Genomic DNA, 56352 nt, shown 5'->3' on the forward strand with positions numbered 1-56352 from the left:
GTAGTCGCGGTAGGCCATCTCCGGGTCGATGTCGAGCGGGTCCGTGCCCGCGAGGCCCGCGGTCTCCTCGCGGACCAGGTCGAGCAGGGCCGCCGACCGGCGGTCGGCCGGCATCCCGGCCAGGTGCCTCGCCCAGCCCTCGGCCGACCCGGCCCCCTCGGCCCGCACCTCCTCGGCCGCCCCCGGTCGCGGGGTCCGCCCGTCCATCGGCTCAGTCATACCGTCCTCCACGTCGTTTCCCTGCGCCCCCGCGCACCGCCGCCGCTCCCGCGCACGGGATGCGGCCACAGAGTTCCGTCGTCCGCCCTGGAGGGAGGCCGTCCTCCTGCCGGGACGCGCTCCTCCGAGGAGCCTCTTACGAGGAGGTGGCCTTACCGGTCAGCAGGAAGGACCGGATGTGCGCGCTGAGCCGGTCCGGCTGGTCCTCGGGAATGAGGGTGTAGCTGTCTTCGATCTCGACGAGCTGTCCCTGAGGCAGCAGCTCGGCGAGCCTGCGCCCGTGCTCGGGCGGCATGACCTTGTCCTCGGCGGCCCAGACCACGAGCGCGGGCCGGTCGAAGTCGCGCAACTTCTCCGCCCATCCGAGCAGTTCACTTTTCGGCGGCACCCCGAGCACGTACTTGCGCAGGTCGCGCCGGATCTCCTTGGAACTCCAGAGACCTTCGAACCAGGCGTTCATCACCTCGTGCGGAACCGGCCGCTTGCTCATCCAGCCCCAGGTCATGGGCAGTCGCCGCATCGGCTTCCACTTCAGCGACCTGAAGGCGAAGTTGATGCCGCCCGGTAGTTTCGCCGAGGTGAACAGGTTGCTTCCGGGCACGCCCGGCGGGAAGTTGTCGAACGCCTCGCACGAGGTGATGACGAGGCGTCCGATCCGCTCGTCCCTGCCTTCGGAGACCAGGGCCTGCGCACCGCCCCAGTCGTTCATCACCAGCGTGACGTCGCGCAGGTCGAGCCGGTCGAGGAACTCCGCGACCAGCCGGGCGACACCCGCGATCGACAGGTCCGCGTCCGGCTTCATCGGCCGGCGGTGACCACCCAGCGGCAACGTGGGGACCACGCACCGGAATTCGGAACGCAGAGGCGCCACCACGTTCCGCCACAGGGTGCCGTCCATCGCGACCCCGTGCAGCAGGACCACGACCGGACCCTCACCTCCGGTGTCCTGATACTCCACCGTGCCGGCCGAAAGATCTACCTCAGCCATTTCACATCTCCTCAGAGCGGTACGGGGCGGGGAGGTCACGATGGGGTGGTCGCACCCGCAGTAACCTCCTATGCCTGGGTGTGCGGCGTGACAGCCACCGGACGGACGGACTGGGGTAAGCAAAACACCTCGGACTCATTTTCGCCAGCAACAACCGGACCAAGAACGATCATTGCCCTTAAGGGCAATAGTCGGCCGACTGTCACCTGGGTACCGTGGCAACTCCCGTGCCGGAGCCGTCCGCCGCAAGGTGAAGGACGAGTGCGCGGACGAGGTACACCGTGCGGCTTCAGTCCGCGCCCCGGACGCCATTGCTCCGGAATCACACCCTCGATTTCCTGGCGCATAGCGGGCTCACAGAACCTCGCGTCATCCCATTACCGTGCATCGGAAAGGCTGCCCCGTGATCACTGCTGAAGAAGTATGTGTCCGTATTGCCAAGAAGCTCGGCAGCAAGGCGAATTCATACACCCTGAACGAGGACACCGCTTTCGACTCCGTGGGCCTGTCGAGCCTGCAGATCGCCGACATCGTCTACAGCATCGAGGACGACCTGGAGATCGAGTTCGACGAGAGCAGGGCCGCGAGCGTGAAGACGGTGGGGGACCTGGTGAAGCTCGCCGCGGAGACCGAGCAGGGCAGCGCCGCCGCGTGACGGCCATCGGCTACCAGGGCGCCACCGCGGAGTCCATCAAGCATCATTACGACGTCTCCAACGACTTCTTCGCGCTGTGGCTGGACACGGACCTCACGTACACGTGTGCGCTGTGGGACGAGGGCGACACGCTCGAGAGCGCCCAGAAGCGCAAGCTCGACTACCTCATCGAGGGCGCGCGGGCAGCCGGCGCGCGCCGCGTCCTCGACGTCGGCTGCGGCTGGGGAAGCCTGCTCCGGCGGCTGGTCCGCACGCACGGCGTGCAGCAGGCCGTCGGCCTCACGCTCAGCGACAGCCAGGCGGAACACCTGCGTGAGCTGGCGCTCGAGCGCACCGAGGTGCGGGTGGAGAACTGGCTCGACCACGAGCCCGCCGAGCCGTACGACGCGATCATCTCCATCGGCGCCTTCGAGCATTTCGCGCGCACCGGCCTGTCACGTGCCGAGCGGGTCGCCGCGTACCGCGAGTTCTTCGATCGCTGCCGTGCGTGGCTGCCCAAGGGCGGCAGGATCGCGCTCCAGACGAACATCAAGGGAAACAACGTCCGGATGGACAAGCAGACCGTGCGGGACCTGCTTTTCATCATCGACATCATCTTCCCGGAGTCCGAGATTCCGGCCCTCTCCGAGGTTCTCGAATCGAGCGAGAAGTCCTTCGACGTCGTCCATCTGCGAAACGATCCCGATCACTACAGCCGCACCTGCCAGGAGTGGTACGACCGGTTGCTGGCCAACCGTGATCAGGCCGTGAAGGTGGCCGGCGAGGAGAACGTCGCCAACTACGAGCGCTATCTGAGTTCCACGGTCGGCCACTTCAGGAACCGTCATCTGGGCCTGTCGAGGATCGTCCTCGAAGCCGTGTGACCGGCAGCTTCACCGGCGGATCCTCTTGAGGAGCACTCATTTGAACGCGTACAAGCACGTCGTCTATTGGCACGACACCGAGAAGGTCGCCGTCGGGGCCCCTCTCCGGGAACGCGTCGACTGCGACGTCTGTATCGTCGGCGGCGGTTTCACGGGACTCTGGACAGCCTACTTCCTCAAAGAGGCCGAGCCCGCACTCGATATCCGTATCGTCGAGGCGAACCACTCCGGATACGGTGCCTCGGGCCGCGCCGACGGATTCGTCACGCCCACCATCGGCAAGGACATCCAGGCTCTGGTGCAGGAGTTCGGGCTCCAGCGCGCGCTGGCGGCGTCTCAGGCGGTCGGCCGGTCGATCCTGGAGATCGGCAGGTTCGCCCGCAGGAACCGCGTCGACGCGGAGTACGAGGCGAACGACTACCTGATGGTGGCCACCGACGCCGCCCAGCTCAAGCGGCTGGAGCAGGATCGCGATCTCGCCGAGCGGATGGGCGCCGCGCGGGTGGAGATCCTCCCGCGCGAGGAGTCCCGGGCCGTCATCGGCTCGCCCGCGGTACTCGGCAGCATGCGCACCGGCGGCGCCCTCGTGAACCCCTTCAAACTCTCCCGCGGCATCGCCCGCGTGGTGCGCGAGAAGGGCGTGACGATCTACGACGAGTCGCCCTGCCTGCGCGTGGAACCGGGGGTGCGGCCGACTGTCGTGACCACGGGCGGGCAGGTCAAGGCCGACAAGGTCGTCCTGGCCACCAACGTCCACATGGACGCCTTCCCGCCGTTCCGCAGGAAGGTCATCCCGATCTGGACGTACGCGATGGTGAGCGAGCCGCTCACCGACGCGCAGCTGGGGCGCGTGAACTGGGAGGGGCGGGAGGGCCTGGTCGAGGCCAAGTCACTGCTGACCTGTGCCCGTTTCACGCACGACAACCGCATCATGTTCGCCGGCGGGCCGGCCCCGTACTACTACGGCAGGGACAAGCGGCAGCGGAACATGAACCGGCCCGAGGTCTACCGGGAGATCCACCGGGAGTTCCTGCGGTTCTTCCCGATGTGGAGCGACGTGGAGTTCAGCTACGCGTACGGCGGGACCGCCGACGTCGTCCGTGACTTCGCCCCGCACTTCGGCCGACTCGGCGGCGGCAACATCCTGTACGGGTACGGCTATTGCGGCAACGGCATCGCGGCCACCCACACCGGTGGCAAGGTCCTGCGCGACCTCACGCTAGGCAAGGACACGGACTACTCCCGGCTGCTCTTCGTGGACGACGAACGGCGCAAGCCGCCCGCCTCCTTCCCGCCCGACCCGGTCCTGTTCGCCGGCGCCCGTGCGGTGGCACGGCTGATGGACTGGAAGGACTCCCGCGCATGAGCCGCACCGTGAGCGGTGGGAGCGGCGCGGGCGCTCGTCCCACCGTCCTCCTCACCGGGGCGTCCGGCGTCGTCGGACGATCCCTCCTGCGGGAGCCGGACGGCCCGCGGTTCGTCGTCGCCACCCACAGCACACCGGTGCCCGAGGCCGGGGCCGCGCGGTCGGTGCGCCTGGACATGACCGCGGAACGCCTCGGTCTCGACCAGGACAGCTACGCCGCCCTCGCCGCCGAGGTCGACGTCGTCATCCACTCCGCGGGCCTGACCGAGTGGGGTCTGCCCGCCGAGGACTACCGTCCGATCAACATCGAGGGCACCCGGCGGATCGCGGAGTTCGCCGAACGGGCGGATGCCACCGTCCACTTCATGAGCACGGCGTTCGTCGCCGCGCTCGCGGACACCGCGCCCGTGCCGCTCGGCGCGGACAACGTCTGCCGCAACTACATCAGTTCCAAGTGGGAGGCGGAGCACGTCCTGCGCGACAGCGGGGTACGGCACACCGTCTTCCGTCCCACCAACCTCATCGGTGACTCCACCACGGGCTGGACCTCCCAGGGCCAGATCGTGCAATTGATGTCGGACTGGCTGGGTCGCGGCAGGGCCCCCTTCGTCCCGGCGCACCCGGGTATCCGGATGGACTTCGTCCCGCAGGACCTGCTGTCCAAGGCGGTCCTTCGTGCCATCGAACTGGGGGACGACGAGGGCGAGTTCTGGGTGACGTACGGTCCGGAGGCCATGGATGTCGAGGCCTGCCTGCGGGTGCTGGTCAAACACGCCGCGGGGCGGGGGCGTGCGCTGAATCCGCCACCGGTGGTGAACGCCGACGAACTCGCCCCGGACGCGATCGAGAACACCGCCGCGCGGACCCGCTCCTACCTGTCCGTCCTGCGTGACGTCAGCGAGGTCACCCGGTGCAGCGGCGGCGTGCTGCCCACCTCCATGCCCGAGCTGCGCGAGCGTTACGGCATTCCGCACATCGACGACACGACGGCGTATCTGACGAGCTTGGAGTACGCGGCGGCGCACCTCGGCTAGACGGAACGGCTGGCCCGCACGGCCGCAGTGAACGGCCCGAGCGGCCGGACGAACGGAAGGACATGCTGTGAACGAGGACTGGAAATCGCCGGACCTGGGCGGCAAGGTGGCCGTGGTCACCGGCGCCAGCCGTGGTGTGGGCCGCGGCGTCGCGCTTGCGCTCGGCGCCGCGGGCGCCACCGTGTACGTCACGGGCCGCAGCACTCGGGACGGCGCGCGCACCGAGGGCCTGCCCGGCACGGTGGAGGACACCGCCGAAGAGGTCACCGAGCGCGGCGGCAAGGGCATCGCCGTGCGCCTGGACCACGGAGCGGCCGCGGACAACGAGGCGCTGGCCGCCCGCGTCCAGGCCGACCACGGCAAGCTGGACCTGCTCGTCAACAACGCCTGGGGAGGCTACGAACGCTCCGCCGAGGTCCGTTTCGACGCGCCCTTCTGGGACCAGCCGATGTGGCGCTACGAGCTGTTCGAGACGTCGCTGCGCGCACAGTACGACGTCACCCGCAGGCTCGTCCCGCTGATGCTGCCGCAGCGGAGCGGCCTGGTCGTCGGCATCAGCTTCTCCGACGGCGACATCTACCTCGGCCAGGTCGGCTACGACGTCTTCAAGTCGGCCTCCGACCGCATGTGCCGGGGCTTCGCCTCCGACCTGCGCAAGAAGGGCGTCGCGGCGCTCTCCCTGCACCCCGGTTTCGTCCGTACGGAGCGGGTGGAGGCGGCCTGGGAGGCGATGGGCGACGGTCCCGCGTCGGTGGTGCACTCCCCGGAGTACGTGGGGCGGGCGATCGCGGCCCTGCTCGCGGACCCCGAGGTGATGGGCCGCACGGGCACGGTGCTCAGCACCGGCGACCTGGCGGTCGAGTACGGGTTCGCCGACGTGGACGGGCGGCAGCCGCCGCCGTTCCGCCTCGAGGGCCGGATGAGCCTGGCGACCCGGATGCACCGGCTGAACAAGGTGGTCGAGTCGGCGGCGGAGCAGTAGGGTGACCGGCTCGACGGCGCCCCGCCCAGGCATGCCGTTCCCCCCGGCCGTCCCGGCCGGGCACCTCGGCCAGGTCTCCCACCTCGGCCAGGTCTCCCACGTCGGCCGGCCGTCCGGGCGTGACCCGCGTGTCGCCTCCTCCCGGTCGTTCCGGTCACCCCAGCAGCAGCCGGGTGGTGCGCAGGGCGGGGAGCCGTCCCCGTCCCGAGGCCCGCAGGCGCAGGGCGACGGCCGCCTGATAGCCGTCGGGCGCGGGCACGTCGAGGAGGGCCCAGCCGTCGGGCACGGGTGGCGCCCAGGGTGGGGCCAGTGCCGTGGCGAGGCCGACGTGGTGGGCGCCGACTCCGCCGGGCAAGCCGGTACCGATCCCTTTGAGGAACGCTTCCTTGCGCACCCAGCAGCCGAGCAGTGCTTCCTGGCGCAGCGTCGCGGGCAGGGCGTCGAGGGCGCGCCGCTCGGCGGGGTGCAGGCGCCGGGCCATCCGTTCGAGACCGTCGCGGGCCAGTTCCAGGGACTCGATGTCGGCCCCGACCGGCGAGGCCGCCAGCGCGTAGAGCGCGACGTCCCCGGCGTGCGAGAGCGAGAAGTGCACCGAGGGGTGCCCGGCGACGGCGGGACGGCCGTGCTGCTTCTCGCAGCCGGGCATCCCGCACCGCTCGCGGACGACAGTGACGTCCTGGGGTGGGGCGCCGAGACGGGCGCCGAGCAGCACGCGCAGCCCCACGTGGGACGTGACGAAGCGGGTGCGCGCCGCCGGATCCTGGAACCCGGCGGCACGCTCGGTCTCTTCGGCGTCGAGGACCCCGGCGCGCGCGGCCGCCGCCGCGGCGTGGTCGGGAATCCACAGCGTCCACAGCTCGACCGCGTCGAGGGGGTCGCCCGTGTCGAGCGGATCGTCCGTGTCGGTGGGACGGGCTCCGGGCGGTCCGCCCGCCGCCCCCATCGGAAGGGACTCGGTCACGAGGGTGTCACTACGCCCTGTCGAGGTCCGTCGGACCGGGCCGGAGGTCGTCCGACCACTCCGCCGACAGGAGGGCGGCCTCCACCCGGGACCGCAGCCCCAGCTTCCTCGTGATGCTGGTCAGATGGGCCTTGACCGTCCGCTCCGCGATGCCGAGCCGGCGGGCGAGCTCGCGGTTCCCCTCACCGTCCGGCAGCACGCTGAACACTTCGAGTTCCCTTGGCGTCAGAACCCGCAGGGCGGATCGGTCCACCGAAGCCAGGCGGCCGCCGCCGACCCGTATTCGCCCATCGACGTCTCCGCCGCCCGGAAGCTTGTCCCCGTACATGCTTCTCCAACTCGTCGAGCAAATCGTCACCGCGGGAGGAATCGGATCGAGCTATTGCACACAATCGCCATTCCCCCTTCGCCCCGACAGTAAGTAAGACAGCGTCAGAGCTGGCCGATCACCGTTATGACTTGCGTCACTCGGGCTGATTGAGCTGTCAACTGCCGTTGCTGTCAAGGCGAGTTCACCCTATCAGCCGGTCCGGTCCGGACTCGCGGCGTTGGCCGCGGAGGGTACGGGTGTGTCTTTCGGCCCTCCGGTGGAATTCGACGCCGGCGTGGTGGAAGGCAATCCGCACCGCAATCCTGACTTTCTTTCAACCGTCATTCGTCTCTGGTTCACGGTCGTGTACGGAGTCGGTGCGGGTAAGGGAATATTTTCGTCAAGTGGAATTGACGACTCCGTACAAAATGCCGCCCGCATTCAAGGTCCCCGTAGGGCCGAATATTTCGGTGCCCGACGGATCATTCGCCGCCGCAGACAGCTCGAGGTGACCGCATGTCGTCCAATTCATCCGCTCTGGCCGGTATCGACGCGATGGCCGGTTCCCGGATCGCGGCCGTGGCCGGCGTCCGCCCGGAACGGGTCGTCGGCAACGAGGAGCTGGGCAGGGGTCTCGGTGTCACGGCCGAGTGGATCGAGCGGCGGGTGGGCGTGCGCGAGCGGCGGTTCGCCGGAGTGGAGGAGACCGTCGTGGGGATGGCGGCCGGCGCGGCGGCCAAAGCGCTCTCGACGGCCGGTCTCGCCGCCGCCGACGTCGATCTGCTGGTCCTGGCCACCTGCTCGATGCCGTCGCCCATGCCGAGCGGCGCGGCGTCCGTCGCGGCGCTCCTCGGTGTCCCGCACATCGCGGCCTTCGATGTCAACGCGGCCTGCGCGGGCTTCTGTTACGCCCTCGGCGTCGCCGACGGCCTCATCCGCTCCCGCACCAGCCGCCGCGCCCTGGTCATCGGGGCCGAGCGGATGACCGATTGGGTGGACCAGAAAGACGTGGACACGGCCACCGTCTTCGCCGACGGAGCCGGTGCGGCGGTCGTCGTCGCCGCGGAGCGGCCGGGGATCCACCCGGTGGAGTGGGGCGGCGACGGCGACAAGGCCGGGCTGGTCGCCATCCCCGACCGGTACGGCAGGGTGACCATGCAAGGCCAGGCCGTCTACCGCTGGGTGACCTCGGAATTGTCCGCGGTGGCGGCGGCGGCCTGTGCGCGGGCCGGGGTCGCTCCGGCGGACCTCAAGGGCTTCGTGACGCACCAGGCGAACCTACGGATGATCGAGCGCCTGGCGACGAGCCTCGGCGCCACGAACGCCGCCGTGGCCCGGGACATCGTGGAGACCGGCAACACTTCGGCGGCGTCCGTGCCGTTGGCCCTGTCGCGGCTCATCGACCTCGGCCAGGTTCGCCCCGGGGACCCGATTCTGCTGATGGGCTTCGGTGCGGGCCTCAGCTACGCGGCACAGGTGATCGCCTGCCCCTGACCGGGGGCGTTCCACGTGTTCCGTGCCGGTGCGCCGCCCCGACGCGCTGCGGCACACCACCTTCCGGCAGCGAGGGCGACCTCGTAGCCGAACGGGGGGAGCCGGCGCCCTCAGGCGCCCTTCTGCTCCTTCTCCTTCTTGAGGTTCTTGATCCGCGCGGTCTCCTTGCGGACCTCGGCCTGGGTGGCGCGCTCCTTCTCCAGCCACTCGGGCCGCTCCTCCTTGAGCGCCTCGATCTGCTCGCTGGTCAGCGGCTCGGTGACACCGCCGCGCGCGAGGCCCGCGATGGACACACCCAGCTTCGCGGCGACCACCGGACGCGGGTGGGGGCCGGTGCGACGCAGCTCGCTCAGCCACTCCGGCGGATTCGCCTGCAGCTCGTTCAGCTCGGCGCGGGAGATCACGCCCTCCTGGAACGAGGCGGGGGTGGCGGGGAGGTACACACCCAGCTTCTTCGCCGCGGTCGCGGGCTTCATCGTCTGGGTGCTCTGCTGCGAACTCATGAGGTCAAGGGTATCGGCCGTGTGGGGGAGCACCGACCACGGCCGGTAACCTGGCCTGGTGACAGGCTCGGAGGAATCACCGTCGTTCCGGCTCGCGTACGTCCCCGGGGTGACGCCCGCCAAATGGGTGCGGATCTGGAACGAGCGGCTGCCCGACATCCCGCTGACCCTCGTCCAGGTACCCGCCGGCGAAGCGCCGGACGTGCTGCGCGCGGGGGAGGCGGACGCGGGTCTCGTACGGCTGCCCGTGGATCGTACGTTCTTCAGCGCGATCCCCCTCTACACCGAGACCTCGGTGGTCGTCGTTCCCAAGGACCACCTGATCACGGCGGTGGAGGAGGTGACCGTGGCCGACCTGGCCGACGAGGTGTTGTTCCACCCCCTCGACGACGTCTTCGACTGGGACAGGCCGCCCGGCGAGCCGGCCTTCGAGCGCCCCGCGACGACCACGGACGCCATCGAGCTGGTGGCGGCGAACGTCGGCCTGCTGATCGTCCCCCAGTCCCTCGCCCGTCTCCACCACCGCAAGGACCTCACCTACCGCCCGGTGGTGGACGCCCCGCAGTCGAGCATCGCCCTGTCCTGGCCGGAGGATGCCACCACCGACCTGGTGGAGGACTTCATCGGCATCGTCCGGGGCCGCACGGTCAACAGCACCCGGGGCCGTACGGCGGCCCCGGCCCCGGCGGAACAGAAGCGCAAGCGCCCCGAGCAGTCCGGCACCCGCCAGAAGCCGACCCAGGGCAAATCGGCGGCACGCACGCCGCGAGGCCGCACGGGAGCCGCCAAGCGCGGCAAGCCGCGCCGCCGGTCGTAGGGACGGCAGGGCCGCCAAGGACGGCAGGGACGGTAACGACGACAGGGACGGCAGGGGCGTCGGCCTCGGCCCGGGGGCGGCGGGACGACGCCGGGGGCGCCTGCTTCAGTGGGTCGGATCCGGCTCCTCGGGGCGCGAGTGGCCGCCCGCCGCCCGTGTCACTTCCGGCTCCGGGTCCCTGCCGCGTCCCCGCAGGGCCGCCACGGCCAGGCCCAAGGCGACGACGATGATCCCCACGACCGTGAGCAGTCCGAGCTGCAGGGCCCTGGCCGGGCTGCCGTGGTTGGCCAGGTGGGCGAAGTAGACCGCGCCCACCGCGGCGATCCCGGCCGCCGAGCCGATGCGCTGGGCCGTCACCAGCACCCCGCCGGCGGCCCCGGCCCGCCGTACGGGGACGCCGGACAGGGTGAGGGTGGTGTTGGGGGAGACGGTCACACCCGAGCCGAACCCCGCGACGAGCAGGGGCAGCGCGGCCGCCCACCCCACACCCCGCCCCGGCACCAGCTGCACCGCCGCGATCACCCCGAGCAGGCCCAGTGCCACCCCGCCCAGGCCGGCGATCACCAGCCTGCGGCCGTGCCGGACGACCAGCCGGCCCCCGGCGGTGGCGCCGACGGCCGAACCGATGGCGAAGGGCAGCGAGGACAGACCCGCCGCGAGCGCGTGGTAGCCGACGCCGTTCTGCAGGAACAGCGTGTACACGAAGAACACCGTGGTGAAGCCCGCGAAGTACACGAGGTTCAGCAGCACGCCCAGCGTGAAGGACCGCTGCGAGAACAGCCCCAGGTCGAGCAGGGGCGCCTGACCGTGCCGGCCCTGCCGCCGCTCCCACGCCCAGAACACCGCCAGCAGCACCACGGCCACCGGCAGCAGCGCCCACTTCTCCCGGCCGGTCCACTGCTGCTCCTGCACCAGGGGCAGCATCAGCGCCAGCACTCCCGCGCCCAGGAGCGCGACGCCCGGCAGGTCGAGAGTCTCGCGCTTGCCGGTCCGCACCGGGGCTCGGGGCAGCAGCCGCAGCGCCGCGACGAACGCGGCCAGACCGATCGGCAGGTTGACGTAGAACACCCAGCGCCAGCCGTCGTCGGCGCCGGCCAACTGGATCAGCAGACCGCCCGCCGGCGGGCCGAACGCCGTGGAGAGCCCGGCGACGCCGCCCAGCATGCCGAACGCCTTGGCCCGCTCGGCCCCCTGGAACATCTGCTGGATGAGGCCGGTCGTCTGCGGCGCCACGATGCCCGACGCCGCGCCCTGGAGCAGCCGGAACAGCACCAGCCAGCCGGCACTGGGCGCCAGCCCGCACGCCACCGAGGTCGCCGTGAACAGGGCGAGCCCGAGCAGGAAGGCCTCGCGCCGGCCGCGCAGGTCTCCGAGCCGGCCCGCGGGGACCAGGACGAGCCCGAAGGTCAGGGCGTACCCCGAGACCACCCACGACACGTCGGCCGCGTCGGCTCCCAGCCCGCGCTCCATCGAGGGCAGCGCCACGTTCACGATCGAGCTGTCGAGCAGCGTCATGAAGCCCGCCGTCAGACAGACACCGAGCGCCGTCCACCGCCGCCGGTCTCCGGTGGCCGATCGGGCCTGAGACATGGTCATGGGGCCACGCTAGGCAGCTACCAGGCACAACGCACGGAAGGAGCATGTCGCGCGCGTCGGGAGCGAGCGGCGGCTGCGGCCCGCCCCGGGCAGGCGGGCGGCTCCGAGCCCCCACCGCGTCGGCGCCCGGAGGCACGTACGGCGCCACCCGGTCGGTCGAGCCCGCCGGTCATCGCCTCCAGCCCGGTGAACCGCGTCTCGGGTGCTGACGGGCGGGGGCGTGGCGGATCAGTCGCGGGCGGCCCGGCCGACCGCCTCCACCAGCGGCAGCAGCCGGTGGGGCACGCGTTCCCGCAGCGCCACCTCGGTGCGGGTGCGCACCACGCCCGGCAGGCTGATCAGCTTCTGGATCACGTCCTCGAGATGGGCGTTGTCCCGGCCCACCACCCGGGCGAGCAGATCTCCGCCGCCGGTGATCGAGAAGGCCTCCACGATCTCCGGTACGGCGGCCAGCGCGTCCCCGACGTCGTCCAGATGTCCCTGGGTCACCTCGATGTGCACGAACGCCAGCACCGGATGGCCCAGCGCGGCGGGGGACAGGGACGGGCCCGTCCCGGTGATCACACCGTCCCGCTCCATGCGGTCCAGCCGGGCCTGGAGCGTGCCACGGGCGACGCCGAGGACGCGGGCGTACTCGCGCACGCTGGTACGCGGCTGCTCCAGGAGCAGCCGCAGGATGCGGGTGTCGAGTGCGTCCACGGCCATGACCTACGACTGTACCAATGGCTCAGGGGTCGAAGGTGCCGGTGAGCCGCCCGACCTGGTCCGATGGCATGCCGATGGCCGTGTGCATGGCGCTTGTTCTGGGCCATTGGCGCAGCGATCCAGGTGACACTTGAGCCACTGACGCCCAGGGTGCTCTCATGGAGGTGTCGATGGCGCTGCGGATCCCGCGGCGCCTTTTGTGTGCCGGTGGTTCCACCGGTGATTCCGGGGAGGGCAGCAGTGCTGAAGAGGATGTTCGTGGCTCCGGACCCGGGGCGGACGCGGATGCGTTTCGCCGCCCGGGCCGTCCTCGGCATCGCGCTGGCGGTCGTCGTCTGCTTCGTCGCCGGACACTCCCTCGTCGGTGCGGTCACCGGCGGCCTCGCCGCGCTGCTCGCCCTGTTCACCGTCACCGACGCGACCGTGCGCGGGCAGGCGGTCACCACGGCGCTGCTGCCCGCGGTGGGGGTGCCGGTGCTGGCCGCCGCGGCCGAACTGCACGACTTCCCGGTGGCACGGGACCTCGCCTTCCTCGCCGTCGTCGGCGCCGGTGTGTACGCGCGCCGCTGGGGGCCGCGCGGCCACAGCCTCGGGGTCTTCGCGTTCATGACCTTCTTCGTGGCCCAGTTCCTGCACGCCACCCCGGACCGGCTGCCCGAGCTGTACGTCGCCGTCCTGCTGTCCGTGCTGAGCGCGGCCGCCGTGCGCTTCGGCGTGTGGTGCTACGAGCGCCGGCTGCCCGCGCCGGCCGTCCCCGCCCCGCCCGCCGGGTCCGGGCTCGCCCGGGTCACCACACGGCAGGCCGTCCAGGCGACCGCGGGGGCCGGCTTCGCGCTCGTCGCGGGCCAACTGGTGTCCGGACAGCGGTGGTACTGGGCCGTCGGTGCCACCTGGTGGGTCTTCGTCAACACCAGCTCGCGCGGCGAGACGCTGGTACGCGGCTTCCGCCGGGTCCTCGGCACGCTGATCGGCATCGGCCTGGGCTTCCTGGTCGCCGTCCCCGTGCACGGCGCGCCCGTCCCGACGGCCGTCCTCCTCGCCGTCGCCGTGTTCGGCATCTTCTACACGGCCGCCGTCTCCTACACCTGGATGATGCTCTGGGTGACCGTCCTCGCGGAACTCCTCTACGGTCTCCTCGGCGTCCTGCACCCCGCCCTGCTCGCGCTCCGCCTCGCCGAGACCGGGGTGGGCGCGCTCGGCGCCGCGCTCGCCGTGCTGTTCGTGCTGCCGGTCACCACCCACGCCGTGACGGACGCCTGGATCCAGCGCGCCCTGCGCTGCGTGCACGCCTGCACGGCCGAGGCCGCGGCCCGGCTCGCGGGCTCCGCCACTGCAGACCCGGCGCCCCGCGTGGCCGAGCTGGAGCAGCTGCTCGGGCGGGTCCGGCTCTCCGTGGCCCCGCTGGTGCACCCGCTCAACCCGATGCCGGCCCGCAAACGGCGCGCCCGCCGGGTGCTCGCGCTGCTCGACGACTGCGCCCGGGAGGTCCGGGGCCTGGTCGCGGTCGCCGCGGACCCGGAGGCCTCCCACGACGCCCGCCTGGCCGCCGCCTGCTGGCGGGTGGAGGCCGCCGTCGAGGCCCTGACCGCCGGCGGCCACGACCCCGTCCGCACCCCCGCCGAGCAGCCGGCCGAGCCCGCCCTGGCCCACCTCCACGGCCTGGAACGCGCCCTCGCCGACCTGGCGGAACCCCTGCGCACGCCGTCGGGCTCGAGGCTGGTGGGCGCCTGAGGGGCTGACGGGGGCGGACGGGGCCCTGGACGGCCCCCTGGACGGCCCTCTGGTACGCCACCCGGCGCAAACCCCCGGCGAAACGCCCCCCATGTCACCCACTTGGTCTAGACCGCAGGGGTCCGGCTGCTACCGTCGGCCCCGGACTGGCTCGACCGAGAGGGGACAGCGGTGGCAGTGGACGGCAGGCCGGGCAGGCCACGGGCGTTCATCGGCTCGTTCACGGCGGCGGGCGGGCCCGGACTGGTGACCGCCGACGTCGCCCCCCTCGGCGGCGCCCTCACCCTCCGCGCCGCCGCGAACGACGTACCCGACCCGTCCTACCTGGCCCTCTCCGAGGACCGCGGCACCCTCTACGCGGTCAGCGAGACCGCCGAGGGCGCCGTCGCCGCCTACCGCGTCGACGGCGACCGTCCGGAACTCACCGGGCCGCCCGTCCCGGTGGACGGCAGCGGCCCCACCCACCTCAGCCTGCACGCGGGGCACGTGCTGACCGCCAACTACGGCTGCGGCAGCGTCACCGCCGTACCGGTCCATCCGGACGGCAGCTTCGCCGGCACCCACTCCGGACGGCTCCAGCACACCGGTTCCGGTCCGCACGACCGGCGCCAGCGCGGCCCGCACGCCCATCAGGTGCAGCCCGACCCGGGCGGCCGCTGGGCGGTCAGCGTGGACCTCGGCACGGACTCGGTCCGCGTGTGCACCCTCGCGGACGGCGCGCCCCTCCTGCACCGCGAGATCGCCCTGCGCCCCGGCTCCGGCCCCCGCCACCTGGCCTTCCACCCGGACGGCGTGCACGCCTACGTCGTCAACGAACTCACTCCGACCGTGACGGTGTGCCGCTGGGACGCCGAGGGCGGCTCCCTGAAGCCGCTGGCCGAGGTGCCGGTGCTGAAGGGCGCCCCGGCCGGTGACGCCTACCCGTCCGGAATCGTCGTCTCGCCCGACGGCCGCTTCGTGTGGACCGCGACCCGCGGCGAGGACGTCCTGTCGGCCTTCGCCGTCGAGGCGGACGGCCTCCGGCTCGTCGGCACCGTGCCCTGTGGCGGCCACTGGCCGCGCGCGCTCGCCCACCACGACGGTCACCTCTACGCCGCCAACGAACGCTCCGGCGATGTGACCTGGTTCACCGTGGACGAGGCGACGGGAATGCCCTGCTACGACGGTTTCGTCCAGGTCCCCGCGGCCTCCTGCGTCGTCTTCGGCTGAACACATCGTCTTCGGCTGAACGCGTCCGGTGCGGCTGAACATGTCCGGCCGGGGAAGGCGAAGGGCCCGCTCCGGGGGTGTGGAGCGGGCCCTGTGTCGTACGGATACCGGGGTGTCAGCGGACGGGTGCGCCCTGCGGCTGCTGCGGGGAGATGCCCAGCGCCGTCGTGTACTTGGCGAGGGCGAGCTTGCCGATCGCCGGGTAGGCGCCGAGCGCCTCTGCGGTGGAGCAGCCCACCTCTTCGGCGGCCGCGGCCAGCAGTGCCGGGTCGATCTCGGGGCCGACCAGGTACGGCGCCAGGGCCAGCTGCTGCGAGCCGGAGGAGCGCAGCTGCTCGGCCACGGAGGAGATGGAACCCTCCTGGTCCAGGGCCGCCGCCATCACCGGCACGGCGAGACGCGCGGCGAGCAGCATGCCGGTGATCCCGGCCGCCTGCACGGCCTCCTCGCCGCCGACGGAGGCCAGGATGATGCCGTCCGCCGCGGTGGCCACGGTGAACAGGCGGGCGCGGTCGGCGCGGGCCAGGCCCGCCTCGGACAGCCGCACGTGCAGGGCCTCGGCGAGCAGCGGGTGCGGACCGAGCGCATCGGTCAGGTCGGCGGCCACCCGGCTGTCCATCACCGACTGGCGGACCTGCCGCAGCAGGGCACTGTCCGGACCGGCCAGCAGCGGAACGACGACGGCGACCGGCCCGTCGGGCTCCTTGATCCCCTCGACTCCGGCGGCCACGGCCTGCTCGTAACGGGCGGTGCGCTCCTCGGCGGCGCGCGCCAGCACGGACCGCAGCGCGGGAAACTCGGAGTCGTCCCCGTCCAGGTACCCGATCCGGGCGTCCAGGCCGGGCAGCTCGGAGCGGGCGATGCTCACGACCTCCTCGGCGAGGCCGCGCGTGGCAGCGCTGGGCACACCGGGCACCGCGAGGACGAGCGCGGGCGCGCCCTCGGGAGCCACCAGCGGTTCCGGGCGGCGGTGCCGTCCGGGCTGGCGGGGTCGCGGCATTCGTACGGGCAGGCCGGACGCGGGTCCAGTGGGGGAGCTCATGGCGCCGCATGTTATCGGCTTACCGGCCTGCTCTGTTCGGGGAGGGTGCAGGTGAGCGGTATCCGTCCGTTTTTGTCTGATGAGTTACGTACGTCTGACACATGCTCCCGGCACGTGCCGAGCCGATGAGTCGACATGGGGACAAGTCCCCTTGGGTGGGGGCATTACCGGACCTTCGCGGTGAACCATGCCCCCTCAGTCCCCCTCCGTGGTGACCACGTGCAGCATCGTCGCGTCACCCGGCAGGGTGAGCCGCCCGGCAGCCAGGGCGGCCGCGATCCGGACCGAGCCGTGCAGCGGATCGCCCTCGGCCGGGACCCGCCGGGCGTGCGGCAGCCTGCGCGCCAACTCCTCCTCCAGTGGCACGAGGAGCGGGTCGCCCATCTTGAACAGGCCCCCGGTGACCGCCACTTCGGGAGCCCCGCCCGCCGGGCACACGGCGGCGGCGGACTCGGCCATGTGCCGGGCCGCCGCACGCAGAATGGCCCGGGCGACCGGGTCGTGCCCGGCGCATCCCGCCACCTCGGGTGCGAAGGACGCCAGCACGGCGGGCCGGTCGGAGCGCGGGTAGAGCATGCCGGGCAGCCCGCGCATCGGGCCGAACCGCTCCTCGGCGCGGGCCAGCAGCGGCGCCGAGCCGCCGTCCCGGCCGTCGTACGCGCGCAGGGCCGCCTCCAGGCCGGCCCGCCCGATCCAGGCGCCGCTGCCGCAGTCGCCCAGCAGATGGCCCCAGCCGTCGGCCCGCCGCCAGCCGAGCAGGTCGGTGCCGACCGCGATCAGCCCGGTGCCCGCGGCGAGCACCGCGCCCGGTCGCGGCCCGAGGGCGCCGACGTAGGCGGTGACGGCGTCGGCGGCGAGCGCCACCCTGCGCACGCCCAGCTCCCGGGCGAGGGCGTCCGGCAGCTCGGCCCGCAGGGCGTCGCCCAGCGTGGCGAACCCGGCGGCACCGACGACCGCCGTGTCCAGCTCACCCACCCCGGCCTCGGCGGCCGACGCGCGGGCCAGCGGGACGAGTTGCCGCATGAGGTCGGCGGGGTCGATGCCCCCGGCACCGGTGCGGACCGGTTCCCGGGTCTCCCGCGGGGCCGAGGGCGCCCGGTCCGGGCCGCCGACGGCCACCCGGAGACCGGAGCCTCCGGAGTCGACGGCGAGATACCCGGCAGCGGTCACGGCAGGCGCCAGTCCACCGGCTGTCCGCCCTGCTGGACCAACAGGTCGTTGGCCCGGCTGAACGGGCGAGAGCCGAAGAACCCGCGGTCGGCCGACATCGGTGAGGGATGCGGGGACTCCACCGCGGGCAGCTTGCCCAGCAGCGGACGCAGGTTGCGGGCGTCCCGGCCCCACAGGATGGACACCAGCGGCTTGCCGCGCGCCGCGAGGGCCCGGATCGCCTGCTCCGTGACCGCCTCCCAGCCCTTGTCGCGGTGGGCGCCCGGACGGCGCGGCGCCGTCGTGAGCGCCCTGTTGAGCAGCAGCACGCCCTGCTGCGTCCACGGTGTGAGGTCGCCGCTGGACGGCTGGGGCAGCCCCAGGTCGCTGTTCAGCTCACGGAAGATGTTGATCAGGCTGGGCGGCAGCGGGCGCACCTCGGGCGCGACGGAGAACGACAGGCCCACCGCGTGCCCCGGAGTCGGGTACGGGTCCTGACCGACGATCAGGACCCGGACCTCGTCGAAGGGCTGCTGGAAGGCCCGCAGGACATGCGGGCCGGACGGGAGGTAGGTGCGTCCCGCGGCGATCTCGGTGCGCAGGAAGTCGCCCATGGCGGCGATCTGTCCGGCGACGGGTTCCAGGGCCTGCGCCCAGCCCGGTTCGACGATTTCATGCAAGGGTCGTGGTGCCACGGGCGTCACCCTACTGCCGTAGGCCGGTCGCCGATCAACCGACGGCCGGAGCACGGCCGCAGGGCCCGCCCGCCCGGCGGCCCCGGCGGCTCAGCCGATCACCGCCGCCCGCACGCACAGCACGTCCGGCAGGTGTCGGGCCAGCTGTTGCCAGCTGTCGCCGTCGTCGGCCGAGGCGAACACCTCGCCGTTGCGGTTGCCGAAGTACACGCCCGCCGGGTCGGTGTCGTCGGTGCACAGCGCGTCCCGCAGCACCGTGCCGTAGTGGTCCTCGTCCGGCAGCCCCTTGGCCAGCGACTCCCAGGTCCGGCCCGCGTCCGCGGTGCGGAAGACCCGGCAGCGGTGCTCGGCGGGCACCCGGTCCGCGTCCGCGTTGATCGGGAAGACGTATGCCGTCCCGCCCCGGTGCGGATGGGCGGCCACCGCGAAGCCGAACGTCGACGGCAGGCCCTCGCCGATGTCGGTCCAGTGCGCGCCCCCGTCGTCGCTGCGGTACACCCCCCAGTGGTTCTGCAGATACAGCCGGTCCGGATCATCGGCGTCTCTGGCGACCTTGTGCACGCACTGGCCGAACTCGGGGTCCGGATCCGGCAGGAACACCGCGGACACACCGGAGTTGGACGGCGTCCAGCTCGCGCCGCCGTCGGTGGTGCGGAACACCCCGGCCGTCGAGACCGCCACGGTCACCGACTTGGGGTCGCGCGCGTCGGTGAGCACGGTGTGCAGGCCCTCACCGCCGCCGCCCGGCACCCACCGTGACCGGGTGGGGTGCTCCCACAGCGGCCGGACCAGCTCGAAGCTCTCGCCGCGGTCCTCCGAGCGGTACAGCGCGGCCGGCTCCGTGCCCGCGTACACCACGTCCGGCTCGGCGGCGGCCGGGTGCAGCTGCCAGACCCGCTCCAGCGAAGCACCGGTGTCCTTGGGGAACTTGACGGCGGGCCTGGCCGGCTCGGTCCGTGACCGGCCCAGGTCGTCGGAGTGGAACACCGAGGGCCCCCAGTGCGCGCTGTCGCCGCCCGCCAGCAGCCGCGGCCGGTCGCTCCGGGTGTCGATCGCGACCGAGTACACCGCCTGCGCGTTGAAGTACGGGCTCGCGTCGAACTCCCAGTCGCCTCCGCCTCGCCGCCGCCCGATGAACAGGCCTTTGCGGGTGCCCACCGCGAGCAGTACGTCGGCCATGCCGATCACCTCCGGGACGCCTTTGTCCACGTAGTCGTCAGATATCGGCCAGTCTGCACCCCACCACTGACAATCCGCCCTGGAGCGGACTTTCCCGCAGGTCACCGCTGTGTCGTCGGTGTGTGACGAAGACCGGCCGGTTCCGTTCCCGCATGTGCCTGCGCGAACCGGGTGACTCGTGCGACCGTCGGGGAGACGGCTCGTCGTGAGCAACGGAGCGGTCTCCCGCGTATGGGAGGGCGGTCCGGCCGGTCGGTGCGCTCGTGAGGAGGATGCCTTTGAAGGCGTTCCGTGGTCCGAAGGTGTGGCTGTGGCGCTGGCGGCGCAATCCGCTCAGACGCAGGGCCGACGTGGTGGAGGCCTGGGTGGTGCTCGGCGCCTGGCTGTTGACCGTCCTCGTCGGAGTGGCGGCCGGCCTGGTGGCGGACCGGACGGTGGAGGACGGACTGGCCCGGGAGCGCGCCACCTGGCGCCCCGCCGTGGCGCATGTCGTCCAGCGGGCACCGGGCAGGTCGTCCGCGAGTCACGCCTCCGGTGGCGAGCGGGTCTGGACGAAGGTGCGCTGGACGGTGGCCGGCGGCTCGGCCCACACCGGGCGGGTCCGGGTGGAGCCCGGCAGCAAGGCGGGCACTCCGGTGACCGTATGGACCGACCCGCGGGGCCGTCTCGTCGGTCGTCCCACCTCCGCCGCCGAGGCCCGCTTCCGGGGCGGCCTGATCGGGGCCCTGGTCGGCGTGAGCGCCGCGGTCGTCCCCCTCGTCGGCGGGCTGGCCCTGCGCGGCCGGCTGGAGCGTCGCCGGATGGCCGCCTGGGACACGGAGTGGGCCCGGCTCGGACCGCAGTGGGGACGGATGGTCTGACCCGCGCTGTGCCGGATGGGCCGGGCGAGTCGTCGCCGGGCGGGCAAGGCCATGGCCCTCCCGCCCGTGTGACGTTCCGGCCCCCCTCCGCCCGAGTACGTGACCTTCGGCGGAGACCTGTCCGGGCGGGCGGAGCGGGCCGGAACACGTCGGCACACGCGGCCCGGGCCGTGGCCGACCGCGGGCCCACCGGTCCCGGCCGGCAGGGCCCGCCCGGGCGAACCGGGTGGCGAAACGGCGCTCCCTACGCCCCCGCCAGCAGCTCACCGCACACCGTCACCAGCGCTTCGTCCTGCGGGATGTCGCGGCTGCCGTACCCGTCCGCGCGGGCCGTGTGCCGGCGGACGGCGGCCCGCTCCGCCGCGACCAGGTCCCGCAGCGGAGCGGCGGCCGGGCCCATCGTGGTGAGACAGCGGGCGATGGGACCCCGGGTGCGCGGGTCCTCGGACCAGGCGGCGCGGAACACGGGAAGGACCGGTTCCGGGTCGGCGCCGACGCGCCACAGCGCGCACGCGGCCGCAACCCGCTCCCGTGCCGGCCCCGACCGGGCGGCCCCGCCCAGTTCCGGCAGGGCGGGAAGGGCGGCCGGGCCCACTCTGCCCAGCTGCCGGATCGCCAGGCGCCGGCCCGCCGGGTCACCGTGTCTCAACTCCCGCAGCAGAACGGGGAGTACGGAGGCGGCGTCCCCGTCCACCGACCACAGGGCGCCCGCGGCGGCGGCCGCGTGCCGGGTCCGCAGCAGCGCGCGCAACGGCCCCACCGCGTGCGGGGCCGCCCCCCACACCTCCAGCGTGTCGATCGCCTGGTCCACGACCGCGTCCCGTGCTCCGACGCCGTCGGCGGCGCCGGACAGCAGCCGCAGCACCTCCGGTACGGCGTCCCGGTCCCCGACGGCTCTCAGTGCCGCCAGCAGCGGGGCGGCCTCGGGGGAGTCCGGCGGGATCCGGCCGAGCCGGTGTCGCAACGCGGGGGCGAGCGGGGCCGCGGCCGGGCCCAGGTGCGCGATGTCGAACCCCAGGCCGTCGGGCGCCGCCGGGCCGGCCAGGAGCCTGGCCAGGGCCGGAACCGCGCGCGGGTCACCGGCCCTGGCCAGGGCCCTGAGCGGGCCGCCGAGGGTGGGGGAGCCACGCTCCCAGCGGTGCGTCCACAGGTCGGGCCGGGCGGTCACCAGGGCGTGCAGGTCGTCGACGGCGGGCGCGGCCAGGGTGAACAGCTCCGACAGGACCGAGAGCGCCGCCTCCCGTAACCAGTCCTGCCGCGCGTGCAGTTGGAGACCGAGCAGTCCGACCGGGCCGGTGAAGTCGCCGCGCCAGCCGCGGAACAGGCCGGCCGACATCCACACCGCGTTGCACCGGTCCACCGGGTCGGGGCTGGTCAACTGCCCGGTGAGCAGGGCGGTCCGGTCGTGCACGCGGTCGCCGAGCGCGGTGTGCAGGGTGCGCAGCAGCAGGGAGCCCTCCTCGTCGGAGGGGCGCAGGCGGCGTATCCGCCGCACCAGGGTGTCCGCGCCGGACGGCTCCGGGACGCGCGCGCGGTGCGCGGAGCGCTCCCGGAGCAGCCGGACCGCCGTCGGCACCAGGTCGGCGGGGGTCCGGGCGGGCGAGCCGAGCGCGAGCTGCCCCAGCGCGGCGAGCCGCAGCCCGGGCGCGTTCGGCGGCGCGCTGTGCTCGGCCAGGAGCGCCACCGCGGCCCGGGCGCGCCCGGGGCACCGGCGGGCGAACAGGCCGAGAGCCTGCGTGAGGGCGAGCAGGACGTGATCGTCCCGCTCGGCCCGCAACCACCGGCGCAGCAGGTCCAGCACTCTCGGCGGCTCCTCCAGGAACCGCACCACGGCTCCGGCCGCCGCCCGCCGCACCGCCGGGTCCGGGTCCCCGGCGAGGGCGACGAAGACCTCGCCGCCCGCGCTCACCGCCGCCCTGGCACGCGGGTCCCCGTCCGCGCCCTGCGCGCCGATGCTGATCAGCAGCTCCACGATGCCGGCGCGGTCCGGCACCTGCTCGCGGGCCGCGAGCGACAACAGGAAGGGGACGCAGGCCAGCGTCGCGTCGTACACCCTGCCCTGGTGGTGCACGGCGCCGTACATCCCGTCGAGCGCGGTCGCCCGCTCGGCGGGGTCCGCGGACGCCAGTGCCCGCAGCCGTCCCGGTACGTCCTGTGCGCTGCCGTACGCATGCCGCATCGAGGCCCAGTCGACCTCGTCGATCCCCGTGAACACGTTGTCCTCCCCAGGCGAGTGCCACCTGATCGCGAGTGTGCACCACGGCACTGACAACGGTCCGGAGCCGGGCGCTGACTGTGTGCGATCCGTCGGCTGTCACCGGCCACGGGCGGGCGGCACGCGCAGGCGTGCGGGAGGGGGATCAGTTCAGGCCGGGCAGCGACCGCTCCAGGATCGCCTCGAGGCCGGTCCCGGGGGGCAGTGTGCCGAAGGCGTGCCCCCAGTCGCCGCCCAGCCGGGTCGCGCAGAAGGCGTCCGCGACCGGGGGCGGGGCGTGCCGGACCAGCAGCGAGGCCTGGAGGGCGAGCGCCATCCGCTCGACCAGGCGGCGGGCGCCCGCCTGATCGGTTCCGGCCACCTGCTCCTTCAGAGCGGACACGGTCGCGTCCAGCCGGGCGTCGGCCCCGCGCGCGAGGTCGAGTTCGGTGAACAGGGCCTCGGCGCTGTCCGGTTCGCGGCCCAGGGCGCGCAGCACGTCGAGCGCGTTGACGTTTCCCGAGCCCTCCCAGATCGACAGCAGGGGGGCCTCCCGGTAGTGCCGGGGCATGCCGGACTCCTCGACATAGCCGTTGCCGCCCAGGCACTCCAGGGCCTCGGCGGTGAACGCCGGGCCTCGCTTGGTGACCCAGTACTTGCCGACGGCGGTGGCGATCCGGCGGAACGCCCGCTCCCCGGCGTCCCCGCGCACCGCCCGGTCCGCCGCGCCGGCCAGCCGCAGCGTCAGCGTCGTCGCCGCCTCCGACTCCAGCGCGAGATCGGCCAGTACGTTGCGCATCAGCGGCTGGTCGATCAGCCGGGCGCCGAACGCGCTGCGGTGACGCGCGTGGTGCCCCGCCTCGACGAGCGTCTTGCGCATCAGGGTCGCCGAGGACATCACGCAGTCCAGCCGGGTGCAGTTGACCATCTCGATGATGGTCTTCACACCCCGTCCCTCCGGCCCCACGAGCCAGGCCACGGTCCGGTCGAACTCCGGCTCGGAGGACGCGTTGGAGCGGTTGCCGAGCTTGTCCTTCAGCCGCTGGATGCGGAAGGTGTTGCGGCTGCCGTCCGGCAGGATCCGCGGCACCAGGAAGCACGACAGCCCGCCCGGGGCCTGCGCGAGGACCAGGAAGACGTCGCACATCGGCGCCGACGTGAACCACTTGTGCCCGCGCAGCGTGTACACGCCGGGCTCGCCGGTGGGTGTGGCCGTGGTGGTGTTCGTCCGGACGTCCGAGCCGCCCTGCTTCTCGGTCATGCCCATCCCGGCGAGCAGCCCCGGCTTCTCGGCCGGCACGCGCAGGCGCGGGTCGTACTCCCGGCTGGTGAGCAGCGGCTCGTAGACCTTGGCCAGATCCGGCTGGGCGCGCAGCGCGGGGACGGCGGCGTACGTCATCGACGTCGGGCAGCCGTGCCCCGCCTCCGTGTGCCCCCACACCAGCCCGCCCGCGGTACGGGCCACATGGGCGCCGGGCCGCTCGTCCGCCCACGGGGCCCCGGCCAGGCCCTCGGCGACCGCGGTGCGCATCAGATGGTGCCAGCTGGGGTGGAACTCCACCTCGTCGATCCGGTGGCCGTAGCGGTCGTGGGTGCGCAGTTCCGGCTCGTGCCGGTTCGCCTGCTCGCCCCACTCCTGCGCCTCCGCGCTGCCGGCCCGCACGCCCAGCCGCCGGATGTCTTCCTCGGCCCAGCCGGCGCCCTCCCGGCGCAGCCCCTCCAGCAGGGCCCGGTCGTCGGAGGCGTCGTACGGCGCCGAAGGCGGGGGCTGGTTGGTGACGTCGTGGGTGGTGAGCTGCGGCAGTTCCGGTGTCGAGGCCATGCCGTCATGTTGCACTCTTCCTGCGGTCGTAGCAATACTGCAACACGAGGGCCGACGTACAGTACGTGCCCATGCGGACGAACGTGACGGGCGAGGCGGCCGAGGCGGGCGAGGCGCCCCTGCGTCCGCTGTCCGCGCGCTCGGTGGTCCTCAGCCTGCTCCTCGGCGCGCATCCGCCGGAGCTGCCGGTGAAGGACCTGATCGGGCTGGTGGAGCCCTTCGGGATCGGCGGCTCCACCCTGCGGGCCGCACTCAGCCGGATGGTGGCCGCGGGTGATCTCAGACGCACGGACGCCGTGTACGGCCTCAGCGACCGGCTGCTCGCCCGCCAACGCCGCCAGGACGAGGCGCTGCACCCGCGCACGCGCGCGTGGGACGGCGACTGGGAGATGGTGCTGATCACGGCGACCGGCCGCGGCCCCGCCGAACGCGCCGACCTGCGCGGCCGGTTGACCACCCTGCGCCTCGCCGAACTCCGCGAGGGCGTGTGGCTGCGCCCGGCCAACCTCGACCGCACCCTGCCCCACGGCCTGCGCGAGGTGGCCGTCACCTGCGTCGCCCGCCCCGACGAGCCCGCGCGCGACCTGGTCACCCGGCTCTGGCCGCTGGACACCTGGGCGGCAGGCGCCCGGTCCCTGCTCGCTCATGCGAGCGCGGCGCACCACCCGGCCGGCCGCCTCACCGTCTACGCGGCCGCCGTACGCCACCTGCTCGCCGACCCCGTCCTGCCCCCGGCCCTGCTGCCCCCCGGCTGGCCCGGGGACACCCTGCGCCGGGCGTACGCCGAGTACCGGCGGGAGCTGGCCACGTCCTCGGGCCTCGGTGACGGTGCGGGGAAGGACCGGCCGAGCGCACGTTCCTGAGCGACGCGCGGATCCTGCCCGCAGCCCTGGCGGTCTGCCGTGCCGGGGGACGAGCCGAAACCCGTGTCCCCTGTGGAAGCTGAGCAGCAGGAGTGCGGTCCCGGATCGGCTGGTGCGCGGTGCCGCCGCGCAGGGGGCGGGCGCCCGGTGCGGGTGGCGGGGACGCGGTCTGCGGCGTTCCCTGGGAAGAGGTGACGTTGCTGGGGAAACGCGGGGATGACCAGCGGGATCGTGGGCACTCGGCGGCCACGGAAGGCGGAACTCACCCGAGGAGAGTCATGGCTGAGCAGAAGTCGTCGTCGGTCCTCACGGCGCCCCTGCGCGGCGCGGCCTCGGTCCTGCGCAAGGTGCCCGGCGCCGCGATGGTGGGCAGGGCCGCGGAGGGAACGCTGGACAAGGTCGGCGCGGTGTCGCCGCGCGGCCGGCGCATGGCGGTGTACGCCGGTGCCGGGCTGCTCGGCGCCGCGGGCGTCGTGGAGTGGCCGGTGGCCGTCACCGGCGCGGCCGTGGCCTGGCTCACCCAGCCCAAGCCCGGCCACAAGGGGGACGGTGATCAGTGGTTCGCCGGGCAGGAGCCCGCGCACGACCTGGGCACGGCGGCGCTGAGGTCCGGCAGTGGTGAGGCGCCCGGCGTGGCCCGGGGCGCCCACGGCGCCAGGAAGTCCGCGCATGCCGAGGCCGCCGAAGGGGCCGGGGCGGCACCGCCCAGGACGGCAGGAGGGCCGCTCGGCCCCACCGCGCGGCCCGACCGCACGACGCTCTGAGGAGGGCCATGGTGCTCGGTCTGCTGACGGCGCCCGCGGCCGCCGCCCGCCTGCTGCCCGCGGTCCCGCGGCTGCTCGCCCGGGCGGCGGCACCGGCGGTCGGGGTGGCCGCCGGTGCCGCCGCCGGAACGGCCCGCGCCGGGGTGCGCAGCGCCGACGCCGCCGGGCGGGTCGCCCGGGTCGCACGCAACGCGCTGCCGGGCACCGGTGGCCACTGGCGCTCCGGCACCCGCGCGCACCTGGCCCTGCGCCCGGTGGAGCAGGAACTGGTGCAGCGCGCGGGGGGCACCGCGCATCTGGGCCGACGGGTGGCCGCGGCCCTGGCCGAGCGGCCCGACGTAGTGGTCGCCTACTGGGACCAGGGGCTCGCCCGTCTGGTGGTGACCGCCACCGAGGAGGAGGCCACCGACCGGGTCGTGGAGCACGCGGCCGAACTGGCCGAGCGGCACGGGCTGACCCTCTCCGGCGCCGACGTGGACGACACCACGCACCCGGCCGACCCGGCCGGAGTGCGGGCCGCGGCGGCCACGCTCGCGGTCGACGTGGTGGGCATCGGCGCCGGGCTCGCCGCGTACGCGATGCGGCTGCCGCCCTCGCCCCGCGTGGTGACCGCGGTGGTGACCCTGCTGCGGGAGAACCCGCGCTTTCGCGCCTGGCTGCGTGACCGGCTCGGCGACACCCGGATGGACCTGATGCTGGCCTCCGCCAACGCCGTCGTCCACGGTGCCGGCCAGACCCCCACCTCCCTCGTGCTCGACGGCACCCTGCGGGCCTGCCAGGTGTGGGAGACCGTGGCCCGCGCCACCGCCTTCGACCGGGTGCACGACCGGCTGTGCGCGCCGGACCGGCTCAGCCTCGCCGGGGAAGGCGCCCCGCGTCCGCCGCTTCGGGTCTCCCCGGCGCAGGAGTACGCCGCCCACGCCTCCGCCGGCAGTGTGCTGGGCGCGGCGGCCACCCTGCTCGTCAAGCACGACGGCGCCGAGGCGGCGGAGGCGGTGCTCGCCGGCTCGCCCAAGGCCGCCCGCTACGGCCCCGCGGCCTTCCACGCCCTCCTCAGCGCGGCCCTGGCCCGCACCGGCGTGCTGGTGCGCGACCCCGAGCGGCTGCGCCAGCTGGAGATGGCAGGCACGGTCGTCCTGCACCCCAGCGCGCTGCGCACCGACGACGGCGAGGCGGACCCCTGGGCCGAGCCGGTGCTGGACGCCGCCCGCCGGGCCGGACTGCGCGTGGTGGTCGTGGACGACCCCGCCCTGGAGGACTTCACCGGGCTCGCCGACCAGGTCGTGGACGCGCGCCGGCCGCTGGACGACGTCGTCTGCGAGGCAGGTGGTGACACGGGCGCGGTGCTCACGGTCGCCCGGGTGCGCGCGGCGGAGGAACACGATGTGCTGGCCGCGCTGCGCGCCGCCGACATCGCCGTCGCCCTCACGGATCGCGACGGCGCGGCCGTATGGGGCGCGGACATCCTGGCCCTGCACGGCCTGCCCGACGTGTGGCGGGTGCTGACCGCCGTCCGGGCCGCACGCGGGGTCGGGCGGCGCGCCCAGACCCTGGCCCGCTCCGGCGCCGCGCTGTCCGGGCTGCTGGTGGCCGTCGGCGAGTCGAAGGGCGGACGCGGGCGCCTCGCCGTGCTGCCGGGGTTCCGGCACGCACCCGTCGACGCGGCCGCCGCCTCCGCCCTGATCTCCGGGGCGCGGGCCGCCCTCGGCGTGGCGGCGGCCCGGGCGCCGCACCCGCATCCGCGCGTCCACTGGCACGAGCTGGACCCCGACGAGGCCCGTGACCGGCTGGAACACCGGCCGACCGCCGAGCACACCCGTTTCGAGGAACTGACCGCCCGTGTCCGCAAAGCGGCCGGGACCGTCTCCAGGCACCCGGCCGTCGCCCCGGCCCGCTGGTCCTACCAGCTCGGCCAGGCCGTCCGCGGAGAACTCCACGACCCGCTCACCCCGGTCCTGGCGGTGGGGTCGGCGGCCTCGGCCATCCTCGGCTCGGTCGTGGACGCCCTGCTGGTCGTCGGCGCCCTCGATCTCAACGCCCTGGTCGGCGGCATCCAGCGGCTGCGCGCCGAACGGGCGCTGTCCGGGCTGGTCGCGGAGCAGAAGCAGAAGGCACGGGTCGTACCGCCACGGGACGAGGCACCGGCCGGCGGCACCCGCACCGTGGAAGCGGGCAAGCTGCGGCCCGGTGACGTGATCCAGCTGAAGGGCGACGACGTCGTGCCCGCCGACGGCCGACTGCTGTGGCAGGACGGCCTCGAGGTGGACGAGTCGGCGCTGACCGGTGAGTCGCTGCCCGTGGAGAAGCAGACCGACCCCACCCCGCACGCGGCGGTCGCCGACCGGAGCTGCATGGTCTTCGAGGGCACGACCGTGGTGGCGGGCGAGGCGCGGGCCGTCGTGGTGGACACCGGCGAGCACACCGAGGCGGCACGCGCCGTCCACCTCGCCGCGCGCACGCCGCCGGCCGGCGGCGTGCAGGCCCGGCTGCAGGAACTCACGCGCAAGGCACTGCCGTTGACCCTGGCGGGCGGTGCCGCGGTGACCGGTCTCGCGCTGCTGCGCGGCACCCCGATCCGGGAGGCGGTCAGCGGCGGTGTGGCGGTGGCCGTGGCCGCCGTACCCGAGGGCCTGCCGCTGGTGGCGACGGTCGCACAACTGGCGGCGGCCCGGCGGCTGAGCCGTGGCGGCGTCCTCGTCCGCACCCCGCGCACGCTCGAGGCGCTGGGCCGCATGGACACCATCTGCTTCGACAAGACCGGCACCCTCACCGAGAACCGGCTGCGGCTGGTGCGCACCTCGGACGCCGAGGGAACGGTCCGCCCGGTGGACGACGCCGGGTCCGCCGGCACCATCCGGGCCGCCGCGCGCGCCTGCCCGCGGCTGAACGGCGACTCCGACCGGCCGGTGCACGCCACCGACGAGGCCGTGCTGGCCGCCGCGGACCCCGACCCGGAGTGGACGGAGGTCGCGGACCTGCCCTTCGAGGCCGCGCGCGGATACGCCGCCGCCGTCGGCCGCAGTGGCGACGGACCGCTCGTCCTCGTGGTCAAGGGCGCCCCGGAGACCGTGCTGCCCGCCTGCACCGGTCTCCCCGAGCACGCCTCCGACGCGGCGCACTCACTCGCCGGGGACGGCCTGCGGGTCCTGGCGGTGGCCGAACGGCGGCTCGGCGCGGCCGACAAGGAGTCCGACGTACTCGAACAGCCCCTGGAAGGCCTGGAGTTCACCGGGCTGCTGGCGCTGTCCGACGTACCGCGCGAGACCTCCACGGCACTCGTGAGCGGCCTGAACCAGGCCGGCGTACGCCCGGTCATGCTCACCGGCGACCACCCGCAGACCGCGCGGGCCATCGCCGCCGACCTCGGCTGGCCCGAGGACACCGTGGTGGTCACCGGGGACGAGCTGGCGGCGGCCGACCGGGCGGCCCGGGCGCGGATGCTGCGCGACGCGGGCGTGGTGGCCCGCGTGGCGCCCGAGCAGAAACTGCAGGTCGTGGAGGCGCTGCGGGACGCGGGCCGGGTGGTCGGCATGGTCGGTGACGGCGCCAACGACGCCGCCGCCATCCGTGCCGCCGACATCGGCGTCGGCATCAACGCGCGGGGCTCGGCCGCCGCGCGCAACGCCGCCGACATCGTCCTCACCGACGACGACCTGACGGTCCTGATCGACGCGGTCGGCGAGGGCCGCGCCCTGTGGCACAGCGTCGCCGACGCCATCGCCATCCTGATCGGCGGCAACGCCGGCGAGGTCGGCTTCGGCATCCTCGGCACGCTGCTGTCCGGCCGGGCGCCGCTGTCCACCCGGCAGATGCTGATGGTGAACCTGTTCACCGACCTGTTCCCGTCGATGGCGGTGGCGGTGACCGAGAAGGAGGGCGAGGCGGACCTCACCAACGTGGAGGAGGCCGCCGGCGTGCTGGGCGAACCGCTGCTGCGGCAGATCCGGCACCGCGCCCTCACCACCTGCCTCGGCGCGGTCACGGCCTGGCTGATCGGCCGCTTCACGCCGGGCACCGCCCGCCGCTCCAGCACGATGGCCCTGTGCGGCGTGGTCGGGACCCAGCTGGTGCAGACCCTCCTCGACCGGCGCGACAGCCGGCTGGTGCAGATCACCTCGCTGGGCTCCGCCGTCGCGCTGGTCGCCGTCGTCCAGACCCCCGGCGTCAGCCGCGCCTTCGGGTGCACCCCGCTCGGCCCGGTCGCCTGGGCGGGGGTCGTGGCCGCGATCGCCCTGGCGCTGGCGGGACAGCGGACGCTGCCCCGCCTGGAGGAGACGATCGGCCGACTGCTGCCGGCCTGAGCCGCGGGCGGGCCGCTGGCCGGCCGCACATGAGGCGACCTGCGGACAGACGGTATACCCGCCCCGGGGTCGGGCGCCGGATGGGCGGTGCCCGTCTCGGCCTCAGACCGACCGGTGGTACTGGTCCGGCACCCGTACCTCGCCGCCCAGCTCCCGGGCCGCCTGCCGGGCCCAGGAGGGGCTGCGCAGCAGCTCCCGGCCCAGCAGCACGGCGTCGGCCTCGCCGTTGGCGAGGATCTTCTGGGCCTGCCCGGCCTCGGTGATCAGGCCGACGGCGGCGACCGGCAGCGGTGTCTCGGCCTTCACCCGGGCGGCGAACGGCACCTGGTAGCCCGGTCCCGTCGGGATGGTCGCGCCGGAGACGTTGCCGCCGGTGGAGACGTCGAGCAGGTCGACACCGTGGGCGTGCAGGTCGCGGGCGAAGCGGACGGTGTCCTCCGCGGTCCAGCCGCCGTCCTGGAGCCAGTCGGTGGCCGAGATCCGGAAGAACACCGGCCTGTCCTCGGGCCACACCTCGCGTACGGCGTCGACGACCTCGAGGGCGAACCGGGTCCGGTTCTCGTACGAGCCGCCGTAGCCGTCGGTGCGGTGGTTGGAGTGCGGGGAGAGGAACTCGTTGACCAGGTAGCCGTGGGCGCCGTGGATCTCGGCGACCTCGAAGCCGGCGGCGAGCGCCCGGCGGGCCGCGGCGGCGAACTGGCCGACGATGTCGCCAATCTGATCGGCCGTCAGCTCGGTGGGCACCGGGTGGCGCTCGTCGAAGGGCACGGCGCTCGGCGCCACCGGCTGCCAGCCGTGCGCGTCCGGTCCGACCGGTGCGCCGCCCTTCCACGGCTGGTCGGTGGAGGCCTTGCGCCCGCCGTGCGCGAGCTGGATCCCGGGCACGGTGCCCTGGGCGGCGAGGAAGCCGGTGATCCGGCGGAAGGCCTCCACCTGGGTGTCGTTCCACAGGCCGAGGTCGTAGGGGGAGATCCGTCCCTCGGGCGAGACCGCGGTGGCCTCGACGACGATCAGGCCGGTGCCGCCGGCGGCGCGCGCCGCGTAGTGCGCGAAGTGCCAGTCGGCGGGGGCGCCGGTGAGCGGGCCCTCCGGCGCGGCCGAGTACTGGCACATCGGGGCCATCCACACCCGGTTCGGGATGGTCAGTTCACGCAGGGTGATGCTCTCGAAGAGCGCGCTCACGACGACTCCGTTCGTCAGGTACCGCAGACAGGTTCGTACGATAACCCTCGTACTACGACGGATGTCAAACTACGATGCCTCTCGTACAATGCTCACAGCCGAAAGGATCCCCGACGGAGGGCAGCCGCCGTGACCGACACCGCCACCGCCGGACGTGCGCTGCCGCACCCGGAGCGGGAGGAGATCCGGCTGGAAGGCGTGCTGCACGCGCTCTCCGACCCGATGCGCCTGCGGATCGTCCGCGAATTGGCCGACGGAGAAGGGGAGTTGTCCTGCTCGTACTTCGACCTGCCGGTGACCAAGTCCACCACCACGCACCACTTCCGGGTACTGCGCGAGAGCGGGGTCGTCCGGCAGGTCTACCGGGGCACGGCGAAGATGAACGCCCTGCGCCGGGACGATCTGGACGACCTCTTCCCGGGCCTCCTCGACAGCCTCCTCGCCGCCGCGGACCGGCAGGCCGGCCGGCTCGGCGACGACGTCTGAGGTACGGCCACGGTCCCCGCGGCCGCGGCGGCCCCGCGCCTGCTGCGACCGGCCGTCCCGCTCCGCCCGGCCGTCCCGCTCGCCCGCCTGCCGTCCCGGCCGTGCGATCCGAGGCGCCGGCCGTACGGTCCGAGGCGCCGGCGTACCGTCCGCTACGCCGACCGCGCCGCCGTGAGCAGCGTGTCCCAGTCGGCCAGTTTGACCACCCCGCGCCCGAGCCGCGCGCCCAGTTCGGCCTCGGCCCGCTCGATCGCCAGCCAGCCGCCCCAGGGCACCGGATCCACACCGGCCGCCCGCAGGGCCCGGACCGGATCCGCCGCCACGTCCCTGGTCTCCAGCGCGGGAGCGTCCGCGAGCAGCGAGGTCACCGTCTCCTTGGCGCAGGGCCGGTTGGTGCCGATCACGCCCGTCGGACCGCGCTTGATCCACCCGGCGACGTACTCGCCGGGGGAGGGCGAGCCGCCCCGGACGACGCGCCCCTCCGTGTGCGGCACCGTGCCGGCCGCCGCGTCGAACGGCAGCCCGTCCAGCGGCACCCCGCGATAGCCCACCGAGCGCAGCACCAACTGCGCGGGCACGTCCTCGTACCGGCCCGTGCCCCGCACACCGCCGCACCCGTCCGGCACCGTCCGTTCGAACCGGACGGCACCCACCCGCCCGCCGCCCAGCGGCGAGCTGTCGTCGCCGGCGAGCAGTTCCACCGGGCGCAGGAAGAACCGCAGGCTCACCCGCCGGTCGGCCTTCGCGGCGGGCCGGTCGGCCCAGTCGCGCAGCACCTCCACATTGCGCCGCTGGACGGCGGGTAGCGCGCCGGGTTCGACCGCGTCCAGCGCCAGCTCGGCCGGGTCCACCACGACGTCGGTGCCGGGCAGCGCGCCCAGCTCACGCAGCTCCTTGGTGGTGAAGCGGGCCTGTGCCGGGCCGCGCCGGCCCACCATGTGCACCTCGGTGATGCCGCTCGCCGCGAGAGCGTCCAGTGCCGCCTGCGGGATGTCCGTCGGGCGCAGCTCGGCGGCGCCCCGGACGAGCATCCGCGTGACGTCGACCGCCACGTTGCCCACCCCGATCACCACCACCGAACGCACCCCGCGCAGGAAGCCCGCGTCGGCCGCGTCCGGATGCGCGCTGTACCAGGACACGAACTCGGTCGCCGACCAGCTGCCCGGCAGGTCCTCGCCGGGGATGCCGAGCCGGCGGTCGCCCGCCGCGCCCACGCAGTACACCACCGCGTGGTACAGCTCCCGCAGCCGCTCCACCGGCAGCCCGCCCGGGGCGCCCACCAGGACCCCGCCCAGGAACCGCACGCGCTCGTGCTCCAGCACCGTGCGGAGGCTGCCCTGGAGCGACTTGATCTTCTCGTGGTCCGGGGCGACGCCGTAGCGCACCAGCCCGTACGGGCACGGCAGCCGGTCCAGGACGTCCACGCACACTCCGGGATCGCGCTGCACCAGGCTCTGCGCGGTGTAACACCCGCTGGGCCCGGATCCGACGACGGCGACACGCAACACAGCGGTACCCCTTGCCCGAGGAGGTGGCGTGCGGACCGTTCCAGCATGGCACCGCCCCGGGCGCGACGGCAGAGGCCGGAGGGGTGAGTCCGGTGCGTGTCCCTCCGTATGGAGGGTGAGCGCGCGACTACGTTCCGCGTGTGCTGAAAGCATCGTTTCTCGGTCTTTCCGGGCGGAACGCGGAGGACGGCGCGGTGTCCGTGCGGCCCGCGTGGCAGGTGCGGGAACATGCCGGCATCACGTCCTGGTACCAGGTGCGGCTGGCCTTCCCCGACGGCGCCCGGGTCGACGCCCTGGCCGTGGTGAGCGGGGGAGGCGTGTCCATCGAGGACGTCCAGGCCCAGCCCGCCCTCTCCCTCGCCGACCTGGCGGCGCTCGCGGACTGGATCCGCCGGCCGCTGTCCGAGGCGTGCGGGGTGCGGATGGAGAGCGCGGGCGGAAGGCGTCATGGGTACGGGGGCGGGGCCGAGGAATGGCGCGAGGGCGACGGCGGGGAACGAGCTGAGGGTGCGGGCGAGGCGTGCCCCGAGGGTGCGGGCGGCGGGCGTCCTGTGGGCGGGGCCGAGGGATGCCGCGAGGGCGCGGGCGGCGGACGCCCCGAGGGTGCGAGCGAGGCGTGCCCCGAGGATGCGGGCGGGAGGAGTCCCGGGGCAGGCGGGCCGACTCCCCAGGTCGTCGGCGGGTCGACTCCCCAGGTCGTCGGCGGGTCGACTCCCCGCGCCGTCGGCGGGGAAGCCCCGTACACCGGTGCGCGGCCCTCCATGCCGCGTGCCCGTCCCGCCTGGCCGCGCGGCATGGAGGGCCGCCGGCGCGCCGCGCAGGAATACCGCGCCGCGCAGGAGGACGGTGCCGACCCGGTGCTCGCCGTGATGCGCGCGACCGGTCACAGCCGCCGCCGCTCCCTCAGGCTGATCGCCCAGGCGCGGGACGCGGGCTATCTGACCCCTCGTCACGCCCGCCGCTGACCACGTCACTTGCCCCGGGGAGTCCGAGGCCGGGCCCCTCAGGGACTGCTCGGCCGCTCCTCCGTGGCGAAGAACCGGGACAGGTCCTGCTCCCGCGCCCCCGCACCGGTGCCGCTCTCCGGCGGTACGCCCAGCTCCCAGTCGAGCCGGTACCGCTGGAACAGTTCGGCCCGCAGCGCCGGAACGGGCATCGGCACCCCCGGCACCAGCGCCGAGTACACCGCGCCCATCAGCAGTGCCCGCAGCATCGGATAGTCGGCCGAGACGTCCTCGGAGCCGTACCGGGCGACGGTGTCGCCGAGCAGCTCCGACAGCCGCCGCTGCTCCGGGCACTGCACGAAGCCCTCGGCCTGCAGCAGTCCGGCCATGTGCTGACGCATCAGAACGGGCCGATCGTGGGCCAGTCCGAGGATCGCGTCGATGGCCCGGGCGAGGCGCTCCCGCCCGTCGTCGGTCCGCGGTTCGCGCTCCAGCGCCTCCTCCAGCGTGCGGTGCATCAGCCGGTGCACGGCCGACTGCACCAACTGGCGCTTGCCGGGGAAGTAGTACGACACCAGACCGCGCGCCGAACCGGCACGGTCCGCGATGTCGCCCAGAGTCGTCGCCTCGAAGCCGCGCTCGTCGACCAGTTCCACGGCGGCCTGCAACAGCCGCTCCCGGGAACGCCGCCGCAACTCTTCGTTGACCGAGGCGCTGCGCGGGGACATCCTGAAACTCCTGCGTTGACTGGCTGCCAGCCAACTATACTCAACGCATCAGGCACCGCTGTGCGCGGGCCAGTCCAGGGCTGCCGTCCGTCTGGGGCGACGCGGGGGATCGTCTCAGACGGACGGTGCGAGGACACGAACGGCCGCTCAGAGCATCGCGGGGCGCCGCCACGGCCGTCCTGGGACATGGCGGTCGAGGGTCCTGCCCGCTGTCTCCGGCCGGCGGCAGGGGTGCGGTGACAACGCCCGCTCAACGTCCCGTCAGAAAAACCGAGTTCGGGTACTCAGCCCATCAAGTCCAGTACCGGCAAGAGTGCGTCGGGGCGGCGGCTCACCGGCAGGTGGTCCACGAAGTGCACCCGGCAGCCGAGCGCGGCGGCGCCGCCGTCCGCCGGCCTGCTGTCGCCGACCATCAGCGCCTGGCGGGGATCGACGTCGAGCGCCTCGCAGGCGACCGAGAACAGCCTCGGGTCCGGCTTCTGCACACCGTGCTCGTACGACAGCACGTAGGCGTCCACATAGGCGTCGAGCCCGTGCGCGCGGAACACCGGCCGCAGGTCCCAGCCGATGTTGCTGACCACGCCGACGCCGATCCCGCGCTCGCGCAGCGTGCGCAGCACCTCGGCGGCGTCCGGGTACGGGGCCCAGGCGTCCGGGGACTTGTGCCGCTCGTACAGGGCGTCGTGCAGCTCCGGGTCGGGCAGCGGCACTTGCCGGGACAGGCCCGTGTAGGCCGCCCGGTGCAGTTCCGCGCTCTCGTCGCGCACCGCCCAGGCCGCGGCGAGGTCCTCCGGCACCTCCATCGGCGCCGCGCCGCCCGGCAGCGCGCCGGACGCCTCCAACGCCCGTGCCGCTTCCTTCAGTTCGGGTTCCGGCAGGACCAGTCCGGTCGCGTCCAGCGTGGCACGCAGCCAGGACTCTGTGCTTTCGATGCGGAACAGCGTCCCGGAGAAGTCGAACAACACGGCAGCCATGCGCGCGACTCTACCCGGTCCGATTCGACGGACGATCTGTTCGGCCGGGGCACAGCCGCTCGTACACCCCCACGGCCGACGCCACCAGCAGCGCCCCGAACAGCCAGCCGCCCAGCACGTCCGAGGGCCAGTGGACGCCCAGCCACACCCGGGTCACGCCCACGCCCACCACCGAGACCACAGCCGCCGTAACGGCCGTACGCCACAGGACGCGCCCCGCGCCGAATCGGTGCAGCAGCCACAGCAGCAGGCCGCAGACCACCGTGGCCGTCAGGGCGTGACCGGACGGGAAGGCCGCGTAGCGGGCCGAGTCCACCGGGTCGGGCCAGGCCGGGCGCGGCCGGCCGACGCCCGCCTTCAGCGCCTGCTGCACCGCCGAGGCCACGGCGCAGGTGACCGCCAGCCAGACCGCCGGCCACCAGGCCGCGTGCCGCCACACCAGCCACACGGCCGCGGCCAGGCCCGCCAGCCGCATGGTCGTCGGGTCCCACACCCAGTCCGTCAGCACCCGGAAGACATGCGTCAGCTCCCGGTCGTGGACCGCCCAGCGGTGGGTCGTGCGGGCGATGTCACCGTCCAGGGCGAGCAGGGGGTGCCACCGGAACACGACCAGGATCAGCAGCAGCGCGCAGCACACGCCGACAGCGACGGCCACGAGGGCCGCGGTGCGGAGTGCCGGCTGTGCCGTGGGACTACGGTGCATGCCGCGATCTTCGTCCACGGCAGGGCTGTCGGCCACCGTGGCGCCGCCGCGCGCGGTGCCGATCGGCCGGCCCGGCCGGCCTGTCCGGCGGCACCGGTTCAGCCCAGCGCGCGCAGCCCGGGGACCAGAGCCACCAGCACCGGGAGCACCGGCACCAGCGCGGCGGTCGCCGTCAGGCGCAGCCGGCGCAGTGCGGGAAGCCGGTCCGGGGGAGTGAGCAGCCGGTGCACGCGCTGCGGCACGTACGCCTGCGGGGTCGGACAGGGTCCGAACACGCCCCGGTCCTCGTTGAGTTCGACCAGCGCCAGCGCGGTCGTCAGGCGGCCGAACCGCCGGGAGGCCGTGTCGTCCGCGGCCAGCTCGACCAGCCGGTGCATCTCGTCGCGGAACGCGGCGAACACCGGGATCTGCGGAAAGCCGCCCGCCAGCGCGGCCGAGCAGTGCAGCAGCCAGTCGTGCCGGGCCTGGGCGTGTCCCTGCTCATGCGCGAGCAACGCGTCCAGTTGACGGCCTTTCAGGCGCCGCAGAGCGGCCGTGGTGACGACCAGCCGGGGCGCGGCACCGGGCAGCCACCAGGCGTCGGGGCGGTCGCCCTCCAGCACCACCAGCCGCCCGCTCGCCGGTTCCTCGCCCGGCAGCAGCGGAGCGCGCACGAGGAGTTCGGCCCGCCGGGCGCGCCGTCGTACCCGGGTCCGTACGACCTCGTGCACCAGCGTCGCGAGACTCCACAGCCCGCCGAGGGCGAGCGCCACGGCGGTGGGTGCGGCCCACGGGCCGGCCGTACCGAGCGCGTACGCGTCCACGACCGCGCGCGGAGCCGAGCCGAACACAGGCCCGCGCACCTCGTGCCAGGCCGCCGCCGCGCTGAGCGTCATCGACAGCGCGCAGCACAGCAGCACGGCCGCCACGACGCACTGCCACGCCCAGAGGGCGACGACCGGTTCACGATCCGGCCAGTCGGCCCGGGCGAGCAGCCGCGGGGCGACGACGGCGGTCAGGGCGCCGAGCAGCAGCAGGGCCACGGGGACCATCATGGTCAGCACCCTATGAGCGCAGGGCCGCCCACGGGTACGGTCCGCGGCGGCGAAGTGACGCAAGCAACGCGCAGACGCCGCCAGGGCATGCGCGCGATCGGAGGCTCCCCGAGGGGGCGGGTTCGGCCGGCCCGGAGCCCGGAGCCCGGAGCCCGGAGCCCAGAGCCCGGAGGTGCGCGGGAGGCCCAGGGCTTGGAGGTGCGCGGGAGGTCCGGGGACCGGAGGCCCGGCTTCGGGAGGCGTTCGGGAGGTCCGGGGACCGGAGGCCCGGCGTCGGGAGGCCCGGGGCATGGAGGTGCGCGGGAAGCCCCGGGGTCCGGGCGGCTCACATCGTCAGCAGCATCGCCACCATCCCGATGCCCATGGACAGCCGGCACGCCCGCGCCAGCTCCGGGCGGTCGCCCCAGCGCGCGGGCCCCGCCCCGGCCACCGCGACGGCGGTGGGCACGAGGCGGGCGCCGGACAGGAGCACGTACGCCGTGAAGTACAGCAACAGGGCGCCGGTCACGAGGGGCACCCCCGAGCCGCCGTGCACATGGTGCGCGGCGGGCGGCGCGGCGGCCATCGCCACCGCCATGTAGGCCATCGCGCCCGTGCCCACCAGGTGGTGCAGATGGTGCGGGCCGCTGCGCGCCGCCCACAGCGCGCGCAGCCCCGCCACGGCGAACACCGCCGCGTACACCGGCCACGCCCATCTCGGCGGCGTGAACACCGCCGCCGGTACGGCCATCACGGCCATGCCGAAGCCCATCAGCGCCTCGCCGCCCGCGGCCCGGCGCTGCTCCTCGACGCCGCTGCGCATGCGCAGCAGACAGTAGGCCCCGGTCGCCGCACACAACGCGACCAGCAACCAGGCTGCCGACAGCGGTCCGTGCACGCGCACCTCCCCGTTCGACGTCGGTCGAGGGAAGCGATGCCCACGGCAGACGGAGCGCACGCGAGCGCAAGGGTGTACACGGGGAGCATGCGGCGGAGCACGCCTGGTGAGCGCGCCTCCCGGCGTTCGCGCGGCGTCACCCCCTATTCGGCCTGCATATATTTCACTGGTAAAACACGTGCTAAATTTGTTGGTATGAGCAGTGCGACCACCCACCGACTTCCCCTCGCCGGAGTGCTCCGCCTCGGCCGCCCCTCCGACATCTGGTTCAAGCCCGCCCTGAGCGTGGTCGCCTCGGTCGCCCCGCCCAACCTGATCCTGGTGGGACTCGGCCGCCTCGACCTGGCCATGTACACGATGGCGGGCTCCCTGTGCGCGCTCTACGGCCACAACCGGCCCTACGCCGCCCGGGCCCGCGTCCTGGCCTGGGTCGTGCTCGGCATGGTCGGCGGCCTCGGCGTCTCGCTGGTCGCGGCGGCGCTCACCACCGACGCCGTCGTGCTGGTCACCGTCGGTGCCGTCATGGCGGCCGTGCAGAAGGCGGTGTGCGACGCCACCCGGCTCGGGCCGCCCGGGAACGTGGTCCTCACCTTCATCAGCTCCGCCTCGCTGTTCGCACCGCAGACGCTCGGCCAGGTGCCGGGACACCTCGGGCTGGCCCTGGCGGCGGGCGCCTGGGCCTACCTGGTCGGCATGGCGCCCGGGCTGCTCCGCCCGTACGGCCCCGAGCGCCGTGCCACCGCCCAGGCGCTGAACGCCACCGCCGCGTACGCCGGCACCCGTGGCACCGCCGACGGCCACGCGCGGGCCCGCGCCGCGAGTGCCGCGGCCATCCACGCCGCCTGGCAGTCGCTGCTGGCCCCCGGCATCCGGCCCGACCGCACCCGGCGCGCCCTCGAACAGCTCCTCGTCCGCGCCGAGGTCGCCCTCGCCGCCCCGGCCGACACCGACCCCGCACGGCTGCGCGCCTGGGCCCGCGAACTGCGCGGCACCGGCCGGATACCGCGCGTGGAGCCGCCGCGCGAGTCGGCCGACGAACTGCTCGGCGTGGACGCCGAACTCGCGGTCCCGCGACCGCCGCTCGGGCACCGGCTCGCCCCGCTCGTGCCGCTCGCCGCGCGCACCGCGACCGGCTGCGCCCTCGCCGGATACGCCGCCCTCGCCCTGGGCGTCGGCCGCCCCTACTGGGCGCTGGTCACCGCGGCTTCTCTGTACCAGGCCAACGTCACCCTCACCTGGAGCCGGGGCGTCCAGCGCGTCGTCGGCAACCTCCTCGGGGTGCTGTTCTTCGCCGCCCTCGCCCCGCTCGCCCATCTGCACCCCGTCGCCCTGGTGCTGTGCTCGGTCGCCCTCAACTTCGGCGCCGAAGCCCTGATCGGCCGGAACTACTGGCTGGGCACCGTCTGCGTCACGCCCATGGCCCTGCTCATCACCGAGTTCACCCGCAACCAGGATCCCGGGCAGCTGATCACCGAGCGGGTCGCGGACACCCTCGTCGGCGCGCTGGTCGGCTTCGTCGCCGCGGTCGCCGTCACCAACCGGCGTGCGGGGGACCGCCTGGAACACGCCCTGAGCACGGCGGAACGCGCCCGCGAGAACGCCGCCCGGCTGCTGGCCGAACCGCACCCGGCCCCCGGCGCCCTGGAGTCCGCCCGCCGGACCCTCGCCGCCGCCCTCGTCGACCTGCGCGCCACGGCCGACGCCGCCGCGGGCGAGTGGTGGCAGCGCGCCCTGCCCGAGGAGCGGGTCGTGCTCGCCGAGCAGGCAGGACACCGTACGCTCGCGGCGACGGTGCGACGCCAGGGCTTCGTACCGCGGGACCAGGACCCGGGCAGGACGACGGAGGACATACGGCCATGACGCCGACGAACGGCACACCGGCGCCGACGGGCGATGCGGACGACGCACGCCACGAGCGCGGAACCGGCCGGACCGGGGCGCGGGCCGAGGCCACGGACGACGAACCCGGCGCCGGGTCGCGCGGCGGTGGATCCGGACGTGGGCTGCCGGGAGCGGGCCCGGAGCCGACGGACGCCGCGAACGGGCCCGACGCGGGCCCGGGGGGCGGCGAGCCCGCGGGCGGAGTGTCCGGGGCAGGCCTGGGTCCGGGGGAGGGAACCGGCGAACCCGGCGCCCGCAGGGCGGCCGGTGCCGGTGCCCCCGACGCCGGGCGGGAGCAGGCGGACCGTGCCGGGGGACCCGGCACGCGAGGGGGGCGCGGGCTCCCGGTGGGCCCGGTGGAGGCCGGTCGGGGTGACAGGACTGACACCGTCGCCGCCGTCGTCCGGCAGTGGCGGGCCGTGCATCCCGGACTGGACACCGGGCCCATGGAGGTCATCGGGCGGATCAACCGCTGCGCCGCCCTGCTCCAGCAGGCCGAGGACGCCCCGCTGCGCCGCGCCGGTCTCAGCCGCGCCGAGTTCGACCTGCTCGGCGCGCTGCGCCGCACCGGCCACCCGCTGACCCCGGGGGAACTGGCCCGCGAGACCTTCTCCTCCGGGGCCGCCGTCACCAAGCGGCTCAAGCAGCTGACCGAACGTGGTCTGGTCGAGCGGCGCGGCGACACCCGCGACCGCCGGGTCGCCCACGTCCACCTCACCGACGCGGGGCGTGACCTGGTCGACGGCATCCTCCCCGAGCAGCTCTCCTACGAGACGGCCGTGCTGTCGGTCCTCGCCCCGGAAGGCCAGGGCGAACTCTCCGGGCTCCTCGCCGAGCTGCTGTGCCGCCTGGAGGGGCGCATGGGCGCGCTGCGGAACCAGGGCCGCTAGCGCACCGCGCACCGGCGTACGGGGGCACGTGGGATGCGTAGCGCCTGGCGGAGCACAGGCGCCCTCCCGGAATTCCTCAGCCCTCCTCGCCTGCCCGGTGCACCCCGAACGCCGCTCCCTGCGGATCCCGCAGCACCGCGATGCGCGGGCCGTCCGGTACCGACACGGGGGCCAGGACGACCGTGCCGCCTGCCCGTGCCGCGACCTCCGCCGTCGCGTCCGCGTCGTCCACCGCGAAGTACGGCATCCAGTGCGGCGGCACCTCGGGCGGGAACCGCTCGCCCATGTCGGCCATGCCGCCGAAGTCCGCCCCGTCGATGCCCCACTGCGTGTACCACTCCGAGGCGTTGACGCTCCAGCCGAACACCGTGGTGTAGAAGTCCCGGGCCCGCTCGGTGTCCCGGGTGGCCAGCTCCACCAGCCCAGCGCGCCGGGCGCGTTGAGCAGCCCGGCGCCCGCGAAGGACCGCGCCTGCCACAGCTGGAACACCGCGCCCGTCGGGTCCATGGCCACCGCGAACCGGCCCGCGTCGAACACGTCCATCGGGCCGAGGATCACCGTGCCGCCGGCCTCCTCCACCTGCCGTGCCGCCGTGTCCGCGTCCGGCACCGCGAAGGACACGTTCCACGCGACCGGCTGGGACTGCTGGTAGAGCGGGGTGAGCGCGGCCACCGCCGCGTCCCCCAGGTGCGCCACCGTGTATCCGCCCGCCTCCTGCCGGGGGTCGGTCTCCGGCCGCCATCCGAACAGCTCCGTGTAGAACCGCTTGGCGCCCTCCAGGTCGCTGGTGCCCAGCTCGGTCCAGCAGGGTCCGCCGGTGACCGGCTCGTCGTACTTCATGGGCGGTTCCTTCCGGCCTGGCGGGCGGGCCTGCCGCACGGGACGTGATCTCCCTCCGCACGCTAGCCGCCGCCTCCGGGCCCGGCCATCGGGACGGCCCGGCCGCGTGGGACGGTGATACGGCGGACCGGGGCCGAGTCCGTGCCTCCCCGCTCGGCATCGGCGGGCACCTGCTCGGCGCGGGGTGCGGATGCTCGCCGCGGGGTGCGGACCTGGACTCAGATTCCCGGCCGGTACCGCAGGGGATGGTCCGCCGGGATCTCCACCAGGACGATCGGGACGCCGTCCGGGTCGGCGATCCACATCTCGATCAGGCCCCACGGCTCCCGCAGCGGCGGCCGGACGATCTCGACGCCCTTCGCGCGCAGCTCCTCGCACGCGTCCGTCACGTCCGCGACCTGCAGCCACAGCCGCATCGCCGACGAGGGCGGGGTGTCGGAGCGCCCGGACACCTCCAGGAAACCGCCGCCGAGGAAGTAGACCGTCCCGCGCTCCGGGCCCGTACCGAACTCCCGGTAGACGGACAGGCCGAGTCGCTCGCCGTAGAAGGCACGGGAGCGTTCGGGATCGGTGGGCCGCAGGAGTGTCCGGCCACTGAGTACGTGCACCATGCAGGCGGAGCCTAGTGGCAGGGTTACCCTCATCCCTGGCTCAGCCACGCCCGAGATCGAAAGGCCGCCTCATGGACACCGCCGCCACCGGACTCACCTTCCGAGACGCCGTCGACGCCGACGTCGACGCCTTGGTCGCCCTGGTCGAGTCGGCGTACCGGGGGGACGCGAGCCGGGCCGGGTGGACCACCGAGGCGGACATCCTGGAGGGGCAGCGGACCGACCCCGAAGGTGTGCTCCAGGTGATCAAGTCGCCCGACAGCCGGCTGCTGACCGTCGAGCAGGGCGGCCGGATCGTCGCCTGCTGCCAGCTGGAGCACCGTGGGGACCACGCCTACTTCGGCATGTTCGCGGTCAGCCCCGCCCTGCAGGGCGCAGGCCTCGGCAAGATCGTCATCGCGGAGGCGGAGCGCCGGGCCCGGGAGGCCTGGGGCGTCAGCGAGATGCACATGACGGTGATCTCCGTGCGTGACGACCTGATCGCCTGGTACGAGCGCCGCGGGTACCGCCGTACGGGACGGATGACGCCGTTCCCGTACGGCGACGAGCGCTTCGGCATCCCGCAGCGCGACGACCTCCAGTTCGAGCTCCTGGTCAAGAAGTTCGGCTGAGCGGTCCGGTCCGGCCGCTACGCCGTGAACCGGCCCGTGCGCTTGATCTCCGGGAAGTCGGTGGTCGCTCCGTCCAGCCCGAGCGCGCGGACCAGCCGCAGATGGTCCTGGGTGTTGACCACCCAGCCGATGATCCGCAGGCCCTTCGCGCGCGCGTGCTCGACGACCTCCAGCGTGAGCCGGCGGATGTTGAGACAGACGGTCGCGGCGCCCACGGCGGCGGCGCGCTCGACGACGTCGGTGCCGTAGCGGCTCGCGATCAGCGCCGTGCGCACGCCCGGCACCAGCCGGGCGATCTCGGCGATCGCCTCGTCGTGGAACGAGGACACCTCCACGCGCGCGACCAGGTCCCGCGCGTGCATCACCTCGGCCAGCGCCCGTGCCGCCGCGACGTCCTTGATCTCGGCCTGCAGGGGCGTGCCGACCGCGTCCAGCACCTCCTCGAAGACCGGTACGCGCTCGCCGCGGCCCGCGTCGAGGGCGCGCAGCTCGGCGAGGGTCTTCTCGGCGATGGGCCCGGAGCCGTCCGTCGTGCGGTCCACCTCGGCGTCGTGCATGACGACGAGGGCGCCGTCCTTGCTCAGGTGCAGATCGAGTTCGATCAGGTCCAGGCCGGCCTGCTGTGCGGCGGCGAAGGAACGAAGGGTGTTCTCGGGCTCGACACCCATGACCCCGCGGTGACCGATGGTAAGGAAGTTCAAGGTTCGACTCGCTTTCCGTCGACGGCGGCTCGGCGCACGCGGAACGGACGGACGCCGTCGTCCACGCGGGCAGGCTCGCAGCCTAATCGCCGGGCGGCGCGAAGGAGCCGTACGTGCGCGCGCGATCGGGGCACATCAGGGGGCGCGAGCTGGCCGGAAACCGCCCCGGCCGTCACCCGGCAGTGGGCGAGTCCCCCGGCTCTTGACCGTCCGGACGCCCGCGCCCCCCTTCCCGTGACACCTCGACGGAAGTGAGCGCCGTCACGGTTTGAGGCAGGAAAAATGTCGGTGACCAAGGTGTCAGGCAGAAAAATTTCCCGAGCTGCCTCTTGATGGCTGAAACCGGGTATGCATACGGTGTCCTTACGCGAGCTTCTCCCGTGGAGGATGGGACATGACGGAAATTCTTGTGCAGGCGGGTGCGGAGGAGCAGGTTCCTTCGCAGACCAGGGTGGTGGAGCATCAGGCCTGGCCCGTGCTCAAGGATGCCGTGGAGCAGATCCGGCCATGGCAGTCGAAGGACGGGTCGATCGACTTCGACGCCGAGGGCGCGCCCGGGCGCGCCGACGCCGAGGCGGCCGTGCGCCGTGTCGTCGAGGCGGTCGAGCAGCTCTCCTCGCTGCTCCCGCACGACGCCGCCTACCACGAGGCCCTCGTGAAGGACCTGAGCCGCTGGGCCGAGGGCGGCTTCGAGGTGCCGGACTTCCTGGACTCCCTGCTGGCCTTCCAGCCCGCCGCGGACCGCCGGGACGGCCTGCAGCATCTGGTCGTCTTCCCGATGTACACGCAGAACGGCAACCTGGACCGCAACCTGGAGGCGGTCGTGCTGCGCATGGTCTGGCCCGAGTGGCTGGCCGAGCTGGAGCGCACCCGCTACGACAACCCGCTGTTCTGCGGCATCACCTTCGAGGACTTCACCTCGGGCTACGACACCAACTCCGCGGTGCTCTTCCCCGAGACGATCGCCGTCCGCGAAGCGCCGGAACGTTTCTCCTGGGGCGGCATCTTCTGCGACCGCGAGGCCGCCCGCTTCCGCCGGGTCACCGACGCGGCCGTCGGCATCCTCGGCCTCCAGCTGCCCGAGGACATCGCCGCGATGGTCCACGACCAGAAGCGCTGCGAGGAGGCCTTCGTGCTGTGGGACATGGTCCACGACCGCACCCACAGCCACGGCGACCTGCCGTTCGACCCGTTCATGATCAAGCAGCGCCAGCCGTTCTGGATGTACGGCCTGGAGGAGCTGCGCTGCGACCTCACCGCCTTCAAGGAGGCCGTGAAGCTCCAGGGGGACGGCGTCCCGCAGGCCCGTGACGTGCAGTACGCGGTGCTCTTCGACCGCATGTTCCGCTTCCCGGTCACCGGCGACCGCAACCGCAACTACGACGGCCTCGGCGGCCAGCTGCTCTTCGCCTACCTGCACAAGCACGACGTCCTCCGCTGGACCGACAACAAGCTCTCCATCGACTGGGAGCGCGCCCCGCAGGTCACCAACCAGCTGTGCGCCGAGATCGAGAAGCTGTACAAGGACGGCATCGACCGCCCGAAGCTGGTGCACTGGTTCGCCGGCTACGAGCTGGTCTCCACCTACCTCGCCCCGCACCCCGGCTCCAAGTGGGCCAAGGGTCCCGACGCCCTGGACCTGAGCCAGCCGCCGCGCAAGCTCGTGGACGACGTGCTTCCGGACGAGTTTCCGCTGAGCATGTTCTACGAGGCCCTGTCCAAGAAGCTGAAGAATGTGATCGCCTCCACCAAGGGGATCACGGCGGACAGCGCCGAGCCGGTCGCCGCGTGAGCGACCGCGTCCAGGACACTGCTTCAGAGGGGAAGAACATGGGGAACGGGGCGAACGGGCCTCTCAGCGGTGCGGTGATCGCGGTGGCCGGCGCGGGCGGACCCGCCGGCCGTGCGGCCCTGCTGCGCCTGGCCGAGGCCGGAGCGACCGTCGTAGGCGCGGACAACGATCCGCAGCGGCTGTCCGAGGCCGTGGACGCGGCCCGGTACGCGTCCGGTGGCGCCTCCGTCACCGGCGACACGGTGGACCTGCTGGACCTGCAGTCCACCCGGGACTGGGCCGCGCACATCGAGAAGGACTTCGGCCGGGTCGACGGCCTGGTCCACCTGGTCGGCGGCTGGCGGGGCAGCGAGACCTTCACCAAGACCAGCCTCGACGACTGGGACTTCCTGGAACTGCTGCTCGTCAAGACCGTGCAGCACACGTCCCTGGCGTTCCACGAGGCGCTGCAGCGCAGTGAGCGGGGCCGGTACGTCCTGATCAGCGCGTCCGGCGCCTCGAAGCCGACCGCGGGCAACGCGGCGTACTCCGCGGCCAAGGCCGCCGCCGAGGCGTGGACGCTCGCCATGGCCGACTTCTTCCGCAAGGCGGGGGGCGCCGAGGGGCCGACGTCCGCGGCTACGATCCTGGTGGTGAAGGCGTTGGTGCACGACGCGATGCGCGCCGAGCGCCCCAACGCGAAGTTCGCGGGCTTCACGGACGTCACGGACCTGGCCGAGGCCATCGAGGGCGTCTGGAGCAAGTCCGCCGCCGAAGTGAACGGAAACCGTCTGTGGCTGACCGAGAAGCCGTGAACCCTCCCAAGACCGACGCGCGTCGTCACCACGACCCGGAGGTCCGCGGTTTCGCCAGTGACAACTACGCCGGGGCGCATCCGGAGGTGATGGCCGCCCTGGCCCTGGCCAACGGCGGCCATCAGATGGCCTACGGCGGGGACGACTACACCGAGAACCTCCAGCGGATCATCCGCAGCCACTTCGGGTCCACCGCGGAGGCCTTCCCGGTCTTCAACGGCACCGGCGCGAACGTCGTCGCGCTCCAGGCGGTCACCGACCGCTGGGGCGCGGTGATCTGCGCCGAGAGCGCGCACATCAACGTCGACGAGGGCGGCGCCCCGGAGCGGATGGGCGGCCTGAAGCTGCTCACCGTGCCCACGCCGGACGGCAAGCTCACGCCCGAGCTGATCGACCGGCAGGCCTGGGGCTGGGAGGACGAGCACCGCGCGATGCCGCAGGTCGTCTCGATCACCCAGAGCACCGAGCTGGGCACCCTCTACACGCCCGAGGAGATCCGTGCGATCTGCGAGCACGCCCACGCGCACGGCATGAAGGTGCACCTGGACGGCTCCCGGATAGCCAACGCCGCCGCCTCCCTGAACATGCCGATGCGGGCGTTCACCAACGCGGTCGGTGTCGACATCCTCTCGCTCGGCGGGACGAAGAACGGCGCCCTCTTCGGTGAGGCGGTCGTGGTCCTCAACCAGGACGCGGTGCGGCGGATGAAGCACCTGCGGAAGCTGTCGATGCAGCTCGCCTCCAAGATGCGCTTCGTGTCGGTGCAGCTGGAAGCGCTGCTGGCCAAGGACCTGTGGCTGCGCAACGCCCGGCACGCCAACGAGATGGCCCAGCGGCTCGCCGAGGGCGTCCGCGCGGTGCACGGCGTGGAGCTCCTCTACCCGGTGCAGGCGAACGGCGTCTTCGCCCGGCTTCCGCACGACGTGAGCGAGCGGCTGCAGAAGCGGTTCCGGTTCTACTTCTGGGACGAGGCCGCCGGCGTGGTGCGCTGGATGTGCTCCTTCGACACCACCGAGGACGATGTCGACGCGTTCGTCGGCGCCCTCAAGGAGGAGATGGCGCGTTAGCCGTACGCGGCGGCGCAGCGACGCCCGATGGTGCATAGGTATGCGGTCGCCTGAAAAGTCATTGACCTTCAGGTGATCGCATTCCTATGCTCTGCGGCCATGGAGCTGATCCAGAACACTGCCGACCTCTCCGCCTATTTGGCCGCCGACGAGGTCATCGACCACCACCATCCCCTGATCCGGGGGACGGCCGCGCGGCTCGCCAGTGGGGCGGCCGACTCGTATGAGTATGCGCGGGCCGCTTATGAGTACGTGCGGGACGCGATCCCGCACTCCCGGGACTCCGGCGACCTTCGTGTCACCTGGCGCGCCTCGGACGTGCTGAGCCTGGGCACCGGCATCTGCTACGCCAAGGCCCATGCCCTCACCGCGCTGCTGCGGGCCGAGGACATCCCGACCGCCCTCTGCTACCAGCGCCTGACCGACGACGCGGGCGGTCACGCCCTCCACGGCCTGGTCGCCGTACGGTTCCACGGCGCCTGGCACCGGCAGGACCCGCGCGGCAACAAGCCCGGCGTGGACGCGCAGTTCTCCCTCGACGGTGAACGGCTGGCCTGGATCCCCGACCCCGCGTCCAATGAGCTGGACTATCCGGTCCTGTACGCTGAACCTCATCCGGCCGTCCTCCGTGCCCTGCGCGCGGCCCCGGACCGGCCGTACCTGTGGAAGACGCTCCCCGACGCACTCTGAGGCGAGACAGATGACCTTCACGCTCACCGTGTCCGACGAGGTCCGTGCGCTCTCGCCCGGCTTCACGCACGTCGCGATCGAGGCGTACGACCTCGTCAACGGGCCGAGCACCGAGGCGAGTTCGGCGCTGCTGGACGACGCCGCCCGCCGCCTCGCCGACCGCCTGGCCGGCCGGGCGCCGCACGAGGACCCGCACATGGCGGCCTGGCGCGAGGTGTACACCGCGTTCGGCGCCAAGCCGTCGCGCACCCGCAACTCGGCCGAGGCGCTGGCCAAGCGGGCCCTGTCCGGTGCCGGGCTGCCCCGGATCAACCTGCTCGTGGACCTCTACAACGCCATCAGCGTCGCCCACTTGGTGCCGGTCGGAGGCGAGGACCTCGACCGGATCCGGGGCGGGATGCGGCTGGTGCGCGCCACGGGCGAGGAGGACTTCGTCACCGTCGCGCAGGGCGCGGAGGCCGTCGAGCACCCCGAGGCGGGCGAGGTGGTGTGGTGCGACGACGCCGGCGTGACCTGCCGCCGCTGGAACTGGCGCCAGGGTCCGCGCACCCGCCTCACCGAGGAGACGGTCTCCGGCCTCTTCCTGCTGGAGACCCTCGCGCCGATGCCGGTCGCCGAGGCGGAGACCGCGGGCGCCGAACTCGCCGAACTGCTGGAGAAGTTCAGCCCCGGAGCGCGCATCGAGGTCCGCCCGCCGGTCTCCGCCCGCACCCCCGCCTGACACCGGCCCCGTCGCACTCGCTAATCTCCCGGCCATGAGCAACGGGGGAGCGGCGGAAGAGGACACGACGACCGGCAGCGGGCAGGACGCGGCCCCGGAGCACCAGGAGGCAGACGCTCGCCGGGACGGCGCCGCCGCCGGGGAGCAGGGGCCCGGCGGTCCCGCACCGGAAGGGTCCGGTGCGGCCCACGGGGGAGATTCCGCCGGTCGGTCACGGCCGGAAGGTGCCGGTGACCGGGAGGGCGGGGCGGCCGGGGAGCCGGCCGGGGTGTCCGCCGGCCCGGCGCGCGAAGGGGCCCTCGGGGCCGAGGGCGGTGACGCGGGCGGGGCGGCCGGCGGGTGGTTCGCCCGGGTGCGGCGGCGTCCGGTGCTCGCCTCCGTCGTCGCGGCGGCCCTCGTGGCCGGTGCCGTCGCCGTGCCCCTGGCGCTCGGCGCGGCGCACGACTCCTGCGCGGAACTCCCCGCCGCCACCCGCGCGCTGGCCGGGAACCCGGCGGCGGCGACCCGTGCCCTCGACCCCCGGGACGACATGTCCCACTTCGATGCCGCGCGCGCACTCCTGCCGTCCGGCACCCTGTGCGGCGACGGCGGCCGGGTGCTCGGCCGGTTCGTGGACGCCGCCACCGGTGTCACCACGGCCGGCACGCACTCCGTGGCCCAGGCACGCGTGGTCTACGCCGTCACAGCGGTCTACCACGACGCCGACGTGCCGCCCGGCGCGGCCCCGGGCCTGGCCCGCATGCTTGCCGGCTACGTCGCCGACGCCACCTTCCTCACCATGGACGACCCCGATGCCGCCACCCCGGCGGCCTCCGGCTCGGACGCCGCCCCCGACCAGGCGGGCTGGTCCCGCTTCGGTCCCTTCCTCGCCCCCGGCGAGGCACACCCGGACTTCGCCTTCGACCACACCGGCACACTGACGGCGAGCACCGGCACGCTCTTTCGTGAACTGGCGACGGACCCGGAGGCGTTCGCGATCCTCTACGACGCCGAACGGGCCTTTCTCGCCCACTACCTGGAGCGGCTCACCCGCCTCGGCACCGACCCGGACTACCACCCCGAGAAGGAACCGGGGGAGAGGGACTCGCCGCCCACCCTCGGCGTGGACAACGACCTCGGGGACATCGCCCGCCGCATCGGCTCCCTCATGCACGTCCGGGTGCAGGGAGCCCGCGACGGCGACATCGCCGACCTCGACTCCTTCGACACGACCGTGCGCCACCACACCCGGGGCGCCTACCGGGCCGCGCCCCGCCGGCCGGCCGGGCGGCCGCCGATGGGCAGCATCGCCGGGAGGCCGGTGAGCGGGCCCGTGCGGGGCGAACTCATGGACGGCCGCCGCCAGCTGGACCTGACGCTGGACGCCTGGGCCGGGGCCCGGAACGTACCGGCCGGGCGGGCCTCGGCCATCCGGCAGATCTTCGACGACGCGTACCTGCTCACGTTCCGGGACGGGGGGCTCTGACGGTCCGCGCGGTCCGGTGCGGCCGCCGCACCGGACCCGCCGCGTCCCACCGCGTTCAGCCCGTCAGGCGCAACCCGGAGCAGCCGCGCCGTTCCACCTGGTCCTCGGCGAAGGCCTTCAGCAGCCTGCGCTGCTCCGCCGCCCCGACACCCGGGATCCCCTTCGACGCGCTCATCGCGAAGTTGGCCGTCTCGCCGTCGCAGCGGGCGCTCGCCGTCAGCGCGCGGCGCACGCCGTCGTAGGAGGAGAAGACCAAGCGGTTGCTCCAGTCGCCGTACCAGGCGGCGAACCGCATGCTCTGATCCCTCTGGCCACCCCTGGTCAGGTCACAACGCCCGGCCGGCGTCGCGTCGTTCATCAGCGGCTCCACCTGCCACTCGGCCGCCCCGGGAATCCGCGCGCGGGCCACCCAGCCGCAGGCCGTGCCGCCCGCCTCGGTGACCGGCAACGACCGCTCGTCCCTGCCGGGGTCCGTCGACGCGACGTCCCCTTTCGGCACCGTCAGCGGCTTCGCACCGCATCCCAGGTGCCGCGAGGCGGAGTTGACCAGCGGGACGACGGTCGCGTAGACGGCGTGGCCGGTGCGGGCCGTCGCCGTACCGGGGGTCGCGGTCACCAGCATCCGGCGAGGCCTGCCCTCGGCGTCCTTGCCCAGGCCGGGGCAGCGCAGCAGGAAGCGGAGGTCGCCCATGTCGGTGATGAACCCGGGCAGGCCCTTCGGCATCGGACGCAGGGAGGAGAAGCCTTCCTGGGGGAAGACGTACAGGAACTCGGAGTCCTGGTCGTCCCGCTGGGTGTAGGCGGTCATCCGCACCACCAGCGTGCTGTCACCGTCGCCCTCGAAGCGCAGGCTGCATCCGTAGTCCCCGAGCCGCGGGTGCGCCGATGTGTCGGCCTCGGTGAAGTGGCCGCCCCCGGCGGCGAGTTCGCGCACCGGGCCGGACGGCAGGGCGCCGTCGCAGGCGGTGTGCAGCAGCCACCGGTCCTTCACATAGGGGGCGCAGAGCCACCCGGCCAGAGCCAGCACGGCCGCAGCCGCCGACGTCACTTTCCACCAGCGCCGCAAAGTCGAGCCCCCGTACAGCGTTCGGCACGCGAGAGCCACCCGGCTCTCCGTCACGACCGCGAACCCTATCGGCCGGGCCGCCGCGTCCCGGTCCCGGGTGCCGGACGGCTACCGGTGCGCCGTGGCCGCGGTGCCGGAGGGGGCCGGAGGGTGCCGGAGGGTGCCGGACGCCGGTCGGCAGTCGGCACGCCGTGCGGGACCGGCTCAGTGCACCTCGGCCGTGCGCAGCTGCTCCATCGTCGGCGCCGTGCCACCGAGGTGGGCGGGGAGCCACCAGGAGTCCTCCGCGCCCTTGGGGCGGCCCGGGTAGGCGCGCTGGGCGGCGTCGAGGAGTTCCTGGACGCGCTCGCGCAGCCGGCGGGTGATGGCGCCGGCGTACTGGTCGCGGGGTGCCTCCACCGCCTCGCCGACCCGGATCGTGACCGGCAGGTGGCTGCGCTTGAAGTTGCGGGGGTGACCCTTGGTCCACAGCCGCTGGGTGCCCCACACCGCCATCGGCACCAGCGGGACGCCGGCCTCCTGGGCGAGGCGCGCGGCGCCCGACTTGAAGCTCTTCAGGGTGAACGACTGGGAGATCGTGGCCTCGGGGAACACCCCGATGACCTCGCCGGAGCGCAGCGAGTCCAGCGCGTGCGCGAAGGCCGCCTCGCCCTGCGTGCGGTCCACCGGGATGTGCTTCATGCCGCGCATCAGCGGACCGGAGATCCGGTGCCGGAAGACGGACTCCTTCGCCATGAAGCGCACCAGGCGCTTCTGCGGCAGGGCCGCCAGGCCGTCGAAGATGAAGTCCAGGTAGCTGATGTGATTGCTCACCAGCACGGCGCCGCCCGAGCGCGGGATGTTCTCCGATCCCTGGCAGTCGATCTTCAGGTCCCAGACCTTGAACAACGTCTTGGCGAGACCGATGACGGGACGGTAGACCAGCTCTGCCATGGGCGGGGTGGACCCTTTCTGCTCTGCTCGGGAAAGGGGGGATCCCGGCGGGAAAGTTACGCAGCCGTAGGTTTACGGCGTCTCGCAGATCGTGCCCGAAGAACGGACGGGTAGCCAGTCCTGGTGCCCCGCGGCGGCGAGATCCTCGTCACGTCGGCCGGCACCCGCCTCGGGGCTCCGACCCCGCTTCACTCCGCCCGTACCGTGGCCCTCTTCAGAAGCAGGAACGTCTCGCATCCGAGGCAGTACCCGAACGCCGCGTTCAGGAAGGCGGCGGCGAGCGCGGCACCGGTCGCGGCCAGGCCCAGCCACTGCGGTCCCACCGTGAACCCGACCAGACCCAGCCCCGCGAACAGCAGCCCCACCGCCTGCGCGAACCGCGGCGGCTCCGGCGGTTCGAACTCCTTCGGCGGCCCGAGGCGCGGGCGTACCGCCGTGCGGAACGCCCAGCCGTACGGCGACCGCTGCACACCCGCGGCGGCGCCGAGCGCGAACGCCAGCGTCTGCCAGCCCAGTAGCCAGGCGTTCTGCGTGATCAAGGACACGGCCAGGACGGCCGCCGTCACGGCCGCCCCGAAGCGCGGCCCTCTCGCATCGATGTCCATGAATCAAGCATTCCGCAACGGAAACTCTTCCGGGAGCCGGGAATCTTTGCAGTCTCGTGAATGCTTGTGCGGATGATGAGCGGACTGATGGTGTGCGCGGCGGTGCTCGCGGCGGCGAGCGCCTACGGAGTGCTGCACAAGCGGCGGAACGGGAGAGTGCGGGTGCACGGGCGCGACGACGGCAGGCGGCTCGGAGCGGCCGAGCTGGGCGGCGAACTCGGTGAGCGGGCCACCCTCGTGCAGTTCTCCAGTGCCTTCTGCGCACCCTGCCGGGCCACCCGGCGCGTCCTCGGCGAGGTCGCCGGCATGGTTCCCGGCGTGACCCACGTCGAGATCGACGCCGAGGCCCACCTGGACCTCGTGCGCGAGCTGCAGATCCTGAAGACGCCCACCGTGCTGGTCCTGGACGGCGACGGCCGGGTGGTGCGGCGCGCCACCGGACAGCCGCGCAGGGCCGACGTCATCGCGGCCCTGGGCGAAGCGGTGTGAGGGGGTTTCAGGACGACGTGGGAGGTCTCCCGGATCCCGGACCGTACTTGACTGCGCGCACCACCTATCGTCAGCCTGACCGTATGCCGACCGAGATCCTTCTCCATGGGCGGGTGCACATCGACCTCGCCCGCACCGCGAGCGCCCGCTGTCCGGGCCGTTGAGCAGCCACGGACCCGCTCGCCCCCTCTCGCAGAAGGACACCTCGATGACGGCCACGCCCGACCTCGGCACCTACCAGCTCGCCTCTCCCGATCTGCTGCGCTCCACCTTCCGCCGGCATGCCGCCGGTGTCGCGGTGATCACCGCGCGCGGCGCTGCCGGCCCGGTCGGCTTCACCGCCACCTCCCTCGCCTCCGTCTCCGCCGAGCCCCCGATCGTCTCCTTCGGCATCGGCACCGGGGCCTCCAGCTGGCCCGCGATAGCCGAGACGGACCACGTCGGCATCCACATCCTCGGCGAGCACCAGGGCGAGCTGGCCGCCACCTTCGCGCGCAGCGGCGCCGACCGCTTCGGCGCGCCCACCGCCTGGCGCGAGGGCCCGGAAGGCGTGCCCGTGCTGGACGACGTGCTCGCCTGGCTCGTGTGCCGCGTCGTCGGGCGCGTCCCGGCCGGTGATCACCGGATCGTGCTCGCCGAAGTCGTCCTCGGAGACCCCTCCGGCTCCGGCCGCCCGCTCCTCTACCACCAGGGCCGCTTCAACGGCCTGCGGGATTGATCACGCGCCCCGTCTCCTGCGGAGCCGTCGAGTTCCGGTTACGCTGCGTTGCGAAGGTCACAGTTCAAAGCGCTTGCTTAGCGGGCACGAACTGGGTGTACTGACGAGTAATATTTCGGTCGGAGCGCGCGGACGAGCGCGCGGACGCCCCGACCGGGATCGGCCGCTTGAGGCGCCTATGCTGCCTCCAAGAGGCAGCCAGGAAATGACGATGCAGTAGGAGAGCCGGCGTGAGCTTGAGGATCGTTGTCACTGTGAAGTACGTGCCCGACGCCACTGGCGACCGGCACTTCGCCGATGACCTGACCGTCGACCGCGACGACGTGGACGGTCTGCTCTCCGAGCTGGACGAGTACGCGGTCGAGCAGGCGCTTCAGATCGCGGAGGAGGCGGACGACGCCGAGGTCACCGTCCTGACGATCGGCCCGGAGGACGCCAAGGACGCGCTGCGCAAGGCGCTGTCCATGGGTGCCGACAAGGCCATCCACGTCGAGGACGACGACCTGCACGGCACGGACGCCATCGGCACCTCCCTGGTGCTGGCCAAGGCCATCGAGAAGGCGGGCTTCGACCTGGTCGTCTCCGGCATGGCCTCCACCGACGGCACCATGGGCGTCGTGCCCGCGCTGGTCGCCGAGCGCCTGGGCGTCCCGCAGGTGACCCTGCTCTCCGAGGTCTCCGTCGAGGACGGCACCGTCAAGGGCCGCCGGGACGGCGACGCCGCCTCCGAGCAGCTCGAGGCGCAGCTCCCCGCGCTCGTGTCGGTCACCGACCAGTCGGGTGAGGCCCGCTACCCGTCCTTCAAGGGCATCATGGCGGCCAAGAAGAAGCCGGTGGAGTCCTGGGACCTGTCCGACCTCGACATCGAGGCCGAGGAGGTCGGCCTGGACGGCGCGTTCACCAAGGTCGAGGCCGCGAACGAGCGCCCGGCCCGCACGGCCGGCACCATCGTCAAGGACGAGGGCGAGGGCGGCAAGCAGCTCGCTGAGTTCCTCGCGGGCCAGAAGTTCATCTAAGGCCCCTTGCGTCGCTGACCGCCCCTCAACTTCTTTTCGCAGGAGAGCAATCCCATGGCTGAAGTCCTCGTCTACGTCGACCACGTGGACGGTGCCGTCCGCAAGCCCACCCTGGAGCTGCTGACCCTGGCCCGCCGCATCGGCGAGCCCGTCGCCGTCGCTCTGGGCAACGGCGCCGCCGACACCGCCGCCACCCTCGCCGAGCACGGCGCGGTGAAGGTCCTCACCCACGACGCGTCCGAGTACGCCGACTACCTCGTCGTGCCGAAGGTGGAGGCCCTGCAGGCCGCCTACGAGGCCGTCTCCCCGGCCGCCGTGCTGGTCCCGTCCTCCGCCGAGGGCAAGGAGATCGCCGCCCGTCTGGCGCTGCGCATCGGCTCCGGCATCATCACCGACGCCATCGACCTCGAGGCCGGCGACGAGGGCCCGGTGGCCACCCAGTCGGTGTTCGCCGCGTCCTTCACCACCAAGTCCCGGGTCGTCAAGGGCACCCCGGTCATCACGGTCAAGCCGAACTCGGCCGCCGTCGAGGCCGCCCCGGCCGCAGGCGCCGTCGAGGCCCTGTCGGTGTCCTTCTCGGACAAGGCGACCGGCACGAAGGTCACCGCGCGTACGCCGCGTGAGTCGACCGGCCGTCCGGAGCTGACCGAGGCCGCGATCGTGGTCTCCGGTGGCCGTGGTGTCAACGGCGCCGAGAACTTCTCGATCATCGAGGCGCTCGCCG

General features: G+C 73.6%; 53 protein-coding genes and 1 pseudogene (1 of these 54 only partly in view). 28 read left to right on the forward strand and 26 right to left on the reverse strand.

Features of this window, described 5'->3' with window-relative positions; genetic code table 11:
• Both AB0N17_RS17170 and AB0N17_RS17175 read right to left on the reverse strand, forming a co-directional pair.
• A partial coding sequence (locus AB0N17_RS17170; RefSeq protein ID WP_366012127.1) for a hypothetical protein occupies window positions 1-219 on the reverse strand: 219 nt, incomplete at its 3' end.
• Window positions 220-355: 136 nt separating this feature from the next.
• A complete protein-coding gene (locus AB0N17_RS17175; protein WP_366012128.1) occupies window positions 356-1207 on the reverse strand; it encodes an alpha/beta hydrolase in 852 nt (283 codons plus the stop codon).
• 403 nt (window positions 1208-1610) lie between these two features.
• Here AB0N17_RS17175 and AB0N17_RS17180 point away from each other — a divergent pair, with 403 nt between their 5' ends.
• The 5 genes from AB0N17_RS17180 to AB0N17_RS17200 all read left to right on the forward strand — a co-directional run bounded on the left by AB0N17_RS17180 (window position 1611) and on the right by AB0N17_RS17200 (window position 6107).
• Window positions 1611-1862 carry an acyl carrier protein gene (locus AB0N17_RS17180; protein ID WP_366012129.1) on the forward strand — a complete coding sequence of 84 codons (252 nt, stop codon included), beginning with the start codon at window positions 1611-1613 and terminating at the stop codon, window positions 1860-1862.
• Entirely contained in the window at window positions 1859-2725 is an 867-nt protein-coding gene (locus AB0N17_RS17185; protein WP_366012130.1) for a cyclopropane-fatty-acyl-phospholipid synthase family protein, read from the forward strand. The genes AB0N17_RS17180 and AB0N17_RS17185 overlap by 4 nt, the downstream gene beginning before the upstream one ends.
• 40 nt (window positions 2726-2765) lie before the next feature.
• Window positions 2766-4091: an FAD-dependent oxidoreductase gene (locus AB0N17_RS17190; RefSeq protein ID WP_366012131.1), complete on the forward strand. Its 1326-nt coding sequence runs from the start codon at window positions 2766-2768 to the stop codon at window positions 4089-4091.
• Window positions 4088-5125, forward strand: coding sequence for an SDR family oxidoreductase (locus AB0N17_RS17195; protein ID WP_366012132.1), 1038 nt, complete (start codon window positions 4088-4090; stop codon window positions 5123-5125). Before AB0N17_RS17190 ends, AB0N17_RS17195 begins: the two co-directional genes overlap by 4 nt.
• Window positions 5126-5192: 67 nt before the next feature.
• Window positions 5193-6107: an SDR family NAD(P)-dependent oxidoreductase gene (locus tag AB0N17_RS17200; RefSeq protein WP_366012133.1), complete on the forward strand. Its 915-nt coding sequence runs from the start codon at window positions 5193-5195 to the stop codon at window positions 6105-6107.
• A gap of 154 nt (window positions 6108-6261) precedes the next feature.
• Here the strand turns inward: AB0N17_RS17200 and AB0N17_RS17205 are convergent, their stop codons facing one another.
• Together AB0N17_RS17205 and AB0N17_RS17210 are read right to left on the reverse strand one after the other, a co-directional pair.
• Window positions 6262-7068, reverse strand: a complete 807-nt coding sequence (locus AB0N17_RS17205; RefSeq protein WP_366012134.1) for a 4'-phosphopantetheinyl transferase superfamily protein — start codon at window positions 7066-7068, stop codon at window positions 6262-6264.
• 10 nt (window positions 7069-7078) lie between these two features.
• Window positions 7079-7396 (reverse strand): helix-turn-helix transcriptional regulator, encoded by a 318-nt coding sequence (locus tag AB0N17_RS17210; protein WP_366012135.1) that lies wholly within the window; start codon window positions 7394-7396, stop codon window positions 7079-7081.
• 537 nt (window positions 7397-7933) lie between these two features.
• Here AB0N17_RS17210 and AB0N17_RS17215 point away from each other — a divergent pair.
• On the forward strand, window positions 7934-8872 hold the full coding sequence (locus tag AB0N17_RS17215; protein ID WP_366012285.1) for a beta-ketoacyl-ACP synthase 3: 939 nt from the start codon (window positions 7934-7936) through the stop codon (window positions 8870-8872).
• Between the two features lie 110 nt (window positions 8873-8982).
• Here AB0N17_RS17215 and AB0N17_RS17220 read toward each other — a convergent pair whose 3' ends face one another.
• Window positions 8983-9375, reverse strand: coding sequence for a DUF5997 family protein (locus AB0N17_RS17220; RefSeq protein ID WP_366012136.1), 393 nt, complete (start codon window positions 9373-9375; stop codon window positions 8983-8985).
• Between the two features lie 58 nt (window positions 9376-9433).
• On the opposite strand from AB0N17_RS17220, the gene AB0N17_RS17225 reads away from it, so the two are divergent.
• Complete coding sequence (locus tag AB0N17_RS17225; protein WP_366012137.1) at window positions 9434-10192, forward strand: LysR family substrate-binding domain-containing protein; 759 nt, start codon at window positions 9434-9436, stop codon at window positions 10190-10192.
• Window positions 10193-10297: 105 nt separating this feature from the next.
• Here the strand turns inward: AB0N17_RS17225 and AB0N17_RS17230 are convergent, their stop codons facing one another.
• Both AB0N17_RS17230 and AB0N17_RS17235 read right to left on the reverse strand, forming a co-directional pair.
• Entirely contained in the window at window positions 10298-11788 is a 1491-nt protein-coding gene (locus AB0N17_RS17230) for an MFS transporter (protein WP_366012138.1), read from the reverse strand.
• Between the two features lie 228 nt (window positions 11789-12016).
• The gene (locus tag AB0N17_RS17235; RefSeq protein ID WP_366012139.1) at window positions 12017-12493 is read right to left on the reverse strand and encodes an Lrp/AsnC family transcriptional regulator; all 477 of its coding nucleotides are present in this window, start codon (window positions 12491-12493) and stop codon (window positions 12017-12019) included.
• Window positions 12494-12733: 240 nt separating this feature from the next.
• Here AB0N17_RS17235 and AB0N17_RS17240 point away from each other — a divergent pair, with 240 nt between their 5' ends.
• Entirely contained in the window at window positions 12734-14224 is a 1491-nt protein-coding gene (locus tag AB0N17_RS17240) for an FUSC family protein (protein ID WP_366012140.1), read from the forward strand.
• A 171-nt stretch (window positions 14225-14395) separates the two neighbouring features.
• A complete protein-coding gene (locus tag AB0N17_RS17245; protein ID WP_366012141.1) occupies window positions 14396-15433 on the forward strand; it encodes a lactonase family protein in 1038 nt (345 codons plus the stop codon).
• A gap of 115 nt (window positions 15434-15548) precedes the next feature.
• Here AB0N17_RS17245 and AB0N17_RS17250 read toward each other — a convergent pair whose 3' ends face one another.
• From AB0N17_RS17250 to AB0N17_RS17265, 4 genes are all read right to left on the reverse strand, one after another.
• Window positions 15549-16475 carry a hypothetical protein gene (locus AB0N17_RS17250; RefSeq protein ID WP_366012142.1) on the reverse strand — a complete coding sequence of 309 codons (927 nt, stop codon included), beginning with the start codon at window positions 16473-16475 and terminating at the stop codon, window positions 15549-15551.
• Between the two features lie 195 nt (window positions 16476-16670).
• Window positions 16671-17645, reverse strand: a complete 975-nt coding sequence (locus AB0N17_RS17255) for a BadF/BadG/BcrA/BcrD ATPase family protein (protein WP_366012143.1) — start codon at window positions 17643-17645, stop codon at window positions 16671-16673.
• Window positions 17642-18319, reverse strand: coding sequence for a uracil-DNA glycosylase (locus tag AB0N17_RS17260; protein ID WP_366012144.1), 678 nt, complete (start codon window positions 18317-18319; stop codon window positions 17642-17644). Before AB0N17_RS17260 ends, AB0N17_RS17255 begins: the two co-directional genes overlap by 4 nt.
• A gap of 90 nt (window positions 18320-18409) precedes the next feature.
• The gene (locus AB0N17_RS17265; RefSeq protein WP_366012145.1) at window positions 18410-19498 is read right to left on the reverse strand and encodes an exo-alpha-sialidase; all 1089 of its coding nucleotides are present in this window, start codon (window positions 19496-19498) and stop codon (window positions 18410-18412) included.
• Between the two features lie 272 nt (window positions 19499-19770).
• Between AB0N17_RS17265 and AB0N17_RS17270 the strand changes: the two genes are divergently transcribed.
• Window positions 19771-20358 carry a hypothetical protein gene (locus AB0N17_RS17270; protein WP_366012146.1) on the forward strand — a complete coding sequence of 196 codons (588 nt, stop codon included), beginning with the start codon at window positions 19771-19773 and terminating at the stop codon, window positions 20356-20358.
• 244 nt (window positions 20359-20602) lie between these two features.
• Here AB0N17_RS17270 and AB0N17_RS17275 read toward each other — a convergent pair whose 3' ends face one another.
• Window positions 20603-22573, reverse strand: a complete 1971-nt coding sequence (locus tag AB0N17_RS17275; RefSeq protein ID WP_366012147.1) for a HEAT repeat domain-containing protein — start codon at window positions 22571-22573, stop codon at window positions 20603-20605.
• Window positions 22574-22718: 145 nt separating this feature from the next.
• The gene (locus AB0N17_RS17280) at window positions 22719-24374 is read right to left on the reverse strand and encodes a DNA alkylation response protein (protein WP_366012148.1); all 1656 of its coding nucleotides are present in this window, start codon (window positions 24372-24374) and stop codon (window positions 22719-22721) included.
• A 71-nt stretch (window positions 24375-24445) separates the two neighbouring features.
• Here AB0N17_RS17280 and AB0N17_RS17285 point away from each other — a divergent pair, with 71 nt between their 5' ends.
• The 3 genes from AB0N17_RS17285 (at window position 24446) to AB0N17_RS17295 (ending at window position 30302) form a co-directional block, all read left to right on the forward strand.
• On the forward strand, window positions 24446-25237 hold the full coding sequence (locus AB0N17_RS17285) for a PaaX family transcriptional regulator C-terminal domain-containing protein (protein WP_366012150.1): 792 nt from the start codon (window positions 24446-24448) through the stop codon (window positions 25235-25237).
• A gap of 278 nt (window positions 25238-25515) precedes the next feature.
• The gene (locus AB0N17_RS17290) at window positions 25516-26001 is read left to right on the forward strand and encodes a hypothetical protein (RefSeq protein ID WP_366012151.1); all 486 of its coding nucleotides are present in this window, start codon (window positions 25516-25518) and stop codon (window positions 25999-26001) included.
• 8 nt (window positions 26002-26009) lie between these two features.
• Complete coding sequence (locus AB0N17_RS17295; protein ID WP_366012152.1) at window positions 26010-30302, forward strand: cation-translocating P-type ATPase; 4293 nt, start codon at window positions 26010-26012, stop codon at window positions 30300-30302.
• 102 nt (window positions 30303-30404) lie between these two features.
• On the opposite strand, the gene AB0N17_RS17300 is transcribed toward AB0N17_RS17295, so the two are convergent.
• Complete coding sequence (locus tag AB0N17_RS17300; RefSeq protein WP_366012153.1) at window positions 30405-31484, reverse strand: NADH:flavin oxidoreductase/NADH oxidase; 1080 nt, start codon at window positions 31482-31484, stop codon at window positions 30405-30407.
• Between the two features lie 129 nt (window positions 31485-31613).
• On the opposite strand from AB0N17_RS17300, the gene AB0N17_RS17305 reads away from it, so the two are divergent.
• Window positions 31614-31970: a helix-turn-helix domain-containing protein gene (locus AB0N17_RS17305; protein WP_366012154.1), complete on the forward strand. Its 357-nt coding sequence runs from the start codon at window positions 31614-31616 to the stop codon at window positions 31968-31970.
• A gap of 152 nt (window positions 31971-32122) precedes the next feature.
• Here AB0N17_RS17305 and AB0N17_RS17310 read toward each other — a convergent pair whose 3' ends face one another.
• A complete protein-coding gene (locus AB0N17_RS17310) occupies window positions 32123-33478 on the reverse strand; it encodes an FAD-dependent oxidoreductase (RefSeq protein WP_366012155.1) in 1356 nt (451 codons plus the stop codon).
• Window positions 33479-33678: 200 nt separating this feature from the next.
• Here AB0N17_RS17310 and AB0N17_RS17315 point away from each other — a divergent pair, with 200 nt between their 5' ends.
• Window positions 33679-34443, forward strand: coding sequence for a DUF6214 family protein (locus AB0N17_RS17315; RefSeq protein ID WP_366012286.1), 765 nt, complete (start codon window positions 33679-33681; stop codon window positions 34441-34443).
• Between the two features lie 38 nt (window positions 34444-34481).
• Here AB0N17_RS17315 and AB0N17_RS17320 read toward each other — a convergent pair whose 3' ends face one another.
• From AB0N17_RS17320 to AB0N17_RS17340, 5 genes are all read right to left on the reverse strand, one after another.
• On the reverse strand, window positions 34482-35150 hold the full coding sequence (locus AB0N17_RS17320; protein ID WP_366012156.1) for a helix-turn-helix domain-containing protein: 669 nt from the start codon (window positions 35148-35150) through the stop codon (window positions 34482-34484).
• A 284-nt stretch (window positions 35151-35434) separates the two neighbouring features.
• Window positions 35435-36124 carry an HAD-IA family hydrolase gene (locus AB0N17_RS17325; RefSeq protein WP_366012157.1) on the reverse strand — a complete coding sequence of 230 codons (690 nt, stop codon included), beginning with the start codon at window positions 36122-36124 and terminating at the stop codon, window positions 35435-35437.
• Between the two features lie 10 nt (window positions 36125-36134).
• Window positions 36135-36827, reverse strand: coding sequence for a phosphatase PAP2 family protein (locus AB0N17_RS17330; RefSeq protein ID WP_366012158.1), 693 nt, complete (start codon window positions 36825-36827; stop codon window positions 36135-36137).
• Window positions 36828-36925: 98 nt separating this feature from the next.
• Window positions 36926-37861 carry a M56 family metallopeptidase gene (locus AB0N17_RS17335; RefSeq protein WP_366012159.1) on the reverse strand — a complete coding sequence of 312 codons (936 nt, stop codon included), beginning with the start codon at window positions 37859-37861 and terminating at the stop codon, window positions 36926-36928.
• Between the two features lie 325 nt (window positions 37862-38186).
• On the reverse strand, window positions 38187-38738 hold the full coding sequence (locus AB0N17_RS17340; protein ID WP_366012160.1) for a DUF5134 domain-containing protein: 552 nt from the start codon (window positions 38736-38738) through the stop codon (window positions 38187-38189).
• Between the two features lie 195 nt (window positions 38739-38933).
• Here AB0N17_RS17340 and AB0N17_RS17345 point away from each other — a divergent pair, with 195 nt between their 5' ends.
• A complete protein-coding gene (locus tag AB0N17_RS17345; RefSeq protein WP_366012161.1) occupies window positions 38934-40598 on the forward strand; it encodes an FUSC family protein in 1665 nt (554 codons plus the stop codon).
• A gap of 368 nt (window positions 40599-40966) precedes the next feature.
• Window positions 40967-41509: a MarR family transcriptional regulator gene (locus AB0N17_RS17350; RefSeq protein ID WP_366012287.1), complete on the forward strand. Its 543-nt coding sequence runs from the start codon at window positions 40967-40969 to the stop codon at window positions 41507-41509.
• Window positions 41510-41585: 76 nt separating this feature from the next.
• Here AB0N17_RS17350 and AB0N17_RS17355 read toward each other — a convergent pair.
• Together AB0N17_RS17355 and AB0N17_RS17360 are read right to left on the reverse strand one after the other, a co-directional pair.
• Window positions 41586-42349: pseudogene (locus tag AB0N17_RS17355) on the reverse strand (VOC family protein).
• 218 nt (window positions 42350-42567) lie between these two features.
• Window positions 42568-42960, reverse strand: coding sequence for a VOC family protein (locus AB0N17_RS17360; protein ID WP_366012162.1), 393 nt, complete (start codon window positions 42958-42960; stop codon window positions 42568-42570).
• 71 nt (window positions 42961-43031) lie between these two features.
• Between AB0N17_RS17360 and AB0N17_RS17365 the strand changes: the two genes are divergently transcribed.
• The gene (locus tag AB0N17_RS17365) at window positions 43032-43571 is read left to right on the forward strand and encodes a GNAT family N-acetyltransferase (RefSeq protein WP_366012163.1); all 540 of its coding nucleotides are present in this window, start codon (window positions 43032-43034) and stop codon (window positions 43569-43571) included.
• A gap of 17 nt (window positions 43572-43588) precedes the next feature.
• Here AB0N17_RS17365 and AB0N17_RS17370 read toward each other — a convergent pair whose 3' ends face one another.
• Window positions 43589-44272, reverse strand: coding sequence for a glycerophosphodiester phosphodiesterase family protein (locus AB0N17_RS17370; RefSeq protein WP_366012164.1), 684 nt, complete (start codon window positions 44270-44272; stop codon window positions 43589-43591).
• A gap of 394 nt (window positions 44273-44666) precedes the next feature.
• On the opposite strand from AB0N17_RS17370, the gene AB0N17_RS17375 reads away from it, so the two are divergent.
• The 6 genes from AB0N17_RS17375 to AB0N17_RS17400 all read left to right on the forward strand — a co-directional run bounded on the left by AB0N17_RS17375 (window position 44667) and on the right by AB0N17_RS17400 (window position 50801).
• A complete protein-coding gene (locus tag AB0N17_RS17375; protein ID WP_366012165.1) occupies window positions 44667-46064 on the forward strand; it encodes a DUF6421 family protein in 1398 nt (465 codons plus the stop codon).
• Between the two features lie 38 nt (window positions 46065-46102).
• Window positions 46103-46858: an SDR family NAD(P)-dependent oxidoreductase gene (locus tag AB0N17_RS17380; RefSeq protein ID WP_366012166.1), complete on the forward strand. Its 756-nt coding sequence runs from the start codon at window positions 46103-46105 to the stop codon at window positions 46856-46858.
• The gene (locus tag AB0N17_RS17385; protein ID WP_366012167.1) at window positions 46855-47925 is read left to right on the forward strand and encodes a low specificity L-threonine aldolase; all 1071 of its coding nucleotides are present in this window, start codon (window positions 46855-46857) and stop codon (window positions 47923-47925) included. The genes AB0N17_RS17380 and AB0N17_RS17385 overlap by 4 nt, the downstream gene beginning before the upstream one ends.
• 99 nt (window positions 47926-48024) lie before the next feature.
• The gene (locus AB0N17_RS17390) at window positions 48025-48615 is read left to right on the forward strand and encodes a transglutaminase family protein (RefSeq protein WP_366012168.1); all 591 of its coding nucleotides are present in this window, start codon (window positions 48025-48027) and stop codon (window positions 48613-48615) included.
• A 10-nt stretch (window positions 48616-48625) separates the two neighbouring features.
• Window positions 48626-49336 carry a phenylalanine--tRNA ligase beta subunit-related protein gene (locus tag AB0N17_RS17395; RefSeq protein WP_366012169.1) on the forward strand — a complete coding sequence of 237 codons (711 nt, stop codon included), beginning with the start codon at window positions 48626-48628 and terminating at the stop codon, window positions 49334-49336.
• A gap of 34 nt (window positions 49337-49370) precedes the next feature.
• Window positions 49371-50801, forward strand: a complete 1431-nt coding sequence (locus AB0N17_RS17400) for a hypothetical protein (protein ID WP_366012170.1) — start codon at window positions 49371-49373, stop codon at window positions 50799-50801.
• A gap of 55 nt (window positions 50802-50856) precedes the next feature.
• On the opposite strand, the gene AB0N17_RS17405 is transcribed toward AB0N17_RS17400, so the two are convergent.
• The 3 genes from AB0N17_RS17405 to AB0N17_RS17415 form a co-directional block, all read right to left on the reverse strand.
• The gene (locus AB0N17_RS17405) at window positions 50857-51849 is read right to left on the reverse strand and encodes a hypothetical protein (RefSeq protein WP_366012171.1); all 993 of its coding nucleotides are present in this window, start codon (window positions 51847-51849) and stop codon (window positions 50857-50859) included.
• 222 nt (window positions 51850-52071) lie between these two features.
• Window positions 52072-52800, reverse strand: a complete 729-nt coding sequence (locus AB0N17_RS17410; protein ID WP_366012172.1) for a lysophospholipid acyltransferase family protein — start codon at window positions 52798-52800, stop codon at window positions 52072-52074.
• A 188-nt stretch (window positions 52801-52988) separates the two neighbouring features.
• Entirely contained in the window at window positions 52989-53405 is a 417-nt protein-coding gene (locus AB0N17_RS17415) for a DUF4395 domain-containing protein (protein ID WP_366012173.1), read from the reverse strand.
• Window positions 53406-53480: 75 nt separating this feature from the next.
• Between AB0N17_RS17415 and AB0N17_RS17420 the strand changes: the two genes are divergently transcribed.
• The 4 genes from AB0N17_RS17420 to AB0N17_RS17435 form a co-directional block, all read left to right on the forward strand.
• Window positions 53481-53894 carry a thioredoxin family protein gene (locus AB0N17_RS17420; RefSeq protein ID WP_366012288.1) on the forward strand — a complete coding sequence of 138 codons (414 nt, stop codon included), beginning with the start codon at window positions 53481-53483 and terminating at the stop codon, window positions 53892-53894.
• A gap of 208 nt (window positions 53895-54102) precedes the next feature.
• Window positions 54103-54612 (forward strand): flavin reductase family protein, encoded by a 510-nt coding sequence (locus AB0N17_RS17425; protein WP_366012174.1) that lies wholly within the window; start codon window positions 54103-54105, stop codon window positions 54610-54612.
• Window positions 54613-54842: 230 nt separating this feature from the next.
• A complete protein-coding gene (locus tag AB0N17_RS17430; RefSeq protein WP_366012175.1) occupies window positions 54843-55628 on the forward strand; it encodes an electron transfer flavoprotein subunit beta/FixA family protein in 786 nt (261 codons plus the stop codon).
• A gap of 54 nt (window positions 55629-55682) precedes the next feature.
• Window positions 55683-56352, forward strand: the 5' portion of a protein-coding gene (locus AB0N17_RS17435) for an electron transfer flavoprotein subunit alpha/FixB family protein (protein WP_366012176.1). Its footprint extends 293 nt past the window's final position; 670 of the gene's 963 nt are visible here — the first part of the coding sequence; the start codon lies at window positions 55683-55685; the stop codon falls past the right edge of the window.

The sequence above is a fragment of the Streptomyces sp. NPDC051133 genome, from assembly GCF_040682635.1.
Classification (GTDB): Bacteria; Actinomycetota; Actinomycetes; order Streptomycetales; family Streptomycetaceae; genus Streptomyces.

Excerpts from the sequence above, each read along its gene's own strand:
- AB0N17_RS17425 (WP_366012174.1), top strand. The coding sequence starts at position 54,103 with ATGACGGCCACGCCCGACCTCGGCACCTACCAGCTCGCCTCTCCCGAT.
- AB0N17_RS17265 (WP_366012145.1), bottom strand. The coding sequence starts at position 19,498 with ATGGCCGACGTACTGCTCGCGGTGGGCACCCGCAAAGGCCTGTTCATC.
- AB0N17_RS17380 (WP_366012166.1), top strand. The coding sequence starts at position 46,103 with ATGGGGAACGGGGCGAACGGGCCTCTCAGCGGTGCGGTGATCGCGGTG.
- AB0N17_RS17375 (WP_366012165.1), top strand. The coding sequence starts at position 44,667 with ATGACGGAAATTCTTGTGCAGGCGGGTGCGGAGGAGCAGGTTCCTTCG.
- AB0N17_RS17295 (WP_366012152.1), top strand. The coding sequence starts at position 26,010 with ATGGTGCTCGGTCTGCTGACGGCGCCCGCGGCCGCCGCCCGCCTGCTG.
- AB0N17_RS17390 (WP_366012168.1), top strand. The coding sequence starts at position 48,025 with ATGGAGCTGATCCAGAACACTGCCGACCTCTCCGCCTATTTGGCCGCC.
- AB0N17_RS17215 (WP_366012285.1), top strand. The coding sequence starts at position 7,934 with ATGGCCGGTTCCCGGATCGCGGCCGTGGCCGGCGTCCGCCCGGAACGG.
- AB0N17_RS17360 (WP_366012162.1), bottom strand. The coding sequence starts at position 42,960 with ATGGTGCACGTACTCAGTGGCCGGACACTCCTGCGGCCCACCGATCCC.
- AB0N17_RS17235 (WP_366012139.1), bottom strand. The coding sequence starts at position 12,493 with ATGGCCGTGGACGCACTCGACACCCGCATCCTGCGGCTGCTCCTGGAG.
- AB0N17_RS17320 (WP_366012156.1), bottom strand. The coding sequence starts at position 35,150 with ATGTCCCCGCGCAGCGCCTCGGTCAACGAAGAGTTGCGGCGGCGTTCC.
- AB0N17_RS17290 (WP_366012151.1), top strand. The coding sequence starts at position 25,516 with ATGGCTGAGCAGAAGTCGTCGTCGGTCCTCACGGCGCCCCTGCGCGGC.
- AB0N17_RS17210 (WP_366012135.1), bottom strand. The coding sequence starts at position 7,396 with ATGTACGGGGACAAGCTTCCGGGCGGCGGAGACGTCGATGGGCGAATA.
- AB0N17_RS17365 (WP_366012163.1), top strand. The coding sequence starts at position 43,032 with ATGGACACCGCCGCCACCGGACTCACCTTCCGAGACGCCGTCGACGCC.
- AB0N17_RS17410 (WP_366012172.1), bottom strand. The coding sequence starts at position 52,800 with ATGGCAGAGCTGGTCTACCGTCCCGTCATCGGTCTCGCCAAGACGTTG.
- AB0N17_RS17330 (WP_366012158.1), bottom strand. The coding sequence starts at position 36,827 with ATGCACCGTAGTCCCACGGCACAGCCGGCACTCCGCACCGCGGCCCTC.
- AB0N17_RS17280 (WP_366012148.1), bottom strand. The coding sequence starts at position 24,374 with ATGGCCTCGACACCGGAACTGCCGCAGCTCACCACCCACGACGTCACC.
- AB0N17_RS17400 (WP_366012170.1), top strand. The coding sequence starts at position 49,371 with ATGAGCAACGGGGGAGCGGCGGAAGAGGACACGACGACCGGCAGCGGG.
- AB0N17_RS17230 (WP_366012138.1), bottom strand. The coding sequence starts at position 11,788 with ATGACCATGTCTCAGGCCCGATCGGCCACCGGAGACCGGCGGCGGTGG.
- AB0N17_RS17175 (WP_366012128.1), bottom strand. The coding sequence starts at position 1,207 with ATGGCTGAGGTAGATCTTTCGGCCGGCACGGTGGAGTATCAGGACACC.
- AB0N17_RS17415 (WP_366012173.1), bottom strand. The coding sequence starts at position 53,405 with ATGGACATCGATGCGAGAGGGCCGCGCTTCGGGGCGGCCGTGACGGCG.
- AB0N17_RS17395 (WP_366012169.1), top strand. The coding sequence starts at position 48,626 with ATGACCTTCACGCTCACCGTGTCCGACGAGGTCCGTGCGCTCTCGCCC.
- AB0N17_RS17325 (WP_366012157.1), bottom strand. The coding sequence starts at position 36,124 with ATGGCTGCCGTGTTGTTCGACTTCTCCGGGACGCTGTTCCGCATCGAA.
- AB0N17_RS17250 (WP_366012142.1), bottom strand. The coding sequence starts at position 16,475 with ATGAGCTCCCCCACTGGACCCGCGTCCGGCCTGCCCGTACGAATGCCG.
- AB0N17_RS17195 (WP_366012132.1), top strand. The coding sequence starts at position 4,088 with ATGAGCCGCACCGTGAGCGGTGGGAGCGGCGCGGGCGCTCGTCCCACC.
- AB0N17_RS17345 (WP_366012161.1), top strand. The coding sequence starts at position 38,934 with ATGAGCAGTGCGACCACCCACCGACTTCCCCTCGCCGGAGTGCTCCGC.
- AB0N17_RS17335 (WP_366012159.1), bottom strand. The coding sequence starts at position 37,861 with ATGATGGTCCCCGTGGCCCTGCTGCTGCTCGGCGCCCTGACCGCCGTC.
- AB0N17_RS17270 (WP_366012146.1), top strand. The coding sequence starts at position 19,771 with ATGCCTTTGAAGGCGTTCCGTGGTCCGAAGGTGTGGCTGTGGCGCTGG.
- AB0N17_RS17220 (WP_366012136.1), bottom strand. The coding sequence starts at position 9,375 with ATGAGTTCGCAGCAGAGCACCCAGACGATGAAGCCCGCGACCGCGGCG.
- AB0N17_RS17285 (WP_366012150.1), top strand. The coding sequence starts at position 24,446 with ATGCGGACGAACGTGACGGGCGAGGCGGCCGAGGCGGGCGAGGCGCCC.
- AB0N17_RS17420 (WP_366012288.1), top strand. The coding sequence starts at position 53,481 with ATGAGCGGACTGATGGTGTGCGCGGCGGTGCTCGCGGCGGCGAGCGCC.